A 57,671-nucleotide genomic window follows, 5' to 3' on the forward strand; every position below is an offset into this window, starting at 1 on the left:
ACCGAGGCGTAGAACTTCAGCGCGCGGCCACCGGTCGTGGTCTCCGGCGAGCCGAACATCACGCCGATCTTCTCGCGCAGCTGGTTGATGAAGATAACCGTCGTCCTGGTCTGGCTGAGCGCGCTGGTGATCTTTCGGAGGGCCTGGCTCATCAGGCGGGCCTGCAGGCCCATGTGGGAGTCGCCCATCTCGCCCTCGATTTCCGCGCGCGGCACCAGGGCCGCGACGGAGTCGATGACGATCAGGTCGATCGCGCCGGAGCGGATCAGGATGTCGGCGATCTCCAGCGCCTGTTCACCGTTGTCCGGCTGGGACAGGATGAGGTTGTCGGTGTCGACGCCGAGCTTCTTCGCGTACTCGGGATCGAGAGCGTGCTCGGCGTCGATGAACGCCACCGAGCCGCCGGCCTTCTGCGCGTTCGCCACCGCGTGCAACGTCAGCGTCGTCTTGCCGGAGGACTCCGGTCCGTACACCTCCACCACACGGCCGCGGGGCAGACCGCCCACACCGAGCGCCACGTCCAGCGCGGTCGATCCGGTAGGGATCACCTCGATGGGCTCATGGGGCCGCTCGCCGAGGCGCATGACCGCACCCTTGCCGAATTTCCGCTCGATCTGTGCGAGCGCGGTGTCCAGCGCCTTTTCGTGGTCGGTTGCTGCCATGAGCTTTCACCCGGTCCGATTGTGTGGCACGCGCACGTCGGAGGACGTGAGCGTCTACTGCCGACAACGGACGTCTCGGAGATCCCAGAAAACGAACATCCGATCGATTTGCGTGTCCAGTGAAAGGTACCAAACCGCGGGGGAGCGGGACGGGATGCGCACCGGATCGCACCGAATCGCTCCGGACCGCACCGGATCGATCCGGACGCGGACCGCGCCGCCGCCCGCTTCCTCTCGTGATCGGCCTGCTTGTCCAGGCCGGGCGAGACGTGTTCGGCTGCCGGGGCGACGTGCTTGAGCTCCGCGTACCGCCCGGATCCGCGGGTGGGCTACTGCAGTGGTGATCTGGTGTGGGTGTGGCGCGCGGCGATCCGGGGGAACGCGCGTCGTGGAAGCGCGGGCGGCAGATCCCGCGAGGGTTCGCCGACGGGATGAGGTCGGGTAGCCAAGCAAGTACCGTTCAGCGTAAGTGAATTGGGCTGAGCGGGTCGGTTCTGGGCTCGGTCAAGGTGACGTCTCGGGTTCGGGCGTCGTGGCGATGAGGATCTGAGCGGCCTGGGTGATGTTGTCCGCGCGGACGGCGCGGGCCATCGCTTCGCGGGCGGCGTTGGCCGCGGTGTCCGGGGGAACCACCAGCAGGGCGAAGTGGTCGTTGTCGCCGCGGGTGATGAGGACGGTGTCGTCGCCGACCGGGTCGGAGTCGAGGTGCACGACCTGGTCGTCGATGACCAGGCGGGTCGGGAGGCTGTTCCAGGCGGACGCGTCCACGCCCACCCGTGTGATCGGCCCGAGGTGCCCGGTCAACACGCTGATCAGCGCCGGCAGCTCGGTCTCGATGTCGCGCGTGCGCGGCCACCACGCGCCGTCGAGGAGCCCCTCCCGGGATCGCGTGGTCTCCAGGCGCAGCAGGGCCGTACCGGGTTTGACCGCCTGGTGGATCGCATTCGGCAGGAGCAGTGGAGGCGTGGGGGAGATGTCGGAGTCAGCCATGTCGGTTCGCCCGTCTACGGGGTGCGGCCCTGCGGTGCCGCCAGTCGGCGCCCATGCTCACGCCGGTGCCGGTCGGCGACGTGCACGAGCCCACCTCGTTTCACGATACTCCCGCCGCCCGCTCCGCTGCCCGCCGGAAAAATGCCTGGTCAACCCGGTCAGAGTGCACCGATCAGGCGTACGCTGAAAGCACCGGGAGTATTTCGCACACCGGCTTTCACGCGGGTGTCACTTCCGGCGATCGCCTAAAAGCCGGGCTGCCGACGGGCAGTCCGGGGGCAGGTCCGCATCATGACCACGACCCTCGATCGGACCGCGCCCCGCGACCTCGCCGCAGAGTTCCCGGCACGCTTGTCCCTCACTCCGAGGACCACCCTGCGCGGCCAGCTGGACGGGGCCTGGTGGCCCTACTCCCGAGACCTCGAAGCCGAGCTGCCGCCACTCGCCGCCGCCCTGGAGGAATCCTGGGGCCGCATCACCCGCGTCACCGTCAACCCCACACGCTGGCCCGTCGTCCCTCACACGGTGCCCGTGGGCGGGCGCAGGCTGCACGTGGGCTGGTTCACCGAACAGGACCCCGACAAGCTCATCCTGCTCTCCTACACGGTGGGGCGCTGGGACCTCCTCGTCATCCCGCCCGAGACCGCACCCACGGCCGGGGCGCGCCTGATGGCCGCCGCCGCGGTCCCGGGTAGCGTCCTCACCGCGGGCGTCCTGATGGCCAACGAAGCCGTCATCGGGCGCGGCATCCGCGATGCCGTGCGCAGGGAGGCCACCTGGGAGGACGAAGGCGGGGCCTGCATGTCGCCCTTCGGGGACTCGATGGGCCCAAGCGCCCTCCCGCCGCCCGAAAACAGCTGGAGTTGAGCCCAATGGAGACCCTCGTCGTCATTGCGGTGATCGTCCTCGCGATCGGCATCGGGATGCGCCTGATCCACCTGCTCAACGCCCAGCACGACGCACGGATCGCTGCCCACCACTTCAGCGACCCCCTGCCGAGACCTCCCGGCCTGCCGGACGACACCGGTCGTCGAGCCCGCCGCAGGGATGCCGATCAGTGAGGAACAGACCCTTCTCCGACCGGGGGCAGCGGGTGGAGGCGCCGCCGCACGGGCGCCTCCACCCGTCGGCTTCTCGCCCACCCCGAAGGGAGGACGCCCACGTGAAGTACATCGAGCCCCAGACGCTGCCCGCGCTCCCACCGGCCGTCGTCCCACCGGCCGTCGCTGAACTGGCCCGTCCGTGACGCTCCGGCCAGCGCGTCCGACGCGCACTCGATCCGTGCCTGCGACGCCTTGAGCGCCCGCCCGGCCCGCCTGTGGTTGCCGTGCGAGGCGGCGGCCCATCGGGGGGTGTCAACGAGGCTTCAGAACTCCAGGCCAGAATCAGGCACTTGACTGTGGGCAAGAGGTCGCAGGTTCAAATTCGGGAGCAAAGCTGGGAGCGACGTCGACAGGGGGTGGATCTAGGGCCCCGATCCGGTTGCTCCCATGGAACATCTCCGCTGCCGGGTCTGATGTACGGGGCAAGGGGCCGCACTGGGCGCCCCCTTGTCCGCATAGCCGTCATGGGACCGTGCTCCCCCTCGACCGCAGCGGTCGCTCAGAGGTGGCTATCCAGGAACTTCCGTGCCTCGGCGGTGGTCATGGGCCCCGTGCCGTGTGCCACCGCCTCTCCCTCCTTCAGGAGGACGTAGGACGGGGCTTCGGTGATCCCGTATCGCTCGGTCGCGGCCGGGCAACGCGTGATGTCGGCGCGGACGGCCGTCAGGCGGCCCGCGTATGCGTCGGCGATGCCACCCACGACGAGGTCCATCACCCGGTAGGGCTCGATTGCCTTGGGCCATGTCCCGGTGAAGTAGGCGAGGACCGGAACTCCGCTCATCCCGAGGATGAAAGTGAACTCCGCGTCCTCACGGGGCCGGTGAACCCGCTGCGTCATGGAAGCTCCTGACCTCACGTTCGTCATTCCATCCCTATCATCTCCCGCGCGGCGTGCCGGGCCGGTCCGGTCGGTCGTCCGGGCACCCGGAACGAAGCACGATTCCTGGACCGCTCGCCGGCGTCGACGTGGGCGCGGGCGTCGACATACGTGTCAGCTGGCCCGGAGACCGACCGCCAGCGTCAGTTCGAGGACCCGGTGTGGCGATGCGAGGTCCGGGAAAAGTTCCCGCAGTTGCGACATCCGGTAGCGGACCGTCTGGGGGTGGACGAACAACGCCGCCGCCACCTCCTCCCGCCTGCCCTGGTGCAGCAGCCACGCCCGCAGCGTCTCCTCCAGTCGCCGTGCGGTCGCGGCGGGCAAGCTCCGCAGCGGTGCGAGGGCTCGGGCACGCAGGTCCGCGAACGCTTCCGCGTCGGCGCTCAGTACCAGCTCGGGCAGGTGGTCCTCGGTGTCGCGGATATCCGCGGAGAGGGAGCGTGCGCGTGCGGCTCGTGCGTAGGACGCGGAGGCACGGGTCCACGGCCTGGCCGGGCCGGCCACGGCGGTGCGGTCGGTCAGCTGCCGCAGGAGGTGTGATCGGTCGGCGTCGGGGACTAGCAGCACACCAGTGGCGTCCGGCAGATCGTCGAGGACGAGGGTGCTCGGGTCGAGCGCGCGGTAGGCGGGCCGGGCCTGGGCGGCGGGGAGCAGGACCGCGGTCAGCGTGACTGGAGGCTGCCACCCGGTACGTTGTGCGGAGGCCAGCAGTACGTCCGGGCTCGCGCCGGCGAGGAGGTCGCGGGCCAGGTGTTCCAGGTGGCGCTCGTGGGCCCTGCCCCGGGCGGCCAGTTCGTCGGCGTGGCCCGCGGCGCTCGCGGCGGAGAGCTCGTCGATGTAGGCGAAGGTCAGCTCGGCGAACTTGGCGACCTCGGCGGCGGGCAGACCTGCGGGTACGGCACCCGCTGCCAGGCACCGCCAGGCCACGCGGGCGCCGACGCGGTAGGCGCTGAGCAGGGCATCCATCGAACGGCCGTCGCGCACCTCACCGCGGCCCAGCTCGTAGGCCGCGTCACCGGCGTCGCCGCCGGTGGCGTGCCCGCTCGCGAGGTCCAAGTAGTGCCCCAGGGTGGTACGGACGGCCCGGCGGATGGTGGCGCCCATGCGGCCCGACAGGGCGTTGGCGTAGGGAGGGACCTCGTCGATGATCGCCTGGACGACCTCGTCGGCGGTGGTCTTCACCGCGGCCCGAAGTGCGGTGACCGTCGTCTCGTTCAGGGCCAGCTCGCTGGCCCTCTGGATTGCATGGCTCACGTTTTTGTTCCCTGCGAACAATTTGGCCGACCAGATTTACGTCCTGCGGTCAGGACTTTACGCCTTGAGGCGCAGCAAGCTGAAGTCATGACGAGTACAGCCCTCCGCGGCAGGGCCTGGAAACTGCTGGAGATGGTCACGACGCCGCTGCTGCCGTCGGACTACCTCGACCTGGTCAGCCCGCTCCGGGCGGGCGCCGACCTGCGTGGGCGCATCGAGGCCGTGCACCCCGAGACGGGTGACGCCGCGACCATCGTGATCAGGCCGGGACGGGGCTGGCGCGGCCACACGGCCGGTCAGTACGTGCGGATCGGGGTCGACGTCGACGGCGTGCGCCTGTGGCGTGCCTACTCCCTCACCTCGCCGACCAACCGCCAGGACGGTCGCGTCACGATCACCGTGAAGGCGATCCCGGACGGCAAGGTCAGCAACCACCTGGTCCGCAGGGCGAAACCCGGCACGCTGATCCAGCTCGACCAGCCGACCGGTGACTTCGTGCTGCCGCAGGCCAGGCCCGCCAAGGTGCTCTACCTGACGGCAGGCAGCGGCATCACGCCCGTGATGGGCATGCTGCGCGACACCGAGTTCGACGACGTCGTCATGGTCCACTGCGCGCCACGGCCGCAGGACGTGATCTTCCGCAACGAACTGCACGACCTGGTCACGGACACGAAGCTGCGGCTCACCGAGGTACACACCGACACCGACGGAACGCTCGACATCGCCCGTCTCGACGAACTCGTGCCCGACTGGGCCGAGCGCGAGACCTGGGCCTGCGGGCCCGCGGGCCTGCTCGACGCCGCCGAAGAGCACTGGAGCGAGCACGGCGTACAAGAGCGCCTGCACACCGAACGCTTCCGCCCCAGCATCGTCGTCGCCGGCGACGGCGGCGAGGTCACGTTCAGCGCCACTGGCAAGACCGTCGACGCGGACGGCGCCACGCCGCTGCTGGACGTCGGCGAGGAGGCCGGCGTGCTCATGCCCTCCGGGTGCCGCATGGGCATCTGCTTCGGCTGCGTCACGCCGCTCAAGGCGGGCGCCGTCCGCGACCTGCGCACCGGCGAGATCACCGAGGCCGAGCCGGGCGTCCTCATCCAGACCTGCGTGTCCGCCGCCGCGGGCCCCTGCGACATCGAACGGTAGGAGCACCTTGACCGCCATCGACCCCACCGCCCACCTGACCGCGGAGCAGATCGACGAGCTCGGCCGCGAGCTGGACGCGATCCGCGACGAGGTGATCGCCGACCGCGGCGAGAAGGACGCCGCCTACATCCGTAAGGTCATCTCGGCACAGCGCAAGCTCGAGCTGGTCAGCCGGGGCGTGCTGCTGTTCTCGATCTTCCCGCCCGCGTGGCTGCTCGGCACCGCCGGTCTGTCCGTGGCCAAGATCATGGACAACATGGAGATCGGCCACAACATCCTGCACGGCCAGTGGGACTGGATGCGCGACCCGAAGATCCATTCCACCACCTGGGAGTGGGATCACGTCTCGCCGTCCGAGCAGTGGAAGCACTCGCACAACGAGCTGCACCACACGTACACCAACGTGATCGGCAAGGACAACGACCTCGGCTACGGCATCATGCGCGTCGACGAGGACCAGAAGTGGCACCCGGTCTACCTCGGCCAGCCGCTGTGGAACTTCCTCAACGCCTGCTTCTTCGAGTACGGCATCGCCGCGTACGACCTGGAGCTCGGCAAGAACCTGGACAAGCGCCGCCGCAAGAACCCGGAGTTCCGCGCGCGGGCCAAGGCCGTGGGCCGCAAGATCCGCAAGCAGGTGCTCAAGGACTACGTGATCCACCCGCTGCTTTCGGGCCCGTCGTTCCTCCCCACGCTCGGCGCGACGTTCACCGCGAACCTGGTACGCAACATCTGGACCCACTCGGTGATCATGTGCGGGCACTTCCCCGAGGGCGTGCAGGTCTTCGAGCGCCGGTCGATCAAGAACGAGACGCGCGGCCAGTGGTACCTGCGCCAGATGATGGGCTCGGCGAACATCAGCGGCAGCAAGGCCATGCACTTCATGACCGGCAACCTGTCGCACCAGATCGAGCACCACCTGTTCCCGGACCTGCCGAGCAACCGGTACGCCGAGGTCGCGGTGAAGGTGCGCGCGCTGTTCGAGAAGTACGAGCTGGAGTACGTCACCGGGCCGCTGCCCAAGCAGGTGTTCTCCGCGTGGCACAAGGTCTTCCGGCTCTCGCTGCCGAACAAGAAGCCCAAGCTCAAGGCGCCGGCGCGCGAGCCGGAGCTCGTCGCGGCCTGATTCCCGGTAGGGGTTCAGATCTTTCCGACCGTACGTGCATGTACTGGTGAGGCCGCTCAGTGCGCGGGGTTCGTGCGGAGGTGGGCGGTGCCCGAGCGCACTGCCCAGCCGAAGACCGCGAAGGCGACGGCGCCCACCACGAGCGAGTCGTAGGGGGCCGGCAGGTGGCCGGAGCCGCCGAACGTGCCGAGCCATGACAGCAGGGCAAGTGCCGCCAGGTGGAACACGATCCAGGCACCCTGGCGCAGTTCCTCGGCCGGGGGGCTGCCCGCCGTCCTGCGTCGTTGCAGCAGGAACAGCGGGACACCGGCGAGGACGAGAGGCAGGGCGAGCCGCAGGTCGTCCCAGCCCGACCAGTAGATGAACTCGGTCGCCACGGCGAAACTGACCGGTGCGATCCAGCGCACCCCCGGCATGTGGCCGTCCGCCACCGGCAGGCCGCGCTCCCGGTCGTGTGCACGGAAGGACGCCACGGCCACCGCCGAGGCGGCGTAGATGATCAGGTACATGTCTCCCATCACGCTCACGATGTCCTGCCAGCCGCCGAACGGGAGCATGAACACGATGATGACCGCGAGGTTGAGGAGCAGGGCGCGGCGTGCGATGCCGGAGCGGGGATCGATGCGCATGAAGAAGCGGGGCAGCAGGCCGTTCTTCGAGAGGGCGTAGGTGTGGCGGGCGTCGATCGCCACGCCCACGTAGGCGGAGCCGCCCGGGGATACCACCGCGTCGGCGTAGAGCAGGGTGGCAAGCCAGTGCAGGTTCAGGACGAGGGCGAGCTGGCCGAACGGCGACTCGAAGTTGACTCCCTGCCAGCCGTGCGCGAGCAGTGAGTCCGGCACCGTGTAGAGGAAGGCGAGCTGCAGCCCGAGGTAGACGAGCACCGCGAGGCCGATGCCGGTGAGGACGGCGGCGGGTACGTTGCGGCGCGGATTGCGGGCCTCTCCGGAGAAGTCGAGCGGGGCCTGGAAGCCGTTCACGGAGTACACGATGCCGCCGCCTGCGAGGGCGGTGAGGCAGGCCGCGTAACCGTACGGGGCGAACCCGCCGTGGCCCGTGAGGCGGCCCGAGTGGGTGCCGGAAAGGAACAGGGCGACCACCGTGAGCACCGGGACGACGACCTTGAACACCGACACGAGGTTGTTCAGACGGGCGAACATCCGCACCGCGAACCAGTTCAGCGCCGTGAGCAGCACGCTCAGTGCGGTGGCGACGCCAAGACCCGACGCGGTGAGGCTGCCGTCGTCATAGAGCCCGGACACGTAGTGGGCGGCGTACTGCATGATCGCGCTGATCTCGGCCGCCGTGCCGCCCACGGACAGCATGACGGACCAGCCGACGACCGTGCCGACCAGGCGGCCGTTCGCGTACAGCGGCCAGCGGACCGTGCCGCCGCCCTCCGGCCTGGTGGCGCCGAGTTCGACCATGACCAGGGCCACCAGCGCACAGAGCAGGCCGGCCGCGACCCAGGAGAGCAGCGCGGCGGGACCCGCGGTCTGGGCGGCGTACATGGCGGCGAAGAGCCAGCCCGAGCCGAGGATGTTGGAGAAGCCGATCGCGGTCAGGCCCCAGAACCCGAGATCCTTGCGCAGCCGGTTCTCCTCGGCGCGGACGTCCGGGGCAACGGCAGTCTCCGCCGGCTGTTGCTGCGCCACGTGGCATACCTCCTCGACGATCACGGACCCACGGGGTCAGCGTGCCACGCGGTACGTCGTACGGGTGCCCATGCCGAGTGCTGTGTTACGTCGACCAGACCACCCGGCCGTTGTGCACGATGACCACCTTGGCGTCGGGGCGGAGCACCAGCTGGGCGCCCTCGTGGCCGTGGCTTTTCGAGGCCCAGATGGGGCGGTCGTCGCCGTTGTGGATGACGAGGTTGCCGTCCTGCTGGAAGATCGCCCGATGGTTTTCGCCGAAGGTCATGGACGCCCAGAGGGGCTTGCCCTTCTCGTTGTAGACGACGAGGTTGCCGTCGGTCTGCATGACCATGCGGATGCGGTTGGTGGTCCAGGCCTGCTTGACCTCCAGGACGCTGGGTGCCGAAACGGTCTCGGCGGTCCAGTTCGGCTTCGGGGCCGCCTTGGGCTTGGGCTTGGACTTGGCCTTCTTCTCGGGCGACTTGCTCGGGCTCGGCTCCGGGGTGGGCACAACGGCCTTGGGAGCGACGGCCTTCGGGGTCTCGGGCTTCTTCGACTTCTTCTTGGAGGGGGAAGAACTGGGCTTCTTGGCCTGGTAGTCGTCTAGCGCGGCGGGGCCCGAATTCGGGTTCAGGACGGTGTCGGAGCCTCCCGCCGACAGCTCCTTGCCGTTGTCCGGGGGGCCGTCGTCCCTCGCGCTGCCGACCAGGAGCAGCGGTATCGCGATCAGGGCGGCACCGACGATCGCGGCACCGGCCAGCACCGGCTTGCGGGGGCGTACGCCGTCGACACCGGTGACGGACTTGGTGCCGGACGGTGGGGTCCCGACGGCCGCAGCCGAAGCCACGGCGGCGCTCTCGTTCTCGCCTTCGCCCTCGCTCTCGCCCTCGCCCTCCTTGGGTGTCCCGGACGGGGACGCCGGAGCGGCCTTGGTCGCCCCTCCTGCCGGGGAGATGGCGGACTCTGCCTCGGGAGCCTCGGGAGCCTCGGGAGCCTCGGGAGCCTCGGGAGCCTCGGAGGTCGCGTTCTCGTCCGGGGTGCTCGGGGTGGCTGCTTCGTCCGGTGCGGTGGACTTGGCCTTCTCGTCCGGAGCGGACGGCACAGTGGACGGCCCGGCCTCCCCCGTGGGGGCGGCGGCCGTCTCCGATTTCGCGCCGGGGGTGCGGTGCTGGGGGGACATGCGGTACTCCTCGGGGGCGGAGCTGGCGGTGTGCACAGGGCCGCTTGGCGGGCGGGCAGGTCGAGTTCCGCTCGCCATGCGGGGGTTGGTCTTGTCCGCGTCGAAGTGGGTCGGCACGGCTGGGTACTTGATGCCGGTCTCCGCGTGGCCGGTCGCGGTGGCGGCCGCAGGCCGGTCCGACGCCTTCCGGGCTGCGAGGTCTTCCCGTACGCCCCTGGCCTGGACGTCCGGTCGGAACGCACTGTGTGTCGGCGTGTCGGCGGGGCCGACCACGAGCCCAACTTAGCCCGTTGCGGGGCCCGGAGCCGCTCCTCCCACCACAACTCCCCTTTCGCTTTGTCCTCTCACGCCTCACTGCTCCCGGAACGTTCCCCACTCGGACACCAAACGGGCATCTCTGAACCCGATACGGGTCCTCCTCGGTCCCCAACGGAAGGGACGCGTGTGGCATTCTGTTGGCTCCCGACGTGATCAGTGTCGTTGCGCGCGCCTGGTGTCCGGCGCCCAACGATTGGTACGGATCGAAGAGTTCAGGTGAGGATGCGGTCCGGAGAACGGCAAGAGGACAGGCATGACGCCGCGCCGGTGACGCCCGATGGATCCGGCCCTGCCGCCGCCCCCGCGCCGTCGGCCGACGAAGTCCCCGAGGCAGCCGTCACCCCCGAGATACCCGAGGCCGTGCGAGCCGCCGCACGCCGGGCGCCGGGGCACTGGATCGGCGTGGTCGACCCGGAGTGGAGCGACGAGCGGACGCCGCCGGAGTGGGCGGTCCTTGGGGAGTGGCAGTCCGACGAGAGCGGGGCGGTGGGGGGCTACCGCGCCAATCCGGCGTACCGGCCTTCGGCCCGGGTGCTCGGCTGGCCGGAGCCCACCGATCCGGTGGACGCGGCGGCGCAGCGGGCCGCCACCGGATACGGATCCGTGGACGAGGCGCTCGCGGCCCTCGCCGGGGCCGACATCACCGTCGTACGCGGGCCGGACGGTGGTCCGCTCACGGCGGCAGGGCGCGACGGAGCGCCCGTAGTGCTGTCGTTCACCTCACCGGCACATGAGTTCACGTCCGAGGCACTTCTGCATGACACCGTCCCGGCACGGGAGCTGGCCCGTTCACTGAGCGGTACGGGCACCCAGCTGATGGTCAACGCCGGGGCCGCGGCACCCTTGCTCGTCCCGGCGGACAGCCTTCTCGACCGGGGCGACGACTCTCCTGGACTCCGGGACGACGACTCTCCTGAACTACGGCCCCACACCACAGGGAGGACCTCGTGACGCGTTCGGCCCAGCAGCCCCCCACCTCCCAGCAGCCCCCCACCTCGCAGGCGGCCGAGACCGGTTCCGACGACGCTGAGGAGACGGCCGCCGCGGCGGTCACAGCGACCACGTCGGCCACCGCCCCCGGCACGAAGACCGAGCCCGAGCCCGACGCCTCTGAGCCCGACGCCGCCAGCACCGCGGAGACCGCCAGTACCGCCGAGCAGAGCAAGCCGGAGACCGCCGCCCCCGACAGCGAAACCGCCCCCGTCGCGGAGCCCGAGCCCGAGCCCGAGGCCGACCCCGGTGCCGCCACAGCGGCCAAGAGCCGGTTGCCCGCCCTCGTACGGACCGTGACCGCGACCGCCATCGACCGGCCGCAGCAGAAGACCGGGCCGGTCGGGCGGCCGGGCAGGGCCGTGCTCGCCGGAGCCGCGGTCGCGGGAGCGCTGCTCGTGGCGGTGCCGTTGCTGACGCTCGGCGGGGACGACGACAAGGACCGCAAGTCGTCGGCGGCGGCCGGTACGGTCCTCGGCCCTGATGGCCAGGAGGCCCCGGGTGACTTCGCGGTGACCCCGCCCGACACCGGCTCCAAGGACGACGAGAAGGCCTCCGACAAGCCGAAGAAGCCGAAGAAGGAAGCCGCTGCCCCCACCCCGGCGCGGGACGGCGGCAAGAAGGACGAAGCGAAGGGCGATGGCAAGGGCGACGGCAAGAAGGAGCAGCCCGCGAAGAAGCAGAGCGGCGAGAAGCAGGACGACGGGAAGAAGGGCAAGACCGCGAAGGCCGGTCCCGGACCGACCCTCGGGTTCCCCGTCTCCCTGCACAGCCACCTCTCCGGCCGCTGCATCGACGTACCGGCCAGCAACTTCAGTGACGGCAGGCAGCTCCAGATGTGGGACTGCAACAACGCCGACGCGCAGAAGTTCAGGTTCGCCTCCGACGGCACCGTCCGCGTCGGGGGCAAGTGCCTGGACGTGGCCAACGCGAACTACAACGACGGTTCCGCCATCCAGATCGCCTGGTGCAGCGGCAACAACGCCCAGAAGTTCGCGCTGAACCCCAGCCACGACCTGGTCAACACCGTGGTCGGCAAGTGCGTCGACATCAAGGGCAGCAACCGGAACAACGGGGCCGTGCTCGAGCTGTGGAGCTGCACCGGCGCCGACAACCAGAAGTGGAGCGTCTGACCGGACGCCCGGGGCGGACACACTCCGCTCCGGGCGTCCGCTCGTCCTTGGGGGCGAGGCATGATGGCACCGTCGGCTCGCCGACACGCGCCCCCGCCCGGGGGGCGCCCCGCTGTAGAGGCCGCCATGGCAAGGAGGTTGGTGCGTGTCGCGCCAGGTACTGACGGTCGGCCCGGGGAGCCAGGACCGCTACCGGACGATCGGTGAGGCACTCGTGGCCGCTCGGACCGGCGCGCTCATCAGCGTCCGGCCCGGGACGTACACGGAGAACCTCGTGATCCACACCCGGGTCACCCTCACCGCCGCCGAGGGACGGGGCACCGTGGAGATCCGGCCGCGCTCGGGCAGCGTGCTCGCGCTGCGCGCCGACGCGGTCATGCTCTCCGAACTGACCCTGCGGGGCGGCGACGCCGAGCTGCCGACCGTGGACGTGCGGCGCGGCCAGGCCGCGCTCGACGGCTGCGAGATCGTCGGCGCCGCCTGGACCGCGATGCTGGCCGGGGGCACCGGCTCCCTCGCGCTGCGGGACTGCCGGGTGAGCAATCCGCAGGGCGCGGGCATCGTGATCACCTCGACCACGCCCACCACCGTGGAGTCCTGCAACTTCGAGCACCTGGGCACCAGCGGACTGGTGCTTGCGGAGGAGGGCGACGCGCACGTGCGCGGCTGCACGGTGCGCGGCGCCCGCGGCAACGGCCTGCTCGCCAACGGCGAGTCCCGCGGCACCGTCGAGGACTGCGACTTCTCCTCCACCGACAAGCCCTCCATCGCCCTGGAGCAGAACTGCTCCCTCACCGTGGTCCGGACCGTGGTGCACGACACCAGCACCGGGGTGCATCTGAGCAGCGCGGGCCGTACGACCCTCGAGGACGTCCGCGTCACCGGCGCGTCCGGCAACGGGATCGCGCTGGCCGGGGGCAGCGATCCGGTGCTGCGCCGGTGCCGGGTCTCGCGCACCCGCGGCCACGGCGTCCTGGTCACCGACCGGGCGCGCGGCACCTTCGAGGACTGCTGGGTGGACGGCGCGCAGAGCGCGGCCCTGCGGGTGGCGGGCGGCGCGTCCCCGGCCCTGACCGGCCTCACGGTCCGCGACTGCGAAGCGACCGCGCTGCTCCTTGAGGAGGACTCGGCGCCCGAGCTCGACCGCCTGGAAGTGATCGGCGGCTCGCCCGCCGTCGCGGTGCGCGGCGGCGCCAACCCCCTGCTGCGCCGGGCCCGCCTGGTGGAGCCCGCCGGTGACGGTATCGCGGCCACCAAGGACGCCCGTGGCCGTGCCGAGGACTGCGAGATCGTCCGGCCGAAGGGCGCGGGCGTACGGGTGGCTTCCGGCAGCACGCTCTATCTGGCCGGCGGCGGGGTCTTCGACACGGCGACCGGTGGCCTGGTCGTGGAGGACGGCGGCAACGTCACCGTCCGCGACTTCCGCGTGGAGATATCCGGCGAGGAAGGCGTGGCCGTCGCCGCGGGCGGTGAACTGACCGCCAACCGCACCACGGTGCACGCCCCGAAGGGCCACGGGTTCCTGCTCCGCGAGGGTGCGCTCGCCTCGCTCAGCGGCTGCGAGGTGTCCGGCGGCGAACAGGACGGCTTCCGGGTGGAGTCCACCGCGCCGGTCTCCGTGGTCAACTGCCTCACCCGGGAGAACGCCGGCGGTGGCCTGGTGCAGACCGCGCCCGGCGAACGGCTCGCCGTGGAGGGCCTGACCAGCGTGGGCAACGGCAAGCGGGACGCCTGGGGCACCGGCAGCGCGGAGAACACCGATCCGGCGGGCTCCGGCGCCGGGGACGCGCCCCCGCCGGACCGTGCGGACGGTCCGCTCGGCGCCCTGAACGCGCTGATCGGCCTGGAGAACGTCAAGCAGCAGGTCGGCACCCTGGTCAACCTCACCCAGCTCGCCCAGCGCCGCGAACAACTCGGCATGTCCGCCCCGCCGATGAGCCGGCACCTGATCTTCGCCGGGCCGCCCGGTACCGGCAAGACCACCGTCGCTCGCCTCTACGGTGCGATCCTGGCCGAGCTGGGCTCGCTGCGCAGCGGGCACCTGGTGGAGGTGTCCCGCGCCGATCTGGTCGCGCAGGTCGTCGGCGGCACCGCGATCAAGACCACCGAGACCTTCCAACGGGCTCTGGGCGGCGTGCTGTTCGTCGACGAGGCGTACACGCTCACCGCGGACAGCGGGAACGGCGGCGCCGACTTCGGCCGCGAGGCGGTGGACACCCTGCTGAAACTGATGGAGGACCACCGCGACGACGTGGTCGTGGTCGCGGCCGGATACTCCCGTGAGATGGACTCCTTCCTCGGCTCCAACCCCGGTCTGGCGTCGCGTTTCTCACGGACCGTCGAGTTCGAGAACTACTCGGTGCCCGAACTGGTCGCGATCATGGACAACATGTGCGCCCAGCACCAGTACGAGCTGGGCGAGGGCACCGCCGACGCGCTGGCCGCGCACTTCGAGGCGATGCCACGGGACGCGGGCTTCGGCAACGGCCGTGCCGCGCGCGGGGTGTTCGAGGAGATGGTGGACAGGCAGGCGGTCAGGCTCGCCACGCAGGCCCAGGTCAGCGAGAGCGATCTGCGGCTGCTGCTGCCCGAGGACGTCTCGGTCGCCGCCGTCGCGAAGGCCGCCGAGGCCGCGGCCCCGCAGGACGACCCGCTGACCCGACTCGGCGACATGGTCGGGCTCGCCGAGGTGAAGCGCGAAGTGGCGGACCTGGTCAACCTCATCACCACCGCTCGCCACCGCGCCGCCGCCGGGCTGCCCGTTCCCTCGCTCAGCAACCACCTGGTCTTCACCGGACCGCCCGGCACCGGCAAGACCACCGTCGCCCGCCTCTACGGGGAGATCCTCACCCAGCTCGGCATCCTCGGCCGCGGCCAGCTGATCGAGGCGGCCCGCGCCGACCTGGTCGGCCGCTACATCGGCCACACCGCTCAGCTCACCCGGGAAGTCTTCGAACGGGCCCGCGGCGGCGTGCTGTTCATCGACGAGGCGTACACCCTCACCCCGAAGGGCGGCGGCGCGGACTTCGGCCAGGAGGCGGTGGACACCCTGCTGAAGCTGATGGAGGACCACCGCGACGAGGTGGTCGTCATCGTCGCCGGCTACACCGACGAGATGGAACGCTTCCTGGCCTCCAACCCGGGCCTCTCCTCGCGTTTCCCGCGCCGGATCGGCTTCGCCGACTACTCCTCCGAGGAACTGGTCACCATCGTGCGGTCCCAGGCCGCGGCCATGGGCTACGAATGCGGTCCCGGCACCGGCCCGCTGCTCAGGGAGTACTTCGACTCGCTGCCCCGGGACCGCTCCTTCGGCAACGCCCGCCTGGCCCGCCAGGTGGTCGAGTCGATGGTCACCCGGCAGGCCGGGCGGCTCAGTTCGCTGGCCGCGCCCACCCTGGACGACCTGCGCATCCTCGTCCCCGACGACGTCGTGGCCGTGACCCCGAAGGCCGAGATCCCGAACGCCGTGACCCCGAAGGCGGCCCCCCGGTGAAGACGCCCGCCCGCCTGCTGTCCGGCGCAGGCCTCACCGCCGCGCTGCTCCTGACCGTGGCCGCCCCGGCCCAGCCGGCCCCTTTCACGGGCCCGACGCCGACGGCCGACGGGAAGAAGGGCGGCCAGGAGCTGCCCGGCATGCCCTCCGCGCTCGACGCGGACGCCGGGGACGCCGGGGACGCGCCCTGCACCCCCGCCTCCCGTGAGAAGGCGAAGAAACAGGACTGGTCGCGCCAGCGCCTCGACCTGGACCGGCTGCATCGGTACAGCACTGGTGAGGGAGTGACCGTCGCCCTGATCGGGACCGGAGTCGCCCCCGGTGCCACCGGGCTCAAGGGCCGGGTCACCGCCGGGGGAGCGGCCGGTGACGACTGCGTCGGCCACGGCACCTTCCTGGCCGGGCTGATCGCCGGGGACGGCGGGGACAGCCCCCGGCTGGCCGGAGTCGCCCCGGACGCGAGGATCCTGGCCCTGCGGGGCACCGGGACCCGCGGGCAGGCCGACGCCGACCTGGTCGTACGGGCGCTGCGCGAGGCGACCGAGGCCCGCGCCGGAGTCATCGCGATCGCGGTGGCCCTGCCGCGCCGTGACGAGGCGCTGACCCGCGCGGTCGCCGACGCGCGCCGTGCGGGCGCCGTCGTCATCGCGGCGGCGACCCCGGACCCGGACCGGCGCGCTACCGAGGAGGTCCCGTCCCGCACCTACTGGCCCGCCGGCGAACCCGGCGTGCTCTCGGTGGCCGACATGCTCCCCGGCGGTGCCCGCCCGGACAGCGCCCTGCCCACCGGCGGCATCGATCTGGCCGCACCCGGCGCCGGAGTGGTCTCGGGTGGCCCGCGCGGTGAGGGTCACTTTCTCGGTGCGGGCGCCGCCGTGGCCGCGGCCCAGGCCGCCGGTGCCGCCGCCGTGGTCCGCGCGACCCACCCCGACGAGTCACCCGGGGCCGTCGCGCGCCGCCTGACCGCCACCGCCTACCCCGCGGACATCCCCCAACTGGACGCCTACGCCGCCGTCACCACGGTCCTCGGCGACTCCGGTGCCGCCGCCGGCACCGGGCGCGCCACGGATCCCGTGGCGGTCCGGGATACGTCCGCCACCGACCGCGCCACCGACCGCGCCACGCTCTTCGTGCTGCTCGGCTCCGCCGCCGTCCTCGCCGTGCTCTGGGGCGCTTTCGCGCTGCCCCGGGCCCGTGGCAGGGGATGGCGTCCGGCGGAAGCGGGCGGCCCGGCGAAGGACTGAACCGCCGCTCAGCCGCTCTGCCCCTGGCCCTCCTCAACCAGCGCCGTCTGCATCAGGCGCTCCTTGCGGCGCGCGATGTGGATCGCCCGGCCCGGCGGGAGGTTGCGGGGCTTCGCGTTGCCGAAGAGGCGGCCTTCGGTGGGCGGACACGACAGCAGGACGGCGGGGTTGTTGGCCTCGTCGAGACGGCGCAGGAGAGCGTCGCTGAGACCGCGTCCGGCGCCCATGGCACTGCGGGCGACCACGAGGTGGAGGCCCGTCTCGAAGCCCAGGGTCAGATGCTCGAAGAGGGCCTCGAAGGGACTCTGGAAGGAGTTCCCCGAGACCATGTCGTAATCGTCGACCAGGATGAAGAGGCGCGGGCCCGTCCACCAGTCGCACTGGCGCATGCGGGCGGGGGCGATGTCGGCTCCGGGGACGCGGGTCTTCATCGCGCGGGCCGCGCCGTCGAGGGTCTCCTTGAGGTTGTCCAGGGAGATCACGTGGCCAATGCGGTACTCCTCGGGGATGGTGTCCACCAGGGTGCGGCGGTAGTCCACCGCGATGATCTTCGCCTCGTTGGGCGCGTAGTGAGCGGTGATGCCCGCGGTGACGCGGCGCAGCAGGTTGGTCTTGCCGCTCTCCGCGTCGCCGACCACGATCAGGTGCGGGGTGCGGCTGAAGTCGTGCCAGACCGGTTCCAGGGCGTCCTGGTCGATGCCGAGCGGGAGGCGCATGCCGCCGCCCTCGGTAGCCTCGGGCGCGGGGAGTTCGGCGAGCGGCAGCCGGTGCGGCAGCATCCGCACCTGCGGGGCGGACGCGCCCGTCCAGTGCCGGGAGACCTCGGCGACCAGATGGCCGACGCCGTCGCCGAGATCCTCCAGGGAGCCGCTCCCGTCGATGCGGGGCAGGCCCGCGAGGAAGTGCATCTTGCTGTCGGCGGTGATGCCGCGACCGCCGCTGCGCGGCACCGAGCGCGCCTTGCGGGTGTCGATCTCGGAGTCCATCGGATCGCCCATCCGCAGTTCGAGGCGGGTGGCGGCCTGGTCACGGACCTGGGCCGACAGCTCCACCCAGCGGGTGGTGGTGATGAGCAGGTGGATGCCGTAGTTGAGGCCACGGGCAGCGAGTTCGTTGAACTTCGGGATGAGGTCGTCGTAGTCCTGACGGACCGTGGACCAGCCGTCGATCACCATGAACACGTCGCCGAAGGGCTCGTCGGGGAACTCCCCGGCGGCCCGCCGCCGACGGTAGGACTGCATGGAGTCCAGGGTGTGGTCGACGAAGAACTGCTCACGGCGGGCGAGCAGCGTCATCACCTCGGCGACGGCCCGGTACACCCGCTCCGGATTGAGCCGTGCCGCGACACCGCCGACGTGCGGGAGCCCGGCGAGCTGCGAGAGCCCGCCGCCGCCGAAGTCGAGGCAGTAGAACTGGATCTCGGCGGGGGTGTGGGTGAGGGCGAGGGCGCCGATCAGGGTGCGGGCGAGGGTGGACTTGCCGCTCTGCGAACCGCCCGCGATGGCGACATGGCCACCGGCTCCGGAGAGGTCCACGACCAGCGGGTCGCGGCGCTGCTCGAAGGGCTTGTCCACCAGACCGACCGGGACCCGCAGCTTGCCGGTGCCCGACCAGCCGGTGGCGGTGAGGCCGCGCCCGGGGTCGGGGGCGATGCCGGGCAGCAGGAAGCTCAGCGGCGACGGCTCGTCGAGCGGCGGCAGCCACACCTGGTGGGCGGCGGGACCGGCGTCGCGCAGCCTGTCGAGGGCAACTTCGAGCAGCGTCTCCTCGGCGCCGCTCTCCTCGGCCGCCGGCTCCGGTGCGGGCGCGGGATCCAGGGTGCGCGGCACCACCCAGCCGCTGGTCCAGGGCACCACCTGGCTGGCCACCCGGGCCTGGACGACCGCGCCGGTGCGGCGCGCGTAACCGCCGGACGAGTAGGCGGCGCGGAACCGGGTCAGGGACTCCACGCCGGACTTCAGGAAGCCGCTGCCGGGCTGGGCAGGCAGCTGATAGGCGTCCGGCACGCCGAGGACACCCCGGCTCTCCATGGCGGAGAAGGTGCGCAGACCGACACGGTACGAGAGGTGGCTCTCCAGTTGGTGCATGCGGCCCTCGTCCAGGCGCTGCGAGGCGAGCAGCAGGTGCACGCCCAGCGAGCGGCCCAGACGGCCGATCATCACGAACAGGTCCATGAACTCGCGGTGCGCGGAGAGGAGTTCGCTGAACTCGTCGACCACCACGAACAGGCTGGGCAGCGGGGTGAGGTCGGCTCCGGCGGCGCGGGCCCGCTCGTACTCGAGGGCGGAGGTGTAGTTGCCGGCGGAGCGCAGCAGTTCCTGACGGCGCATGAGCTCGCCGTGCAGGGCGTCCTGCATGCGTTCCACCAGAGCGACCTCGTCGGCGAGGTTGGTGATGACGGCGGAGGTGTGGGGGAGTTCCTCCAGGCCGAGGAAGGTGGCGCCGCCCTTGAAGTCGACCAGGACGAAGTTGAGGGTCTCGGAGGAGTTGGTCAGGGCCAGGCCCAGGACGAGCGTCCGCAGGAGTTCGCTCTTGCCGGAGCCGGTCGCGCCGATGAGCATGCCGTGCGGGCCCATGCCTCCCTGGGCGGACTCCTTGATGTCGAGCTCCACCGGACGGCCGTCCACGCCCACCGCGATCGGCACGCGCAGCCGGGCGGAGCCGGTGTGGCGGTCGAAGAGGGTCTGCGGGTCGTGCCGGTGCAGGTCGGGTATGCCCAGCAGGGTGGTCAGCTCCACGTCGCTGTCCAGCGGCTGCGCGATGTCGCTGCCCAGGCTGATCCGGCGGCCGGTGAGCAGCCGGGCCAGCGACTCTGCGCCGTGCCTGCCGAGCCGGTCGGGGCGGCCGAGCGGCACGGAACGCTCCTTGCGGCTGCGGTCGGTGCGCACCAGGCTCACCTGGTCGGGGCCCGCGGTCAGCCGCAGCGTGTTGCGGCCGGGGCGCCAGCGCAGAGCCCCCGACACGTCGAGGACCAGGGCGTTGCGGTAGCCGTGCCCCTCCCAGCGGTGCCCTTCGGGGACGGTGACGCCGTCCAGGACGACGACTGTGAAGGGCTCGTCACGGCCGGGGCGGGCGTCCGGGTCGAAGCCGGGGCGCTCGGCGAACTCGGCGCCGAGCAGATCGTCCAGCTCGGTGAGGTCGGCGGTGATCCGGCGGACCTGTCCGGCGCCGTCCTCCTCGTACGGATGCAGCGCGTGCGGCAGCCACTTGGCCCACTCCCAGTCGGGCCGCCGCTCGTCACTGACGCAGAAGGCGATCCACAGCTCCTCGGGCGCGTGGAACACCGCGAGCTGGCCGAGCATGGCGCGGACCAGGGCGCGTACGGCCTCGGTGCCTTCCTCGCCGCCGGGGGTCTCTTCCGCACGGAGCAACAGCCGGGCGGAGGAGCGCAGATAGAGGCCCAGCGGCTGCCCGGGGATCGTGGAGTAGGCGCGGATGAACCGGCGCAGGGCGTGCGCGCAGAGAGGTTCGAGGTCCTCCACCGGGCGGGTGGAGACCGGGTTCAGCGCGAGGGCGAGCTGCTGTTCACCGACCGCGAGCCGGATCTCGCCGAAGTCCTCGTCGGCCGGGCGGCGTTCCCACAGCCGTGAGGTGCGCGACAGTGCGCGCAGCGACGCGGGCTCCGGGTGGCGCCAGGCGAGTGCGCGCTGCTGCTCCGCGATGGTGGCCCGGACCCGTTTGCGGGTCTGGGCCAGATAGCGGAGGTAGTCGCGGCGTTCGCCCTTCAGGCGCTGCTTGCGCTCGCTGGAGCGGCGCATGAGCTGTCCGAGCAGCATGGCACCGGCGGAGAGCGCCATGACGCCCATCGCCAGGTACATGAAGACGCCGTTCCCACCGCCGGGGCGCAGGAACATCAGCATCATCGACACCGACATGAGCGCCATCGGCAGATAAGTCCATATGGCCGAGGTGTCCGGAACTGTCTCGGCGAGGACCGGCGGCTCCTGAAGGGTCAATTGTCCCTCGGGCATCTCCGGTCCGCGTCTGCGGGCCGGACGGCGAAACAGCTCCACACTCAAGGAACAGAACCTCCGCTTTTACTGGCATTCAGGCCCGCAGCGAATACCGGGGCGCTCGGTGACGGGAAAGACCGCACCCCACCGATTCTCCGGGTCCCGCATGATGCGGTGAACACCGGATGAATGGTTCAGGGGCATAGCGGGGAACGGGCAACTCCCCTGACGTACAACTCTCTTTCGGTCTCCCCGGGACAATGGATCCGGTCCGCGGCGCTACCCGGTGGGCGTAGGCAGTAGTCTGCATTCACGGAACGTGCCCTGTCCACGCGGGGAGGTGTTCACGGTCGAAGCGGACGCAATTCCCTTGCCCGGCACCCTCGTTCCCGGCCGCCCGGGGCTTCCGTACTATTCGCACGTCCTCACCCCCGGGTAAGTCCTCCCGCCAAAGCCTCCACGGAAGACGAGAGTTCAGCCTATGACCGACAGTGCGGTGGCCGAACTGTGCCGCCTGACCGTACGTGCGCCGAGCGTGTCCGTCGACCTGGCCGTGCCCGCCGATGTGCCGGTCGCCGACCTCCTGCCCACCCTGCTGCGCTACGTGGGCGAAGAGGCGGAGGAAGCCGGCCTCGACCACGCCGGCTGGGTGCTCCAACGGCTCGGTGACGCCCCGCTCGACGAGGAGGCCACCCTGGCCAGGGCCGGGCTCTCCGACGGGGCCGTGCTCTATCTGCGCCCCCACACCGAGGCGCTGCCCGAGGCGCGGCTCGACGACCTGGTGGACGGGATGGCCGACACCGCGAGCCGTCGGCTGCACACCTGGAACTCCGGAGCGGCCCGCGGTCTCCTGGTGGGCACCGCGGTGGCGACAGTGCTGGCCGCCCTGCTGCTGGTGGTCTGGCCGGGCGTGACCGGATCCGGCTCCCGCAGGGCCGTCTGCGCGGCCGTGGCCGGGCTGTTGCTCCTGGCGGGCGCGGGCTCGGCGAGCCGGGCGGTCGGCGACCGCGTCTCGGCGATCGCGCTCGGCCTGCTGGTGGCGCCCTGCCTGGCGCTGGCGGGCTGGCTGCTGCCCGGCGGTGAGCTGAGCGGCCCCGACACGGTGCGGATCGCGGGGGCACGGCTGCTCGCTGCGGGCGCGGCCGGCGCGGGCGGAGCGGTCCTCGCGCTCGCCGCCACCGCGGTCGGCGCCCCGGCCCTGCTTGCCACCGCGCTGGTCTCGGTGGCGGCCGCGATCGCCGGGGCCCTGATGGGCTACTCCGGCCTGGGCGCACCGGCCGCGGTGGCCCTGGTCGCGGCGGTGGTCACGCTCGCCGCGGGGGCGGTGGCACCCTTCGCGTTCAAGCTGGCGGGCCTGCGGCTGCCCGCGCTGCCGTCCTCCGCGAGCCAGCTCCAGCAGGGCATCGAGCCCTACGCGGGTGACGAGGTCGCCCAGCGCACCGAGCTGGCCGGACGCTGGGTCACCGCGCTCTTCGCCGCCACCGGCACCATGGTCGCGGCCGCCCTGGTCGTCCTCACCGAAGACCCGGGCCTTGCCGAGGTGTTGACCGCCCTCGTCCTGAGCCTGCTCCTGCTGCTGCACTGCCGCGGCCTCGTCCACATCCCGCAGCGGCTGACCCTGGCCGTGCCCGGTGTCTGGGGGCTGCTGCTGCTCGCCCGCGCCTGGGCGGTGGACAGCGACGGCAACGGCCGCCTGGTGGTCTTCGCGGCGCTGTTCGCCGCGGCCGCCGCACTCGTCGTCGCCGCCTGGACGGTGCCCGGCCGCCGGGTGCTGCCGTACTGGGGCCGGGCGGCGGAACTCGCCCACACGCTCTTCGCCGTGGCGCTGCTGCCGCTCAGCTGCTGGGTGGCGGGGCTCTTCGGCTGGCTGCGCGGCCTGTTCGGCTGAGCACGCCCGCACACCGGGGCGCGAAGCCCGCCCGCCGGGACACGGAGTAGGAGTCGTAGGAGAGGCCGTGCAGTCCAAACGAGACCAGGTACACGCCCACAGTTTCATGATGGGCAGGCTCAGTTCGGGCCTGCTGACGGCCGACCCGGACGCCCCGGAGAGCCCGCTCGGGCGCACCACCCGAGGTGTCGTCTTCGGCGTGCTCGTGACCGTGCTGATCGGTGCGGTCACCGTCGTCTACGGCCTGCTGCGCCCCGGCGGGAACGACGCCTGGCGCGATGGCAAACACCTGGTGGTCAACAGCGACACCGGTGCCCGCTACCTGTGGACCGACACGGACGGCGTCCTGCATCCGGTGCGCAACTACGCGTCGGCGCGGCTGATCGGCGGCTCCGACCTGCCCGCCGTCGACGTGCGCACCGCCTCCCTGAAGGACGTCCCGGTGGGTGCGTCGGTCGGCATTCCCGGCCTGCCGGACACGGTGCCCGGACCCGGTGAACTCGACTCCGGCGCCTGGCACATGTGCGTCACCGGGCCCGGCGGTGCGCTGCCCGACACCTCCGGCGCCGTGGGGGACGCGGGGGTGGACAAGCCCGGGGCCACCAGCGTGGTGGCCGGGGCGCCGCTGGACTCCCGTGACGTCGGCGGCGACCGCGGGGTGCTGGTGCGTGGCCCCGACGGCACCGAGTACCTGGTGTGGCGGGGCAGCAGGCTGGCCCTCGACCGCGCGTCCGACGCCCGCAACGCGCTCGGTTACGGCTCCAAGGAGCCGATGCCGGTCTCGGCGGCCTTCCTCGACGCGCTGGCGCCGGGGCCCGCCCTGAGCCCGCCGAAGGTGCCGGGCCGCGGCGACAAGGGCCCCGAACTCGGCGGCGAGGCAAGCCGCATCGGCCAGCTGTTCAAGGTCAGCGTGCCCGGCGGCGACAGCACCTACCACCTGCTGCGCAAGGACGGCACGGTGCCTCTGACCCGGCTCGGCGCGGCCCTGGTCCTCGGCGATCCGGCCACCCAGAAGGACGCCTACCAGGGGGAGTCGCCCGAGGTGCGCACGGTCGGCGCCGGCGCGCTGCGCGAGCACCGGGCGAAGAACCCCGGCCCCGCCGTGTCGGGGGAGCTGCCGGACGCGCCACCGACCCCGCGGTCCGCGCCGCGCGGCACCGCCCTGTGCGCGCAGGTGGACGGCGGCGACGGCGGCGCCCGGATCAGGTCGGTGCTGGTCCCGCTGTCCCGGCTCGCCCCGGTCGCGGTGTCGGAGGGCACCGCACAGCCGCTGAGCCCGGCCTGCGTCCCGACCGACGCCACCGTCGTACGACCCGGCCACGGCGCCCTGGTCCGAGCCCTGCACGCGAGCGGCGCCGCACACGGCGGAACCACCTACCTGGTCGCGGAGAACGGCGTGAAGTACCGCGTCTCGGCCAAGATCTCGCTGGAAGCACTCGGGTACGAGGCCGCGGACATCAGCTCGGTCCCCGCACCGCTGCTCGCGGCCTTCCCGACCGGCGCGGACCTCGACCCGGCCGCCGCGTCCGGCGCCGCGAAACCCAAGGTCACGGCTCCGGACTGCGGAAAGGCGGACGAGCCGGGGCGGAGCGGCGGCGACGAGGAGAGCAAGGTCGCGGCCGAGGCAGGGACGGCGCCCCGGGGCTGACACCGCACGCCGATTCCGGCAAGGTGCGCATAGCGGCTCGAACAAAGGGAAAGGGGCGATAGCGGGAAAAAGGCCGAGCCGAATGTGGCGCGGTCCTGTGAATTCTGCTCGACCGAGGCCTCGTTGCGATTCGGGATGCGTGCGCGAAGTCTCAGGGGAAGCTCAAATATTTCGGGCGCCGATGACCGCGTAATCCCTCGCGTGCTGCCCAGAACGGCCTTCCCGGTGACCGTTCGGCCGCTTCGGGCGCCCGCTTTCCGCCCGTTTCACGAGCCGCCGCTCCGGCGGCGGCATCGCGATTCCCCGAACGCCCCTGGGCAGGTGTTCATCCCGTTGCAATCCTTGGACAACTCCGTTGCCACACGGCTGAATTCAACTGGCCGGCCAATGCTCAGATCTTCCCCACTCGCGTTGCGCGGAACACTGGGTTCTCTCTAGCCTCAGCGGGAACGGTGCGAACAACGCGCCCGACCGAAAGGAGTGCGCCATGCCGGACAGCGCCGCAAGGAAAGCGGACTATGCCAAGGGCCTGGGAGGCGTCTCCTCTCTGGAGTCGGCCCGGGACCAGGTCGAGAAGGTGCAGAACAACGTCGCCGAGATCGCCGCGCGTTCGGGCGTCGGCGGCGACGAGGGCCAGGCCCTGATGAAGCTCTTCCGCAGCTGGAACACGGAGGCGCAGAAGGTCGTCGTCCAGATCAGCACGATGATCGACGCGCTCCAGGAGAACGTGACCTCCGCCAACCGTCTGGCGAAGGAGAACCAGGACCTGACCGAGGTGCTCAACAGCAAGACCAGCCAAGGCGTCTTCGAAGCGCTGAGCTGACCCCCACCGCGGCACCGGCCCCCCGCGTACGGCCGGACTTCGTGAGCTTCCCGGGCCCGGCGCCCGGCCTTCCAGAGGAGACGTCATGTCCGAAGGCATCATCGACCTGCAATACCCCAAGGTCCAGCAGGCCATCGAGGAGTTGACCGAGCAGACCCAGCTGATCATCACGACCCTCAACAACCTCGAGGACGAGCTGAAGCCGCTGGTGGCCTCCTGGGAGGGCGCGGACCAGGAGAAGTACCGCGAGGTCCAGGCGGAGTGGGACCAGGCCACCAAGAACATGGCCCGACTCCTCGGTGACAACCACGAGTTGATCCGGTCGATCCACGACAACCACTCCCGGGACGAGCGCAAGAGCGCCGACAACTGGGGCAGTGTGCGCGCCCGTTAAGCATTGACCACCCGCTCAGCCCCCTCAGCCCACTCAGTACGAGGTCCCGCGCCCGGTCCGGTGGCCGCCCGTCCGCGGAGCGGCCGCCGGGCCACCTCGGGTCCCCGTCCGGCACCGAGCAGCAGGAGAACGTCCCATGGCTGGTGAGAAGGCCGACGTCAAGCATTTCGATCTCAAGCAGATGGAGAACTTCCGGGACAACGAGGTGCAGCCGGTGTACACCGCCGCCAAGAAGCACCGCGAGGAGGGCGACGGCTCCACCATCCGTCCGCTCGGCCAGCTCGTCGACGGACACACCACCGCCGACAACCTCGACCAGGACAAACAGCTCCTGCGCATCGGCAAGATGGTCACCGAGCCGCTGGTCTCGGGACCGAAGCTGGTCGAAGGCGTGCGCGCGGCGGCCGAGTCGATCGACAAGCTGCTCGGTGACCAGATGGAGCTCTTCAAGGAGCTGAAGGAGGCCCTCTCGGACACCATCGAGGAGGCCGGCAAGACCAAGGACAAGAACCTGAGCGCGATCGAGGCGCAGACACTCCTGCAGACCTTCGAAGAGGTCGACACCCTGACCGCCGGTACCTCCGGCGAACCGGAAGACGACTGACCCCACCCGCCCGCGCCGGCCGGGGCCGCCGGCACGCACGACAACCGACCAGAAAGGGCGCCCGGTGGCCGATCGTTACGATCCCAAGTCCGGTGAGAACCTCGACAAGTTCGACGACGCCAAAGACCCGTCGAGCGACACCTGGGCCACCCTGGTCGCGCACATCACCGGCTATCCGGTGCCGGACCGCAACACCGTCTTCGACACGCTCCGTTCCGATCACGGCGGCAAGCTCTTCCGGATGGACATCAAGGAGCGCAGCCTCAGCATGGTCGTCAAGGACTCCGGGTTCCTGACGAACAAGGGCGAGGACTACGACGTCTACTTCTTCGACAGCGGCAAGAAGCGGTCGATCATGCAGGCCCGGATCGTCTTCGAGGGCCGCGTGAAGGCCGGCGAGGAGATCATCTTCGACGGCCCCGGGTCCGACAACGTCCACGACGCCCAGGTCCGTGAGGGCAACGAGTTCACGGACTACAACAAGGACAAGATGAGCACGATCCCGCTCGCCCGGTACATGAACGGGCCGCGGGCCGCGCTCCTCGCCCTGCTGGGCGGCGGCACGCAGGACGCACGGTTCAGCAACCTGAGCGTGGGCGGGGACGGCGCGGTCGACCTGAACTCCTTCAACACCACCGGGGACTCCTTCGACTTCGCCGCCAAGTTCTTCAGGGACCACGCGACGGTCCTCAAGGACTGGGAGGACCGGTTCGGCCGGGACGACGCGAGCTGGAAGGGCGAGGCGGCGGAGGTCTTCCGCGGTCTGCTGAAGAAGATCCGCGAGAACTACGACAGCTACGTCGAAACCTTCGACTCCTCGGCCGGTACCGGCGACGAGACGGGGACCGGCAACACGGTGTACTCACGCGCCCTCTCGCTGGGCCGCACGTACCTGGAGAACTCCGCCACGAAGCTGCTCGACGCGTGGCTGACCTGGGCCAAGTCCTCGTACTACGACCCGCATCAGGTACTGCGTTACGTCCTGGACGACCTCGCCCAGTGGGTGGACACGCACAACGTCGCCCAGACGGAGATCACGTCGACCACCACCCGCTACAGCACGACCGTTCGCCACAATCCGAAGGGCGACTTCACGCAGGTGCATCCGGAGTACGGCGACCTGACCGACATCGCCAACTGGGCGAAGGTCGGCGACAAGGCCGTAAAGATCTGGAGCCAGGGCGTCGACGAGTACCTGGGCAAGCCCGCCGCCCAGGTGCAGTCCGACCTGAACAACCACTTCATCGACCTCGGCAAGGACTTCTCGGAGAACGTGCCCAAGCCGAAGTCGACGGACACGGCCGCGGACGAGTACAAGGAGAAGAAGCTCAAGGAGGACCAGGACGAGGTCAACCGGCAGAACGAGGAGAACAAGAAGTACCAGGACGAGCTGCGTGAGGAGCAGAACCGGCAGCGGGAGGAGGACAAGAAATACCAGGAGGAGCTGCGTGAGGAGCAGAACCGGCAGCGGGAGGAGGACAAGAAGTACCAGGACGAACTCCGCGAGGAGCAGCGGAAGGAGCAGGAGGAGGCCAAGCGCCTCCAGGAAGACCTGCGCAACGAGCAGAACCAGCAGCGCGACGAGGACAAGAAGTACCAGGACGAGCTGCGCGAGGAGCAGCGCAAGGAACAGGACGAGGCCAAACGCGAGGCCGAGGAACAGGCCAAGTCCATGAAGGAGAGCCTCGGCGGCCTCAACGATCCGAACGCGGTCAACGAGCAGAACCTCGACGGCCTCGACGAGCTCCTGAACCAGAACAAGCCGGTCACCGAAAGCCTGGGTGATCTGGGCGGTCTGAACGGTGAAGGCCCGGGGGCCGTAGGGGCATCGAATGTTCCGCCGTCCGTCAGCGAGAGCCTCGGCACCCTCGGCGACCAACTGAACGGCCAGGGCGGTGACGGCACGTCGGACTCCACGAACGTCCCGCCGCCCGTCAGCCAGAACCTGGGCAACCTCGGCGGCCTCAACAACGGTCTCGGCGGCTCCCTCAGGACCCCGACCGGCGGCAGCACCCAACTCGGCGGCGGCAAGCTCAAGACCGACTTCGCGGACGGCAGCAGCACCGCGTTCGACCCGGACAGCGGGACGCTCACCACCACGACCCCGGACGGCTCGACCACCACGCAGAACCTGGGCGACGGCACCAAGGTGACGAATCCGGACGGTTCGGTGACCTCGCTCGGTGACGACGGCAAGCTGACCACCACCTTCCCCGACGGCACGGTCCAGAGCGTCGACCCCTCCACCGGCCAGAGCACCACCACCAACCCCGACGGATCGACCACCACGACCGATCTGGGCAGCCTCGACGGCCTCAACAACGGCCTCAACAACGGCCTCAACAATGACCTCAGCAACGCTCTCGGGGGCGGGGACGGCGTGCTCGACTCGCCGACCGGTGCCGACACCCGGCTGACCGCCGCGGGTGACGTGGCCACCGACTTCCCGGACGGCAGCAGCACCGCGTTCGACCCCGACAGCGGGACGCTCACCACCACCGGCCCCGACGGCTCGACCACCACCGCCGACCTCGGCACCGGCGCCGATGTCACCAACCCCGACGGTTCCGTGACCTCGCTCGACGACGGCAAGTTGACCACCACCTTCCCCGACGGCACCGTCCAGAGCGTCGACCCCTCGACGGGCCAGGCGGTCACCACCGACCCGAACGGCAACACCACCACCCAGAACCTCGGCGACCTGGGCAACCTCAATGGCGGCAACGGCGCGGGGAACCTGGGCGACCTCGGTGACATCAACTCCGGCCTGGACACCGAGTCGATCGGCGACCTGGGCGATCTCGGGAACCTCAACGGCGGCGACCAGGCCGGCCTGCGGACCCCGACCGGCGGCCACACCGCGCTCGACCACGGCGACTTCACCACCACGTTCGCCGACGGCAGCAAGGCCACCTTCGACCCGGACAACGGGATGCTCACCACCACGAACCCGGACGGCACCAGCACGGTGACCGACCTGACCCACGGGGCGCAGGTGACCAACCCGGACGGCTCGGTCACCAAGCTCGACAACGGCATGCCGACCACCACCTTCCCGGACGGCAGCAAGCAGGTCATCGACCCGGACACCGGCATCGCCACGATCACCGACCCGCAGGGCAACTCCAGGACGGTCGACCTGCACGACCTCAACTCTCCCAAGGGCTTGGGGGACTTGGGGAACGCGAAAGACAAGGACAGCCTCGACCTGCCCGACGGTCGGAGCGGACCCGGCGGCGACGGCATCACCACGCGGAACGTCTCGCTCCCCGACCTCGGCGGCGGCAGCGGCGGCAGCGGGGGCTCCGCAGGCGGCGGAGGCCTCCCCGGGGAAGGCCTCTCCTCGCCGGGCGGCCTCGGCGGGAACGGCGTCGCCCCCCTCTCCGACTCCGCCAGCACGGGCGGCCCGCTCGCCGCCGCCACCGGGCCCGGCACCCCGGGCGCCCCCGGCACACCCGGCTCGCCCGGCATGCCGATGGGCGGCGGCATGGGCGGCATGGGCGCGGGCGGCGACAAGGGCAACGGCGAGCGGGTACGCGCCGTGCTGGTCGACGCCGCCGAGGAGAGCGAGCGGCGCAACCGCCGCCGGCGCAGCCCGTGGAACCGGCAGGAGGACAGCGACTCGTTCCTGGCACCGTCCTCCCGGGTGGCGACCACCGGCGGCGAAAGCTCCGAGGAGGAGGCACAGCCGGGCCGCGGGGCCACCACATCCGCCGATTATCTGGAGGAGGACGCCGATGTGTGGGGGACCGAGGAGGGCGGCACTCCGGCCGTCATCGGCCGGTGACCGCAGCGCGCATCAGGCGCGGCCACGGGCCGCCGAGGGACCGGTCCCAGGGGCCCCGCTTTCCCCGCGGGCTCTCACCGGGCAAGATCAGCAACGCAGTTGACGTGACATGACGTGAAGGTGCCGGAGCAGCCGGACGGATACCCGGACCCGGGGTCCGGACGTTCGGGACGATCGAGGCGAAGGGAGGCGCGGGTCTGATGGAACCGTTGGAGAAGCGTTTGGAAAAGGCGATGGCCGAACTCCGGACGGCCCAGGAGTCGGTCGCGCGCACCGAGCGCGAACTGCGGGAGGCGTCGTTCGCCGTGCTCTCGTCCGACCGCGCCGTACGCGCCACCGTGGGCCCGCAGGGCGAACTGAGCGGGATCGAGTTCCTGGAGAACAAGTACCGAGACATGTCCCCCCAGGAGCTGGCCGCCAGCGTCCTCGAGGCCACGAGCGCCGCGCGCCTGAAGATGAACCGCCATGTGATGAAGGCGATGGCGCCCTTCACCGAGCCCAGCAGCGACGTGCCGGAGCTGAAGGGCTTCGAACTGGACTGGGAGCGGATCTTCGGTCCCGAAGTGCTCCTCGACGACGGCGAGGAAGCGGCACGCGGCGGCCAGCCCGCTTCTGCCTGGCGGGACGCGCTCGGCGAGGACGGGGAGAGCTGACCATGGGAGAGCGGTACTACGTCGACCCGCAGCGCATCGAGGCCCTGGCGGGGCAGCTGGAGGAGATCGGTTCCCTGGCCAGGAGCATGACCGAGGAGTTCCTCGACGAGCTGGCCCCCACGGTCGGCTGGCCCGGCACGAGCGGTGAGTTCGCCGAAAAGGCCAAGCCGCAGGAGCAGAAGGAACGGCAGACCACCAAGGACACCATGATGTCCATCCGCGACGCGCTGACGGGCATCACCGATGCCACGGTCAGCCAGGTCCGCATGATGAAGGACACCCGCGACGGCAACATCGAGAACATCGAGCAGAGCAAGAACCGCCTCGACGCCTACGGGCTGGACGGCGACGGCGGCCCGGGCGGGCATGGGCGCCGCTGACCACCGCGCCGCAGGCCGCTCCCGCACCACGGGGGGAGCGGCCTCTCCGCCGTGCCTGCCGGGCCTCCTGGGCGGTTCGCCGTGCCCGCGAGGCACCTTGGGCGGTTCGTCGTGCCCGCGAGACCTCCTGGGCGGTTCGCGATGAGCATCCAGGTCTCGCCCGAGGTCAACGCGATGATCTTCATCCTCACCGGGGAGAAGCTCATCGACGCCGACGAGGACCTCGCCTATGAGAGCCGCAGGCCGTACTCCGGCCTGGGCCGGAAGCTCGACCGGGTCTCCTCGCTGATCGAGAAGTCGGTCCACGACATCGCCGAGTCCATGCCGGACGACCTCTCCAAGTCGTACGCCAAGGCGATGGGCACGCTCACCGACGACGGCGGCAAGAACTACCTGCGCGAATTCGCCGAGCAGTTGGACAAGATCGCCGAAGGCCGGCGCAAGACCTCCATGGACATCATGGAGTCCAAGTGGCAGGTCATCGCCGAGGTCATCCGGCTGCTCATCGAGATCGCCATCTATCTGGCGATGTCCTTCTTCACCGGTGGCGCGTCGGCCAGCCAGATCATGATGGCCAAGCTGCGCAGCCGGTTCATGATCCTCACCACGCTCAGCCATCTGCTCCAGCGGCTGCACATCGCGCCCTCGCTGACCGAGGCGTTCGCGGAGGCATTCACCACCTTCGCGGTGCGTCTGGCGATGATGAACTTCGCCCCGGACGGCCGCCGCCCCGACGGCTTCGACTGGAACGACATCCTGAAGTCGGCGGCGTTCGGCGCCGCTGCCGGTGCCTTCACCAGTATCTTCAACGACTTCGCGAAGAACATCGTCAAGAGCTACGACAACAACTTCCTCAAGAACGGCCCGGACCGCGACTTCAAGCACAACCCGGGCGGTCCGAACACCCCGAACCTGGATCTCAAGAACAACGGCCCGAACCCGAAGCCGAACCCCAACCCCGGCCCGAACCCCAAGCCGAGTCCCGATCCCACCCCTGGCCCCACGCCCGGCCCCCACCGCGACAACCCCCCGAACAACCCGTTCTCCTTCCGCAACAACCCCAACCTGTGGCGGAACAACCAGCTGCTGCGCAACAACGCCGACCGGCCGGGCGCGCTGGCCGGGCACTACGGGATCAAGGGGACGGCCGACTTCATCGCCGCGGGCGCAGGCGAGTCCCTGGCGGAAATCCTGATCAAGGGAGCCTTCGACGGCGACTGGTCCACCAGCTGGTCCACTTTCGTCGGCGCGGGCATCAGCAGCCAGGTCGAGTCCACCCTCACCGGCGGTGCGCTGAACAGCGGCGCCGAACTGCGCAACGCCATCGACAAGTTGCGCCACCAGCCGCCCACCGTCTCGGGCGGCGACACCGACTCGGGCCGTGACACCGACTCGGGCACGCGCGAATCCGACGGGTCCACGCGCTCGCGTGACGGTGACGGCTCCGACCGGGCCGAGGGGCCGCCGCGTACGGACTTCGCGGGCGGTGGCAGCGGATCGACGCTCAACTCCCCTTCACCGTCCACGCAACAGGGCCCCGGTCTCGGCGACTTCACCGGCAGCCAGTCACCCCCGCCGTACTCCGCCCTGAACCCGCCGCCGTACAGCACTCTCGATCCGCCGCCTTACTCCCCGGGCCCGTTGCCCGTGACCGCCGCGGAGAACGAGCTGTGGCAGCAGGTCCACCAGGGCCCCGCCGAGGTCCGCGAGGACGCCCTGCGCGAGCTCGCCGCCCTGCGTGGCTCCCAGCCGCCCGGCAGCAACGAGATCGGCGTACGCGACAGTGTGCACGGCAATCTCTCGCAGCTGCCCGAGGTCCGGGTGCTGCCCGCGGGGAACACCGCCGGAGCCCAGATCGACGCCGACCAGGTCCGCCGTGCCCTCGACGGCTTCGGCACCCCGGTCACGGTGGAGCCGCCGCTCAGCATTGCGGCGGATGCGACCGGTACGGACACCACTGCCACGGGACCCGCCGCTACGGGTGCCGGTACGGGTACGGGTACGGGTACGGGCGCGCGGCCGAGTGGCATATCCACCGGCGGAAACACAAACACCCAGACTCCCTCGTCCGCACAGCCCATGGGCACCCAGGAGCCCGATGGCGCGGCCTCGCTGGACGGCTCGCAGACCACGACTGACGGGGCCCCGCAGGCCTCCCGGTCACCGGGGGCCGGCATCTCTTCGGAGACCGGCCCTTCTCCGGAAGCCGCCGCCTCTCCGGACGTCACGTCCGCTTCTGAGACGAGCAACCCGGCTGATGTCGACGGCACTTCGGGTTCCCCCGAAAGCACCCCCACCCCGGCCGAAGACCTCGGCGCCGCCTCGCCGAAGGTGAGCACCACCGGCTCGTACGCCGACACCGGCGACGTACGCGACATCGGCGGACCGGGCGACGTGAAGACCGCTCCTGTTCCTGCCACCGGAAGTCAGTCACCCCCGCATTCACCGGCGTTGACGATCGTGGTCTCGCAGCTGCCGCCGCCGGGGGAGGGGGTGCCGGAGGCGGCGGAGCTGCTGGACGGGGCCGGGGTCGACCGGGCCGTTGTGCTGGGGCCCGCGGTTGCCCAGGACGGGGCGGGGCGCCCGGTGCGCGCCGCCGTCGAGCTGACCCGCGAGGGGCCGGGGGCTCCGGTCCGCTCCCGCCCGCTCACCGGTCCGCCGACCACCGTGACGCCGGACGGCGACCCCGGCGCCGTGGACACCGACACCGCGTTCCCGGGCGCCGACGTGCTGCTGCCGCTCGCCGATGCCCTCGGCCCGGCCCCCGTCACGGCAACCGGTCCCGTCGCGCCGAGCACCGGCACGTCCCACGGCGACGAGAACTTCACCGACCCGCCCACACGCCCGAAGACGGTCTCGGACACGCTCTCGGACACGGTGTTGGAGACCCCAACAACCCCGGACAGCAACAGAGGTAACTCTGAAACCGTCGGCTCGAACGACTCAACCACCTCCGCCGTACCTGTCACCGCCAAGCTCGCCACCCTGTCCCGCCCCTGGAACGAGGCGGCCACCGACCTGCACCTGGAGTCGGGGCAGACGCAGAGCAACGGCGACGCGACCACCACGCCGGACGTTGCCCCGGCGACACCTCCCGCAGGGCTCGCGCCCAAGGGGCGGATCGTCGTGCGGCCCGCGGCCGGCGGCGAGACCTCCGACGGCGGAAACAGCCCTGCGCGGCCGACAGTTGAGCCGGTGGTCACCACCCTGGACGGCCACACCGTGCCCGTCGCACAGCTGCGGCGCTGGGGGCCGGACACGAATGCCATGCCCCGGCCAGGGCGTGCCGTACAGACGTTGACCATCTCGCAGAGCGCGACCGAGGACGGTACGGCGCACGGGGAGGGGCGTCGTGCCCTGCTGGGGCAGGACACCTTCCGCGGCGTGCGCACCACGTCCGCCCACCCGGCCCCCGCCCCGGGAACGGAGCCGGGTCCGCCCGTCCGCCGTACCGTGTTCACCGGCCCGCCGACCCGGCTCCCCGGCTCGGGCACCGAGCGGGGCGCCGACTACTTCGCGGGGCACGGCACTCCCCGTACCGTCACGCTCGGCACCGAGGACGCGCGGCATCCGACCGTGAAGGTCAGCGGTGTGCAGCTCGGCGAGGTGCTCAAGTCCTGGGCGGGGGACGGCGATCAGGACCGGCCGCTGGTGCTGTTCTCCTGCGAGACCGGAAGGCAGCCCGAGGTCGCGGGGCTGCCGGTGGCCCAGCACGTGGCGAACCGCACCGGGCGGCCGGTGTACGCGCCCACCACCGAGGTGGGCACGGCCAGGGACGGGGACGGCGACGTCCGCGCGGTGCTCACCGAGGGGCCGGACGGGCCGGGGCGCTGGCGGCTCTTCACGCCGGAACCCGCCGGTGACGACCTGGACGGGCTGGCGCGCGACGCCGACCTGCACGCGGGCCCGGAACCGGCCGACGCCTACGCCCGGGCCCGTACCCTCCAGCAGATCCGCACCCTGCGTGACGCACTCGGCCCGTCGGCCGAACAACAGCCGGAGAAGCGGGAGTTGCTCGCAGGCCTTGCCTTCGTGGACGGGCTGCGCTGGCTCAGCCCGGACACCGCCGCCCGCTACGGCGACGGCCGGATGACCCCGGACCTGCTGCGCCGGATGGTCGTCGACCGGGTCGGCGCGACGGGCGGCGCGAGCATCGACGCTGCCACCGGCCCCACTGCCGAGCAGTACACCGAATTCCTGCGGGCCGCGGTCGCACTGCGTTTCGCCGCCGGTCCCCACACCACGCTCGACGCCCTGGTGCCACCGCCGCCGCCCGCACTCCCGCCGACCACCCTGGTCTCGCCGGAAGACGTACGCGGACTGACCTACGCGCCCTCCGCGCAGGTCACCTGGTCGCTCTCGGACACCCCGCTGCCGCTGTCGGAGCTCGGCCTGAGCTCCGAGGACACCGCCGAACTCGCCCGCCGCAGGCCCGATCCGGCTTCCGCGCCGAGCCGGCCCGAGAGCCTCGCCCAGGACCTGACCCTGCTCAGCAAGGCCACGCCCGGCACCGTGGACACCGTGCGCGCGGACGGCCTGGCCTTCCGGCGGCTCGACACCCCGGGCGGCGGGAACTGCCTGTTCCGGTCGCTGCTCGACAGCGCGCGCAGCCAGGACGTACCGCCCGCGTGGGCCGCGCGGAACGTCGCCGGTCTCCGCCGGCTCCTGAGCGACCGGATCGCCGGGTCCGAACTGGGCGACGCCGTGGCCGTGGCGATACCGGACCCGGTCCTGGCCGTCGTCGACGACCTGCGCATGCGTGCCATCGCCGGGGTGCGGGACCCGGCCGAGCAGAGGCGGATCACCGGGGAGTGGAACCGCGTCGCGCAGGCGGTCGTCGCCGGTGGCGACGCCGGTCAGTGGCAGCGGATCCTGCGCGAGAGCGACTACCCGCACCTCGCCGACGTGGTGCCCACTCCCGCCGACGCGTGGCGGCTCGGGGCCAAGGGGCTCGTCGCCTCGGCGGCAGAGCTGTCCGCGCTGTGGGCCTCTCCCTTCGCCGACCTGCTTCCGGAGGCGCTCGCGCACACCCTCGACCTCGACCTGCGGCTCGTCCAGCCCGACGGGCTGTCACCGGGCAGCACCTTCGTCAACACGCTCAACCCGGGCGGCCACGGTGGCACCGTGCACCTGGCGTACAACGGCTCCGACCATTTCGACGCGCTGGTCCCGGCATCGGCCCCGCTCACCCCCGTACCGGACCCGGCCACCAGCACGGACCCGGCCACGACCACGGACCCGGCCGCCACCGAGGATCCGGCCGCCCCGCCGGACCCGGACGGCTCCGACCCCTTCGGGGAGTGGCTGCGCGGCATGGGCGGGATCACCGATCTCGACAACCCCGATGCCGACAGCCCCGACCGGGGCGATCCGGTACCCCTGGAGACCCAGCTCGAACGGCACCGCCCGGCCCGGTTGCTTACCGGCCAGGACGCCCCGCCGCCGGGCCCGGCGCCGGAGACCGTCACCTTCGAGGACGGCAGCCGACTGCCCGCGATCCTGCTGAGCCCGGACGCCGACCCGGGCGACGGCACACCGGTACCGGGCAGCCCTGCGACAGGGGCCGCGCGGAGTCGTCCGGCCGGTCTCTTCGCCGGTCCCGGCAAGGTCACTCTGCGGTCGCCCGAGCAGGTGGCCGAGGAGATACTCGGCAAGCTTCCGGTCAAGCTGCGTGCGCAGTTCGACGAGGCGGAACTGCTGCGCCTGCTGACCGAGCAGCCCGCCGCCTTCACCGCCCCGCGCGGCGCGCGCTTCGTGGGCCGGGAGAAGTCCGGCGTCGGCCACGAGATGACGGTCGAGGCCATCCCGTACCACCGCTGGGAACGCTTCTCCAACGTGGGCGGCGCCACCGTCCGGCTGGACACCATGCGGCGCGGGCAGGCCGGCACGGGCGGCGGGCGGAGCGTCGGGTTCGGGAGGCGGATCGCCGGCGGTCTCAGCATGGGTCCGCCGCTCAACTGGCTCCTGAAGATCGGCGTCTCGCTCGGCTGGACCCGGAGGACCGACTACGCGCAGGGCACCCAGGCGTACCACCAGTCCGAGTGGCGCAACTGGGAGGGCTCGCACCTGCACCTGGACGACGTCCACTACCGGGTGCGGGTGGACCGCGTCACCGAGAAGCCACCGGCGATCACCGGACCGGACAGCCGCACCACCACCCCGCCCCGCCCGAACCCGGCGCAGCAGAAGCCCAGTTGGCAGCGCACCTCCGTGCACACCGCGCAGTTCGCGATGCGTGACGGCCTGAGCTGGCGGTTGCCGGACGACCTCACCCTGCCCTACACGGGCCCCAGGAGGGCGCCGAGGACGCTCACCTTCCCCGACGGGGTCGAGCCGCGCATCACCGACACCACCGGGCTGCACCTGACCGACCCGCCGGAGGACGTGGCGCTCGCCATGTTCGGTGCGCGGCCCGGGAGTTCGGCGCACCGCACCCTGGTCTCGTACGTCCGGCCGGGGCGGCTGCTCGCCCTGTTCGGCAGGTTCGCCGGGCCGGTGACGGGGCCCGAGCTGACCCGGGGGAGCGGACAGCACCCGCTGGGGCATCTGATCGTGGAGCGTTCGGTGCCGCACCGGGCGACCCTGGTCACCGAGTCGGTCAAGGCCGAGCTGCGCGACCTCACCCAGACCACCTACCAGAACGAGCGCGGCCACGTCCGCGACACCCGCCTGGGAGTTCAGGTCACCTCCGGGCCGAACTACACCCTTGCCGGACCGGACACCGACGTACGCCTCCAGGGCGGGCCGCTGGTCCGCGCGGACCTCACCACCGGGCGCGGCCACTACCTCGGCACCGACGCGGCGCGGAAGACGACCGGCCGCGTCCGTAACCACCCGGTGGCGCTCTACCGGGTGGAGCGCACCCTCATGGTGCGCAAACCCGGCGAGCTCCCCTCGGCGGCCCGTCCGGTCCGGGTGGTCAGCCTGGACTGGATCTCCACCCAGGACGCGCGCCGCCTCGCGGGCTGGGACAGCCGTACGCCCGGCCGGGCGGGGCCCAACCCAGACGCCCGGCCGCCGCTTCCGTGGTACCTCTCACGAGAGGACCCGGTTCACCTGAGCGGCCAGGTCCGCGCCGAGGGCTTCCGCCCCGTCCGCCCGCAGACCCAGATCCCGCAGACGCAGACCCCGATACAGACCCAGACTCAGCCCCCGCAGCCGCAGTCCGGGCAGCCCGCCGTACCCCAAGACCCCATGCGTGCCTTCGCGGACACCGTCCTCGACACCCTGCACCGCTCCCATCCGACGTTGTTCGTCCCGCCGCTGATGCTCCGGCACCCGCGGCTCGCCAGGGTCTGGTACGGCGACGGGCGGATGCGGACCGCGCTGCACAACGACCGCCAGGTGCGCGAGGCGCTGAACCGGCCGAGCCTGGCGCAGAGCCTGGACGACCTGACCACCACCGGAGTGCCCGTCACCCTCACCGAGGACGGCAAGGTCCGGCGCGGCCACCACACGCTCATCCTGCGAGCCCGGCTCACCGACCGGCAGTTCGAGGCCACGATGAGCGAACGCTCGCTGCGCAACGGCGTGATCGGCACCGAGGTCTCGGGCCAGGGGGAGCAGGCGTCCACCACGCTCTCCGGCGGTGTCGAACTGGGCATCTCGCCGCGCGACCACGACAAGGTGGCCGACGTCGGGCTGCCGCGCCAGGCCGGCAGCGCCTCGGTCGGCGTCCGGCACGCCAGGACCGGCCAGAAGGCGACGAGGAGCACCGTCGCGGTCACCCATGACCATCTGATGTTCCAGACCGGCGCCGACCTCTACAGCTACCAGGTGGAGCTGGGCGCCTCCTTCGAGGGCCACCGCCGTCCGCGCGGCTGGGCCCGGCTCGCCACGGTCGGGCTGCTCGGCGCGGGTGTCTTCGTCAGCAAGGTCGAGGAGCGGCCCCTGTTCAGCCGGGGCAACGAGACCATCGGCCGGGTGGAGCTCGCCGTGCCGGTCGCGCACGGCTCCGACCGGCACGCCCCCGTGGATACGTCGTCCGCCGGCACGGCACCGGCGGCCACGGCGGTTCCACCGCAGCAGCTCTCCTCCGTCGAGGCGGACCAACTCCTCGACGGCAGCCGCCCGTTGACGAGGACCGAGCAGGCCGACCGGGACCTCACCGGGAAGCTGCTGAGCGTCCCGCACGTGGTGCTCAGCACCGAGGGCGGCCCGCGGCGCCAACAGCTCATGCAGGACACCGCCGACCGAGCCACGGGCACCTCCTGGCACGTCAGCGCGCCCGGCGCCCCGGTGCGCACCGCGCTGCGCCGGGCGATGGCGAACCTCAGCGTGGCCGGTCAACTCGGCCAGTATCTGGGCCCGTTCGGCTCCCGCATCGCCGGACTCAACGGCGCCGGGCCGTTCCGGACCCACTACCTCAAGGCCGCGGTCCGCGGCGAGCTGCACAACTTCCGGGTCATGAGCGCCCCGAAGCCCGCCAGCCTCGAAGCGACCATCGGCAACGAGCACCGCGTCCTCGGCAGCGCGAGCACCGTCTCGCACACCACCCTCGGCCTCCAGGGCACCGAGACGCCGTTGCAGCAGGCCCCGGGCCAACAGGCGGTGGCCGGCTCCTACTCGACCGCCCTGCAGTATGCCTGGGGCAAGGGCCGCGGCGTCTCGCAGACGCTCACCCGCGGCCGCAACACCACCCTCTCCTTCGCCGGGCGGATGTATCTGGTGGTCGCCGACGCCGCCGAGACCGTGGCGGTGCGCGACCGCTGGACGGCCGCGATGGGCACGGTGGGCACCCGCGCCGGCACGCGGATCAGCTCCGCGGCCGGGCGGCTCTCCGAGCGCCTCGGCGACAGTCTCGCCCCGCGCCGGGCCGCCGCCGCGCTCCAGCGCATCCGCGACGCGGTGATGTTCCACCTGCCGATGCAGGACGTCATCGAGGCCGGGCTCGCCCCGGACGGCCTGGGCACCACCACGCCGCACAACCTCGGCGGCGGCTACCGCGTGCCCCCCTTCCTGCGCGGCCGCCGCTTCCCCACCCACCCCAGCGGTCAGCTCGACGCGGGCCGTGCGGCGCAGCGGCTCATCGGCCAGCTGGAGAAGATCGGGGTGCCCTCGCACGACCGGGAGCAGGTCCTCCAGCGGCTCTCCCCGGACTTCCTCCGCGCCCACCTGCACGAGCTGACGACCGACGGGATGACCCTGCCGGTCCGCTACCGTTCCTGGTCGCATCCGTTCCACCTGCCGGTCGGCGGCAGCCCCGGCCGGCTCCGGTTCCAGCTGACCCCGGTCACCACCACCGTGGACAGGCTGCGCACCGGGTTCGAGCTGGAGGACTATCGCACCACCGCCCGCGACGGGGCCGACGTCACTTCGCAGGACCGCGGCGCGGACGTGACGCTCAGCGGGGGCGAGCGGGCCGCGGACAGCGGCATCCTCATCGCCAATCCGTCGCTCCAGGGCACCGCCGCCAAGCAGCGTTCGAGCTCCCGGACCCAGACCGCGGGCACCACCGCGATGCCGAACATCGCCACCACCCAGGCGCACGCCGAGATCGTCACCAGCTACACCCTGACCGTCACCATGACGGACGCGACCGGTGATCCGCTCGCCCCCGGCGTCGACGCCACGCCCGTCGGCAGCCTCAACGAGTTCCTTCCCGCGAGCCTGCTCACCCCGGATGGCGACGGCGCCGACGGAGCCCTCACCGAGCAGGACGTCTCCGAGCCCGAGCGCGCGGTGCGGATGCTGACCGCCGAGCAGGCCCGCCCGGAGGCCATCGCCACCTGGCGCACGTCCTCCACCCCGGGCGTCAGCCCCACCTCCGGCGCCTCCTCCACCTCCGGCGCCGACTCCGGCGTACTGCCTTTCGACGACGTGATCGGCTCCGGCATCCTCGCCGTGGACATCCGCGGCGCCGCCAACGTGCAGGATGCCCTGACCCTCGCCACCGCCCGCGCCGACGGCCTGGGCGACGGCGACCTCGGCAAGCGGCACACGGGCAAGGTCCTCGACGGTCGTGTGCGTACCGCCCGCCTCACCCCGCTGACCGCCGTCGGTACCGCGCCCGCCCAGGCCCAGCACGAGGCCACCACCCAAGTCGGCCTGACCGCCGGCTTCCGCGAGGCGCTCGGCGCGGACGGCGCTCCGCTGCCCGCCCAGGCCTCCACGCACCTCTTCGGCCAGTCCCACACCGCCGACTCCCGCCTCTACGCGAAGATGCACCGCGGCGGTGCGCGTCTCCTCGCCGTGGAGAACAAGCCGCGCATGGAGGCCATGCAACGGGCGAAGACCTCCGACGCGCTGGAGTCCGGCATCACCGACAACGTCGAGGGCGCCGTGGGAACGGCACCGCTCGCGGGCACCAGCAACGCCGGTGTGACCAACCCGGGCGGCACCGTCCCGATCGGCGGCTCGAACGACGGCACCACGCACAAGGGCGCCGCGGACACCACCCTCGGCACCCACAACAAGGTCGTCACCGACCGCAGCATGCTCTTCGCGGTGCCCGTGAGCTGGCTGGCGGTGGCCGAGGTGGACCACCGGGTCACCGACAGCCGCCCGCTGCACGCGCTCGGCAAGGCCAGGCGCGGCCCGCGCGCCGCCGAGGCCGAGACGACGGCGCTGGTGTGGCTGCGCGAGGACATCGCCCGCGACCAGGGTCTCCTGGACGACGCCACGTTGACGGACGAGGTCCTCGCGGCCTGGGACGACCAGGCCAAGGCGGCGGGTGACCTCGCCGCGGCCGAGAAGAACTACTACGACGCCCGCGCGCGGGCCCGCGAGACGTGGCTCGACCTGAGCGCCCAGGAGCGGACCGCACTCGGCGACGACAACTCAGGACCGCCGGCCGACCTGCCGCCGGACGTGCTCTGGTCCCCGGCCGTCGTCGCCTGGCAGGCCGCCCGCCAGGAGGTCCACCGCTGGGAACAGCACACCGACGCCGCCGCCGTGGACCACCACCGGCTGCACCTCGCCGCCTCGCGCCTCACCGCCCACCACCAGGGTGCGGCCTCGGTCCCGGTGCCGGACCGGCCGCAGGAGTACGCCGAACCGGCCTGGCGCTCCGAGGCCCCCGCCCCGTACACCGTCACCGAGGCCACCGACTCCGCCCCGCGCACCCTCACTTCGCCGGACGGCGCCACGGTGCGCGAGGTGCACGACATGCCGCACGACGGAGCCTCGTTCTTCCACGCGCTGCTCGCCGCCGCCGCGACCACGGGACGTCTGCCGGAGCTGCTCGGCACCGACATCGCCGACCGGTTCGCGAACGCGCCCGGCGACCCGGCGGTCACCGCGGAAGCCATCGGCGCCGCCCGCGACCGCCTCGCCTGGGCGCTGGGCGACGACGGCAACGACGACCTGCTCGACGCCCTCGCGCTGGATGCCGCGGACATCTTCACACAGGACGAACTCGACACCGCAGGCGTAAAGTTCACCGCTGCCCAGCAGGCCGAGTTCGACGCCTTCGGGCGGCTCCCGCAGACCTTCTGGCCCACGCCCGCTCAACGGGTCGCACTTGCCGTCAGCGCCCTGTCCCGCCCCTTCGCGAGCGAGCCCACCGCGAGCGGCGGCCCCACCACGAGCGAGTCGACGCGGAACGGCGTACCGGCTCAGGACGGCGAGCCCGACCCGCCCGAGCGGCGCGCGGGCGACCACGGCGGCGCCGACTTGCTGCCCGCCCTCGCCGCCCGCGTCCTGGGGACCCCGCTCACCGTGGTGACCGGCGAGGGCCGCGAGCAGCTCTTCCTGCCGCACGGCACCGACCCGGCCGCCGTCGATCCGGCCACCGCCCCGGCCCTCTTCGCCGCCGACGGCTTCTTCGCTGCCGCGCTCCCGCCCGGCAGCCCGCCGCCGACAGCCACCCCGCTTCCGGCAACCGCCGCCGGATCCGGCACGCACACAGGGGCCTCGGGCACCGGCACCACGCTTCCCGTGCCGGAGGGGCAGCCCGCGCAGCCGCCCGCGCACCGCAGCCACGCCACGCCGCCCTGGATGCCGCCCGCCGACAGCGACGGCCCGCGCTACCGCCTCGGTCGCGACGGTGTCCTCACCGCACCCGACGGCGCCACCTACACCCAGGGCGCCGTCACAGGCCGGGGCAACGGCTTCTTCGGCGCGCTCTCCCTCGCCCTGCTCCAGGCCTCCGAGCGGCCCGGCGCCGACCGCCACGATGCGGCACGGCTGCGGGGCCGCGCCGGGGCGCCGCCCGCCCAGCTGATGCGCCTCAACGGCCTCCCGGGCGACCCGGTGGAACGAGAGACGCTCTTCACGCCGCCGCCCCTGCCGCACCGTCCGGGCGTCCCCACCCCGAGCCAGGACGCCCGCGACGGCCACCTGCGCCGCCATCTCGCCCAAGCTCCGTGGGGTCCGGGGGCGGACCGTGCGGTGGCGGAGTGGGCCGCCGCGGCGACCGGCACCACGGTCGTCCTGGTCGAGGAGAACGGAACCGCCCACACCTACGCCGGCCCGTCCGGCGACAGCGGCCCGCACATCCGGCTCCGCCGCCGCGGCGGTGACTTCGTCCCCCTGAGCCTCCACACCCCGGCACCCGCGCCGAAGACTCCCGCGCCGGAGGAGGAGGCGTACGAGCTGAGCACGCTGTCAGGCAACGACACGGGCTCGAACACCCCCGTGCCACCGGAGCCGCAGCCGGGTCCCGTGCCGACCCTGGCCGAACCGGCCCCGCAGTCCTTCAAGTTGGGGAACTTCGAGTTCACCAACTTGAACCAGACGGAGGCGTACGTGGACAAGGCGATCCGGGTGGTCGAGCTGCTGGACGAGCACAGCACCATCAAGGAGTACATCGCGGGCCGTCACGTGCGGGTGACCCTGCACGTGCGGACGACCGAGACGCCGGCGGACGTGCGGGATCTGGGCGCCGAGGGCGTGCAGATCAATCTCGCCAGCTACTACTTCGAGAAGTACGACATCGGCTACCTGATGGGCATGCTCGCGCACGAGATCGGGCTGCACCCGCTGGCGTCGGCCAACGCGAAGATCCCCGAGGAGGAGGATCTGTACCGGGGGATGCCGCTCCTTGTGCCCGGCCTTGAGACGCTGAAGACGCCGCGTTTCATGAACACGGAAGGGGCGGGCCAGGAGGACCACATCATGGCGGCCTTCCCGCACACGATCCGGCACGGGATCTACCGTGACATCGTCCTGGAGATGGCCCAGGTGCTCGCGCACCGGGCGCGGGTGGGCGTGGCGGGGGCCAAGTCCCGTGACGCCACCGATCTCTTCGACACCTACCTCATGGACCTGGCCTCCATCGCGGTCACCAACGACCACCGGGCCAGAGCGATCACGGACCCCGGCTACACGGCCAGGGTCTACAACGCGTACAAGGCCCAACTGGCCGAGCTCCTGGCCCCGGACAGCCCCGTCCGCGCCCTGCTGCCCGCCGACAAGGGACGGTTCGGTGTCCTGGGAGACTTCGCCGCTCTCGCCACCAGCGTCGGGACCAACAACCGCGGCGACAGCATCCAGCGCCCCCTCCCTCCGCAACGGACCGGCGGCAGCACCGGCTAGGCGTGCGAGACATTCGGCCCGGTACGCGATGCGGCGCTTCGCCCTCCCTTCAGGCGGGCGCAGCCGCCCGAGCCGCGTAGGCGCGGACGTCCGCGTCCGGGTCCAGTACTGCCGTGGTGAGTGCCACGCGGGCTTCCTCGTGCGCCGAGTGTTCCAGGAGGGACAGGACCGCTGCCTTGCGAACGTCGGCGTTGGGGTCGGCGAGGGTTCTGGCGAGGGCGGGGACGGCCCGTTGAGGGGTGGCCGCGGACAGTGCCGTGGCCGCGCCCGTGCGGACCTGCCAGGACGGGGCGGTCAAGGCGTCCACCGCCATGTCGTCGTACGGGGCGGGGCAGCCGGCGGAGGCCAGGGCCGCGAGTGCCGCAGCGCGGACCAGTATGTCGGCGTCGTGGAGCAAGGGGGTCAGCGCTTCCGGCGTGTGCAGGCCGCGCGCCACCGTGACGCGGACCTCGCGGGCCGGGTCCGTGGTGGCGCGGGCGACGGAGTCAAGGGCGTCGACCGAGACCAGGGCGCGTACCGCCGCGATACGGACCTCGATGTCCGGGTCGGCGAGCGCGGAGGCGTACGAGGTGGCCTCGCCGAGCCGCAGGGCGCGCAGGACGTCCAGTGCGGTTGCCCGGACCAGGGCGTCCTGCTGAGCAAGGGCGTCGTGGAGACCCCGGGCCAACTCCCGCTCCGCAGGCAGGACTTCGACCAGTTCGAGGAGTGATGCGGCAGCCGCGGCGCGCACGCCGGGATCAGGGTCCGCCAGGGTCTCGGCGAGCGCCGGGCCCGTACCCGTGGGCACGGTCTCGGTGAGCGCGGCCACGGCGGCCCGGCGTACGGCGGGGTCCGGGTCGGTCAAGAAGGGGCGCAGCCGGGGGAGTTCGGACTCGCTCTCCTCCGTGAGGGCCAGCAGTTCCAGGATGCGGGGGGAGGGGGAGGCGGCCGTGGCGTCCCGTGACGTCGGTGCGGTGATGCGGGGGCCGGAACCCACGGGGGCGATGTCGCGCTGACCGGCGGTGGCCACGTGCTCCGGGTGCACCTCGCCCAGGTGGCGTGACGCGCCGCCGCTCGGCGTGAACTCGTCGACGGGGACCAGGTACGGGTCCACCGGGCGTGCCGTGAACTCCATCGCCCCGGAAGGGGACTTTCGCAGGTCCAGATGGTGCAGCCAGCCGTCGTCGTCACGCTTCGGGTGATCCAGCCGCTCGTGGTAGAGCCCCCAGCGGGACTCGGTGCGCGCCAGCGAGGAACGGGCCGCCATCTCGGCGCAGTCCCGGATGAAATGCACCTCCGCGCAGCGCATCAGCTCATGCGCGGTCTGCGCCCCCATCCCGTCGATCTCGCCGCGCATCCGCTCGAAGTGGTCCACGGCAAGCGAGAGTCGGGCGCCCGACTTGGGCGGGGCGACGTAGTCGTTGACGAAACGGCGCAGCTTGTACTCGACCTGCGGTTGCGGAGGGCCGTCCGGGTTGCGCAGCGGACGGTAGATCAGCTCGTGCGCGTCCCGCACCTGGGCGGCAGGCAACTCGCCCTCGTACGCGCTGAATCGGGAGGCATCCTCGCCCGCCAGATCACCGAAGACGAACGCGCCGATCATGTAGTTGTGCGGGACGCAGGCCAGGTCCCCGGCGGCGTACAGACCGGGCACGGTGGTGCGTGCGTGGTCGTCCACGCGAACGCCCGATGCCGAGTGGCCGCCGCACAGACCGATCTCGGAGATGTGCATCTCGATGTCGTGGGTGCGGTAGTCGTGGCCGCGGTTCGCGTGGAAGGTGCCCCGCGTCGGGCGCTCGGTGGAGTGCAGGATGGTTTCGAGCGCGCTGATGGACTCTTCCGGGAGATGGCTGAGCTTGAGGTACACCGGCCCCCGTTCGGAGGCGAGTTCGGCGGCGAACTCCGACATCATCTGCCCCGACCAGTAGTCGGAGTCGACGAAGCGCTCGCCGTGCCGGTTGACCTGGTAGCCGCCGAAGGGGTTGGCGACGTAGGCGCAGGCGGGACCGTTGTAGTCCTTCATCAGCGGGTTGATCTGGAAGCACTCGATGCCGGTGAGCTCCGCGCCCGCGTGGTACGCCATGGCGTAGCCGTCCCCCGCGTTGGTGGGGTTCTCGTACGTGCCGTAGAGATAGCCGCTCGCGGGCAGGCCAAGACGCCCGCACGCGCCGGTCGCGAGGATCACGGCACCGGCACGCACGGTCACGAACTCGCCCGTCCGCGTGTTGAATCCGACCGCGCCGACCGCCCTGCCGTCCGCCGTGAGCACCCGGACCGGCATCACGCGGTTCTCGATGCGGATGCGCTCCCGCATCTCGCGGCGGCGCAGCTGCCGGTAGAGGACCTTCTTGACGTCCTTGCCCTCGGGCATGGGCAGGACGTACGACCCGGAGCGGTGCACCTGGCGCACCGCGTACTCGCCGTGTTCGTCCTTCTCGAACTTCACGCCGTAGGCCTCCAGGCGCTGCACCATCGAGAAGCCGCGGGTCGCGGTCTGGCGGACGGTGGACTGGTCGACGATGCCGTCATTGGCACGGGTGATCTCGGCGACGTAGTCGTCGGGTTCGGCGCGGCCGGGGATCACGGCGTTGTTGACGCCGTCCATGCCCATGGCGAGGGCGCCGGAGTGGCGGACGTGCGCCTTCTCCAGGAGGAGCACGTCCCGGCCCCGCTCGGCAGCGGTGAGCGCCGCCATCGTGCCGGCCGTTCCGCCGCCGATGACGAGGACGTCACAGGAGAGCTCCTGCGCGTCGGTGACTGCGGGGATCTGCATGGAAGGGCCTCTCAGGTGCCGAGGATCAGGTGCCGAGGAGTGACGTGCCGAGGGAGTCAGGTGCCGAGGGAAGTGAGAACCGTGCGGCGCAGCTCCACCGTGGCGGGGTCGCCGTGGGCTGTACGGTCGCGGGGGCGCGGCACGTCCAGTACGCGGGGGACGCGTCCCGTGCCCGTGCCGAGGAGGGCGACGCGGTCCCCGAGGAAGAGCGCCTCGTCCACGTCGTGGGTGACGAAGACGACGGTCGCGCCCGTGCCGCGCAGCACGTCGGCCAGCAACTGCTGCATCCCCGCCCGGGTCTGCGCGTCCAGCGCGCCGAACGGCTCGTCCATGAGGACGGCCCGGGGCTCGCCCGCGAGGGCGCGAGCGAGCTGGACACGCTGCGGCTGTCCGCCCGACACACGGTGCGGCAGTGTCGCGCCGTGCCCGCCCAGGCCGACCCGCTCCAGCCAGCTCTCCGCCTTGGATCGACGCTCCGTCCGCCTCAACCCCTTGATGGCCAGCGGCAGTTCGACATTGGCCCGGAGCGTGCGCCACGGCAGCAACGCGTCGTCCTGGAAGATCAGTGCCCGCTCCGCGTCGGGAGCGGTGATGGGGCTGCCGTCCTGGGTGACCTCCCCGCCGAGCGGCGGGAGCAGCCCGGCGAGGGTGCGGAGGAGGGTGGATTTCCCGCACCCGGAGGGGCCGACGACGGTGAGGATCTCGCCGGGCGCGATGTCCAGTTCGAGGCCGTCGAGGACCGCCGTGCCCTCCCGGCCGACCGACGCGTCACGCAAGGTGAGCCGGGTGCCGAGGGCCGGAGCGTGGGCGGGTGCGAGGGCGGTCGACGGGGGTGTGGTCATGTCGGGGGGAGTGGTCATGGGTCACGCCTCCTTGGCGACTTCTGAGGTGGCGGGAGCCGCCGGGTGCGGGACCGGGGCCCTGCGCACGGACCGGCGCCGCGGAACCGGCGCCCCGGTGCGGGACTCCGTCCGGGGGAGCCACCTCGTCACCCGGCGGCCCAGCACCTCCACCGCGGTCGACGTCATCCACCCGAGCGCGCCGATCGTGACCATGCCGACGAAGACGCCGGGGTAGTCGACCACCGTGTAGTCCTGCCAGGTGCGGTAGCCCACCCCGTACTCGCCGGAGATCATCTCTGCCGAGATCACACAGATCCACGAGACACCGATGCCCACGGAGAGCCCGCCGAGGATGCCGGGCAGCGCCCCCGGCAGGACCACCGAGCCGAGCACACGCCACCGGCCGCCCCCCATGGTCAGGACCGCCTCCTCCCAGACCGGGGTCAGGGCCCCGACGGCGTGCCGGGTGGAGACCATGACGGGGAAGAACGCCGCGGTGAAGGTGATGAAGACGATGCCCTGCTCATTGCTGGGGAAGAGCAGGATCGCCACCGGCACCAGGGCGATCGCCGGTATGGGCCGCAGCACTTCGAGGACAGGGCCGAGCAGGTCGGCGGCCAGCCGCGAGCGCGCGATCGCCGTGCCGACGGCCACCCCCGCGACCGCCGCGAGCGCGAAGCCGGTGACGATGCGGCTGAGGCTGTCGGTGAGGTCCTGCCAGTACGCTTCGCCGCCGACGCGCCGCCCGAACTCCCGCGTGACATCGACGACCGTCGGGAACTGCTCGAAGCGCAGCCACAGGTCGACGTCGAGCGCGGTCAGCAACTGCCACAGGCCGAGCGCTCCGGCCAGCGACAGGAGGCGCACGAGGTGACGGAACGTCATGATGCCCGCCTCATGGCCTTGTTGTACGAGATGGCGTGGGCGCCCGGGTGCGCCGTGCGGTAGGCGCTGGCCGCGGAGGGGGTGACGAACGGCAGCAGCTTCTTGCCGTCCGCGACCCACCGGGCCTTGTCGGCGAACCAGAGCGTCCCGGTGGTGGTGTCGGGGACGTAGGCGGCCCGCACCCCGCCCTGTCGCGTGGCCGCCTGACGCAGCATCTGGGCCGGGGTGCCGAAGGACCGGGTCCTGTCCTCGCCCTTCAGCCAGAGCTCGCTGCGGGGCGGCCCGGGGTTGGCGGCGAGCGCCTTGGAGTAGCCCTTGCCGTACGCCTTCTTCACGTACCGCCCGTCGACGAAGCCGTCCACGTCGACGTCGCCCACCAGCTTCGCCGACTTCAGCACGGGCACGTCCTTCTTCAACGCGGCCACCAGCGCCGGCTTCAGCGTGGGGTCGAAGGTGGCGATGCCGTGCGCGCCGTTGTAGAGGTAGACGACCTCGGCCGGGAGACCCGTGGACTTCGCCACCGACTCGGCGGCCGCGACCGGCCGTTCGTCGAGATAGCCCGTCGCCTTGATCTGGGCTCGCAGGAAGTCTTCCAGGACGCCGGGCCGCTTCTTGGCGAAGTCCTCCCGCGCGGTGACACCGTGGAAGGTGGGCAGGTCCAGCTCCGCGCCGTCGTACAGCGCTCGGGCCCGGCCCTGGTACGCGAGCAGCCCCGGCCACGCCACGAACTGCGACAGCGCGTCCGCGCCGCCCGCCTGGAGTGCTGAAGCACCCACCGCGGGCTGCTGGTTGAGCTTGCGGACGTCCTCCTCGGGATCGATGCCCGTCTGCCGCAGCGCCCGTACCAGAGTGCCGTCGGCGGCCGAACCGACGCTCGTCGAGACCTTCTTGCCGCGCAGGTCCGACAGCGAGGACAGCTTCGAACCGGGCGCCGTGACAATCGTGTTGAGGCCTCCGCGGAGGTTGTACCCGGTGACGGAGACGAGCTTCGTCGGCCGGTTCAGCTGGGCGCCGCGGGCCGCGTTGATCAGCAGGGGGAAGTCGCCCATCGAGCCGATGTCGATCTTCCCGGCGGTCATCTGCGCGGTGATGGGCGCGCCGGTGGCGTAGTCCTGCCACTTCACCTTGTAGGTGACGCCCTCACGTCTGCCGCGCGCGGCGAGTTCCTGCTCGAAGTAGCCGAGCGAGCGCAGCAGCGTCCCGGCGGTGACCGTGTTGATGGTCTTGGACTGGTAGCCGATGGTGATGGTGATGGTACCGGAGTCGTCCGCGCTCGCCCCGCCGCAGCCCGCCAGGGAGAAGGCCGTCAGGGCGGCCAGGGAAGCGCTGAGGGCCGTGCGTTTCATGTTCATGGGAGTGAGCCTCTCGACCGTGCCGACGCCGGTTTCCTGCTGCGGCTTCACCGGAGCAGGTAGGGCATGTTGACCGTGACCGCGCCGGTGGGGCAGCGGGCCGCGCAGGGCCCGCAGTACCAGCACTCGTCGACGTGCATGTAGGCCTTGCCGCTGTCCGGGTTGATCGCGAGGGAGTCGAGCGGGCACATGTCGACACAGAGCGTGCAGCCGTCGATGCACTTCGACTCGTCGATGGTCACGGGCACGTCGGCGCGCTGGGGGGCCAGAGGCATGGCTGTCTCCAGGAAAGAGGTGGCAGGCGAAAAGAAGCGGGGACGGTGGATCAGTGGGCGCGGTGGAGCAGCCCGCTCATGGCGATGCGGTCACCGCGGAAGCGGATGAACTCCAGGTCCACGGGGCGTCCGTCGGACAGCGACGTGAGCCGTTCCAGCATGAGTACGGCGGCGCCGCGGGGCGCTTCGAGCACGGCGGCGGAGTGCACGTCGGCGTTGACGGCCTCCAGGGTGATCTCGGCCGTGCCGAGCGCCTGCCCGGTCAGGGTCTCCAGGAGACGGAACACATCCGTGTTCTCCAGGTCGCAGCCGAGGAGGCCCGCGCCGATGTCCATCGGGATGTAGGTGAGGTCGAGCGAGAGGGGCAGACCGCCCAGCCGGCGCAGCCGCTCGATGTAGAGCACGTCGGTGTGCTCCACGAGACCCAGCCGCCGGGCCACGGGTGCGGGCGCGGGGACGGGACCGACCGTACGGACTTCGTTGGTGACGTCGCCGTGTTCGCGCAGGGTCTCGGCGAGGCCCTGCAATCGGTCGAGGCCGTGCGGATACTTCTCGGACACCACCACGGTGCCGACACCGGGCTGCCGTTCGAGCAGCCCCTCCGTACGGAGCAGATCAAGCGCCTGCCGGACGGTGTTCCGGGAGACGCGGTACTCGCTGCCGATGGTGCCCTCCAGCGGCAGTACACCGCTGGGAAAGCCCCCGGTGCGCACCTGGTGGCGCAACAGGTCGGCGAGCTGCCGCGCCTGGTCCGCACGCAGTCGGCGCCGTCGGGCGGCGGCTGCGTGCGGACCGGGCACGGTGTGCTCGCGGATACGTTCGGCTGGCATGCGAGGGACCATACCGACGCTGCCGCCGCCGTGGTGTTGCCGGAGTATTGCGCCACCCGGCGCACTCCCCGCGCGGCCTCTGACCTGCGGGTTCGTGAGGATCACGGAGAGATCTGCCAGGCGGGGCCAGGTTCTGGGCGGTCCGGCGGGCAGATTGCCGGCGAGGGGCCGGGTGGGCGGGCGGGGGAATCAGCGGTCAGGGGCGAGCAGAGTGTCCGCCGCAGCCCCGTTCAGGACTTGGTGGGCCACATCGGCGAGCTTGAGCTGGCGGTTCCTGGCATACGTGCGCATGCGCAGCAATGCCTGGTCCGCGCTGCACCCGCGGGAGTTGGAGAGGTACCCCTTGGCCTGCTCGATGGTGATCCGGGCTGCGAGGGAGCCCTGCAACCGCGCGATCTGTGTCCGCTGCCCCCGCAGCACCTGCTGCTGGATCACGCAGATGGTGGCGGTGTCCGCCAGCGCCTTGGCCAGGTGCAGCCGGCCGTCGTCCAGCGGTCGGGGCCGGTCATGGAGGAGGCTCAGCGCGCCGACCACCGTGTCCTGGAAGCGCAGGGGGACCGTCGCGACCGAGGTGAAGCCAAGGAGCAGGGCGCGCGGCGTGAAGCGGGGCCACCGTGCGGAGGCGGCATCGACGTCCAGCCGGACCTCGGACACGTGGGACCGGGAGCGACTGCAGTCCCGGCACGGGCCCTCGTCCCATTCGAGGCCGAACAGTTCAAGGCCGCGGGTGTGCTCGTCGGAGGCCGCCACCTCCACGACGCGGTCGTGCGGAATGTCGAGCAGGACCCCGGACGCGGACACGTCAAGGAGTTCCACGCAGTGCGCGGTCAGGGTCCGCAGGACGTCGTTCACGCTCACGTCCCGCACCAGGGGGGACGCGAGATCCACGAACGCGGACGCAAGCCGTTCCTCGCGCTGCCTCTTGGACATGGCGGTCATGCCGCCTCTCCCTTCCGTGGGCACACCATCCACAGCGATCGGCGGCCGTGCGCCGGCAGTCCGCCGCGCGGAGGGCGGTGTGAGGGGGAACGGCCGCAGGGGGGAATCATCTCCAAGCTACCGCGCCCGGTCGTCACGTATAGAGGCACGATGCTGTGACTCCGCCCGCGGGGCGCAATTGACACCCTGCTTTCGCTCAGTCGAAAGCGGGCTTACGTTCCGTCCGACAGCGTTTCTCCCGGCGTCCTTTACGTGGAGCGCGGTGGCCTCGGGAAGAAGCCGCTGGTGCGCCGCTGGTAGGCGGCGTAACCGGGCCGGTCCGCCATATGCCGTTCGAGCAGCGCTTTCCCGCTGCCCCGCGTCAGCAGATACGTCATCACCGCGGGGCCGATGATCGTCGCGGCGGCCGCCACCGGCGCCTCGCACGTGATGAGGAAAAGCCCCCACCAGACGCAGAAGTCACCGAAATAGTTCGGATGGCGCGTCCAGGACCAGAGGCCGCGGTCCATGAGACGTCCTTTGTTGGCCGGATCCGCCTTGAACCGGGCGAGCTGGAAGTCCCCGACCGTCTCGAAGGCCAGACCGACCAGCCACAGGACCGCTCCCGCGGCGGCGAGCACGCCCAGCGGTCCGCCGATGTAGGCGGCGGCCTGCACCGGCAGGGACACCAGCCAGACCAGACCGCCCTGCAGCAGATAGACCATGCGCAGGGCGTAGGCGTTCTTGTTGCCCGGCGCCTTGGACAGCAGCCGTTCGTAGCGCGGGTCCTCGCCGTGGCCCCGCGCGCGCCAGGCGATGTGCCCCGCGAGCCGCAGGCCCCACACCACCGTCAGAGCCGTCACCAACAGCCGTCGCCCCTCGTCGCCGTGGCCCGCCGAGAGGACGTACGTCATGAGGGCGACGGCCGCGAAGGCGATCCCCCAGGCGCAGTCCACGACGCGGTGCAGCCCGCGGCGCAGCGCGACCGCGAAGGTGGCCAGGAGCACGGCCAGGGCGGTGAGCGCGGCGAAGGCGAGATTGACGCCGAACGCGCCCCAGGCGAAGCCGTTCACGACGCACCGCCCGCGCGGTGCCAGCCGGCCGTCGTGGCGGGCATCCCCGACCAGCCCAGGTCACTGGTGCGTATGGCGAGAATCTGGTCGACGCCCATGCGCCTCTCCTCGAACGCGAGCGAGCCGCCCACGAGATACAGCCGCCAGGTCCTGGCCGCCTCCACCCCGACCAGCGCCACGAACTCCTCCCAGCGCTCCTCCAGCGTGGCCCGCCAGGCGTTGACGGTGCGCACGTAGTGCTCGCGCAGCGACTCGGCCGACCGCACCTCGAAGCCCGCCCCCTCCCACAGGCCGATCGTCTCGCCCAGGGGGCGCATGTGCATGTCCGGCGCGATGTACGACTCGATGAACGCGCCGCCGCCGGGGGCGGTGGACCCGCGGGACATCTGCTGGACGAGGATCCGGCCCTGCGGCCGCAGCAGACCGTGCAGTTGAGCCGCGAACCCCGGGTACTCCGTGTCTCCGACGTGCTCGCCCATCTCGATCACGCTGATGGCCTCGTACTGTCCGTTCTCGATCGCGCGGTAGTGCCGGAGCTGTACGTCCACCTGGTCGCCCAGGCCGCGCTCGCGCACCCGCGCCCGTACGACATCCCGCTGCTCACGGGACAGCGTCACGGCCGTGACCTGCGCCTTGTGCCGTTCTGCCGCATAGAGGGCGAGCGATCCCCAGCCACAGCCGACGTCGAGCAGCCGGGAGCCGGGGGCGAGCCCCAGCTTCCGGCAGACCAGTTCGAGCTTGGCTTCCTGGGCGTCCGCCAGGCCGTACCGCGGATCCTCGCTCGCCCAGTAGGCGCAGGAGTACGCCAGGGAGGCGTCGAGGAGCAGTTCGTAGAAGCGGTGCGAGACGTCGTAATGGTGGCTGATGGCGGCCCGGTCCCGGGCGGTGCTGTGCCGCAAGCCCCGCAGCCGGGCACGGCCCGCGGGCGCCTTCGGGGGCGGGCCGACGGCGCCGAGCCGGGCCGCGGCCGCCACGGCGGAGGCCAGCTGTCCCACCCCGGGCCTGACCGGGGCGAGCCGCTGCTCCCGGGCCCCGGCCCACATGGTCCGCAGCCCGTCCGCGAGGTCACCCTCGATGTCGAGGTCACCGGTGATGTACGCCTCGGCCAGGCCGAGTTCGCCCGGCTGCCACAGCAGACGGCGCAGCGCACGGCGGGAGCGGACGATGACGACCGGAGTGCCCGGCGGCCCGCACTCACTGCCGTCCCAGGCGCGCAGCCGCAGCGGCACGGGCCCGCCCAGTACGTCGGCGAGAAGTCCGTTGAGGCGCTCAGCGGTGGAGGTCACTGTCCTGCTCCGTCCTCGGTCGGCTCTCCGGTCAACTGGATCTGGTGCACGTCGAGATAGCCGGAGCGGAACCCGGCCTCGGAATAGGCGAGGTAGAAGTCCCACATGCGCCGGAACGTGGCGTCGAAGCCCAAGTCGGCCACCCCGTCGTCCTGTTGGGCGAAGCGCTCGCGCCACAGGTGAAGCGTCTGCGCGTAGTGCGCGCCGAACCCGTCGCACGCGGTGACCCGGAGGCCGGTGTGGGTGCGCGCGGTCTCCTCGATGGCCTGGACGGAGGGCAGCAGGCCGCCGGGGAAGATGTACTTCTGGACCCAGGTGAAAGTGTTCCGGCTGGCCAGCATGCGGTCGTGCGGCATGGTGATCGCCTGGAGCGCCACCGAACCGCCCGGCGCCAGCAAGGAGTCCAGGGTGCGGAAGAACGTGGGCCAGTACTCCGCCCCGACCGCCTCGATCATCTCCACGCTCGCGATCGCGTCGTATCTGCCGCGCACCTCGCGGTAGTCGCACAGCTCGATGCGGACGCGGTCCTCGTACCCCGCGGCCCGTACCCGTTCTTGGGCGAGGTCGCGCTGCTCGGCGGAGAGGGTGACCGAATGGACGCTCGCGCCCCGCGCGGCCGCACGGACGGCCAGGGCGCCCCAGCCCGTGCCGATCTCCAGCAGCCGCGTGCCGGGCCCCACACCGCACAGGTCGAGCATCCTGTCGATCTTGCGGTGCTGGCCCGTCTCCAGGTCGGACCAGGTCGCGGGCAACTGGTCGAACAGCGCGGATGAGTAACTCAAGGACTCGTCGAGGAACAGCGCGAACAGGTCGTTCGACAAGTCGTAGTGGTGCTGGATGTTGGCCTGCGCGCCGCTGGGCGTGTTGCGCTGTTCGGCCGGCTTGCGGGGTGCCCAGAGCGCGCGCAGTCGCTGCAGCGAGGGCGGTACGAGCGTGGCCGCGTGGTCGGCCAGTACGGCGAGCACCGCGACCAGGTCCTGCGCGTCCCACTCGTGCGCCATGTACGACTCGCCGAATCCGACGAGGCCGCGCGTCGCGACACGCCGCAGGAAGCTGTCGGGATCGCGTACCTCCAGCAACGGGCCGCCCGAGCCCCACCGTTCACCGCCGCCCATCGCCACGTGGAGCGGCAGGCCGTCCAGGGCGTGGCGCACGACGATCCTGGCCGCCGCGCGCCGGGCGGCGGAGCAGGACGGAACGGCCGCGACATCGGGCCACCGTCCGGCGTCGACCGGGCCCCGCGGACGCGAGACGCCGGGTGTTCCGGATGCGTCGGGTGTACCGGACACGCCGGGTGCTCCGGATACGGACGTACTCACTTCAAGCCCTCCTGGGGACGATGCCGGGGTCGGTTCTGCACGGGCAGGCCACGCAGCCACAACGCGATGCCGTGCCGCCGGATGGACGCCGATACGGCCACCGTCGACCAGGGGTGACGGACGGCCGCCCGCAGCAGCGCGCCTGGGGTGGCGGGCCGGCGCTCACCGCGCACGGTTGCCGTGAACTTCCGGTGGCCGCCCAGGTCGAGGTGCAGGGTGATGCCGAGGCGCTCTCCTGGCAGGGGGAGCCGCATCCGGTACTCGCCCTCGACCGGGAAGAACGGCGAGACGTAGAACTCCTTGGGCACGTCCGCTCGCTGCGCGGCCTCGGGGCCCATGAGGTAGCAGTGCCGCTCGCCGTAGGTGTTGTGCACCTCGGCCACCACGCAGCGCAGTTCGCCGCCGGGGCCGTGACACCAGTACAAGGAGAGCGGGTTGAAGACGTATCCGAGGACGCGGGCGTGGGCGAGCATCAGCATGCGACCGCCGTCCAGCGTGATCCCGCGGGTGGCGAGGAATGCTTCGAGGCCCGCCTTGATGTCCGTGTCCGCGCCGCCGAAGTGGTCGCGGCCTTTGAAACGGGCCAACGGACGTAGCGCGGAAGGCAGTTGTGGTGGCTTGTCCAGGTCGATCAGCCACAGGTAGGTGCGGTGCGTGAGCTTGTACCCAGGCGGGCCGGCACGGACATGGGTGATGACGCTCGGATACAGCGCCGGCGCCGGGCCGGGGGAGGTGTTCACCAGCGCACCCCCATCGCCAGGGCCGCCTCGACCCCCGAGCGGCAGCCGTCCTCGTGGAAACCCCAGCCGTGATAGGCGCCCGCGAACGCGGTGACGGGCCCGCTCAGCGAGGAGAGCCGTCGCTGCGCGGCGACCGACTCCGGTGTGTAGACGGGGTGCTCGTACGCCATCCTGGCCAGCACCCGGCCCGGGTCCACCACGCTCTCCCCGCCCAGGGTCACCACGTACGTCTCGGGAGCGTCGAGTTGCTGCAGGCGGCTCATGTCGTAGCTGACCCGCACGTGGTCGGTCGTGGCGCCGCACGAGGGGAGCAGGTAGTTCCACGAGGCGCGCGCGGAACGGCTGCGCGGCAGCACGCTGGTGTCGGTGTGCAGCTGGGCGGGGTTACGGGAGTAGCGGAAGGCGCCGAGGATCTCGCGCTCCTCCGCGGACGCGTCGGCCAGCAGCCGCAGCGCCTGGTCCGGATGGACCGCGACGACCACCGAGTCGTACGAGTCGGTCGTGCCGTCCGCGGTGGTGAGCGTCACGCGGCCGTCGTCACGCCGCACGGACCGCACCGGCGTCGATGTGTGAACGGTCTGGAGCTGCTTGCCGATCCGCTCCACGTACTCCCGCGAACCACCGGCCACGGTGCGCCAGGCGG

The 57,671-nt window shown here is 71.7% G+C and carries 36 protein-coding genes (1 of these 36 running past the window's edge); 17 read left to right on the top strand and 19 right to left on the bottom strand.

Annotation, left to right across the window (positions count from 1 at the left end; translation table 11 throughout):
* Window positions 1-662 (bottom strand): recombinase RecA (gene recA, locus AB0E78_RS40375; protein WP_361844241.1); only part of this gene is annotated, 662 nt, incomplete at its 3' end.
* A 504-nt stretch (window positions 663-1,166) separates the two neighbouring features.
* The gene (locus AB0E78_RS40380) at window positions 1,167-1,652 is read right to left on the bottom strand and encodes a DUF5994 family protein (RefSeq protein ID WP_361844244.1); all 486 of its coding nucleotides are present in this window, start codon (window positions 1,650-1,652) and stop codon (window positions 1,167-1,169) included.
* Window positions 1,653-1,943: 291 nt separating this feature from the next.
* Here AB0E78_RS40380 and AB0E78_RS40385 point away from each other — a divergent pair, with 291 nt between their 5' ends.
* Both AB0E78_RS40385 and AB0E78_RS40390 read left to right on the top strand, forming a co-directional pair.
* Window positions 1,944-2,519, top strand: a complete 576-nt coding sequence (locus tag AB0E78_RS40385) for a DUF5994 family protein (protein WP_361844246.1) — start codon at window positions 1,944-1,946, stop codon at window positions 2,517-2,519.
* A 5-nt stretch (window positions 2,520-2,524) separates the two neighbouring features.
* Entirely contained in the window at window positions 2,525-2,713 is a 189-nt protein-coding gene (locus tag AB0E78_RS40390; RefSeq protein ID WP_361844248.1) for a hypothetical protein, read from the top strand.
* Window positions 2,714-3,254: 541 nt separating this feature from the next.
* Here the strand turns inward: AB0E78_RS40390 and AB0E78_RS40395 are convergent.
* On the bottom strand, window positions 3,255-3,593 hold the full coding sequence (locus AB0E78_RS40395) for a thioredoxin domain-containing protein (RefSeq protein ID WP_361844250.1): 339 nt from the start codon (window positions 3,591-3,593) through the stop codon (window positions 3,255-3,257).
* 153 nt (window positions 3,594-3,746) lie between these two features.
* Complete coding sequence (locus AB0E78_RS40400; protein ID WP_361844252.1) at window positions 3,747-4,886, bottom strand: helix-turn-helix domain-containing protein; 1,140 nt, start codon at window positions 4,884-4,886, stop codon at window positions 3,747-3,749.
* Window positions 4,887-4,973: 87 nt separating this feature from the next.
* Between AB0E78_RS40400 and AB0E78_RS40405 the strand changes: the two genes are divergently transcribed.
* Together AB0E78_RS40405 and AB0E78_RS40410 are read left to right on the top strand one after the other, a co-directional pair.
* Complete coding sequence (locus tag AB0E78_RS40405) at window positions 4,974-6,029, top strand: ferredoxin reductase (RefSeq protein WP_361844255.1); 1,056 nt, start codon at window positions 4,974-4,976, stop codon at window positions 6,027-6,029.
* A gap of 7 nt (window positions 6,030-6,036) precedes the next feature.
* Window positions 6,037-7,155: an acyl-CoA desaturase gene (locus tag AB0E78_RS40410; protein ID WP_361844257.1), complete on the top strand. Its 1,119-nt coding sequence runs from the start codon at window positions 6,037-6,039 to the stop codon at window positions 7,153-7,155.
* A gap of 56 nt (window positions 7,156-7,211) precedes the next feature.
* Here AB0E78_RS40410 and AB0E78_RS40415 read toward each other — a convergent pair whose 3' ends face one another.
* Window positions 7,212-8,810 (bottom strand): APC family permease, encoded by a 1,599-nt coding sequence (locus AB0E78_RS40415; protein ID WP_361844260.1) that lies wholly within the window; start codon window positions 8,808-8,810, stop codon window positions 7,212-7,214.
* 85 nt (window positions 8,811-8,895) lie between these two features.
* Window positions 8,896-10,245, bottom strand: coding sequence for a mannose-binding protein (locus AB0E78_RS40420; RefSeq protein WP_361844263.1), 1,350 nt, complete (start codon window positions 10,243-10,245; stop codon window positions 8,896-8,898).
* Window positions 10,246-10,512: 267 nt separating this feature from the next.
* Between AB0E78_RS40420 and AB0E78_RS40425 the strand changes: the two genes are divergently transcribed.
* From AB0E78_RS40425 to AB0E78_RS40440, 4 genes are all read left to right on the top strand, one after another.
* A complete protein-coding gene (locus tag AB0E78_RS40425; protein WP_361844265.1) occupies window positions 10,513-11,241 on the top strand; it encodes a type VII secretion system-associated protein in 729 nt (242 codons plus the stop codon).
* Window positions 11,238-12,413, top strand: a complete 1,176-nt coding sequence (locus AB0E78_RS40430; RefSeq protein WP_361844268.1) for an RICIN domain-containing protein — start codon at window positions 11,238-11,240, stop codon at window positions 12,411-12,413. Before AB0E78_RS40425 ends, AB0E78_RS40430 begins: the two co-directional genes overlap by 4 nt.
* 145 nt (window positions 12,414-12,558) lie before the next feature.
* Window positions 12,559-15,906 carry a right-handed parallel beta-helix repeat-containing protein gene (locus AB0E78_RS40435; RefSeq protein WP_361844270.1) on the top strand — a complete coding sequence of 1,116 codons (3,348 nt, stop codon included), beginning with the start codon at window positions 12,559-12,561 and terminating at the stop codon, window positions 15,904-15,906.
* Window positions 15,903-17,150, top strand: a complete 1,248-nt coding sequence (locus AB0E78_RS40440) for a S8 family serine peptidase (protein ID WP_361844272.1) — start codon at window positions 15,903-15,905, stop codon at window positions 17,148-17,150. Before AB0E78_RS40435 ends, AB0E78_RS40440 begins: the two co-directional genes overlap by 4 nt.
* Window positions 17,151-17,158: 8 nt before the next feature.
* Here the strand turns inward: AB0E78_RS40440 and eccCa are convergent, their stop codons facing one another.
* The gene (gene eccCa, locus AB0E78_RS40445; protein ID WP_361844275.1) at window positions 17,159-21,121 is read right to left on the bottom strand and encodes a type VII secretion protein EccCa; all 3,963 of its coding nucleotides are present in this window, start codon (window positions 21,119-21,121) and stop codon (window positions 17,159-17,161) included.
* A 463-nt stretch (window positions 21,122-21,584) separates the two neighbouring features.
* Here eccCa and eccD point away from each other — a divergent pair, with 463 nt between their 5' ends.
* From eccD to AB0E78_RS40490, 9 genes are all read left to right on the top strand, one after another.
* Window positions 21,585-22,991: a type VII secretion integral membrane protein EccD gene (gene eccD, locus AB0E78_RS40450; RefSeq protein WP_361844278.1), complete on the top strand. Its 1,407-nt coding sequence runs from the start codon at window positions 21,585-21,587 to the stop codon at window positions 22,989-22,991.
* Between the two features lie 67 nt (window positions 22,992-23,058).
* Window positions 23,059-24,639, top strand: coding sequence for a type VII secretion protein EccB (gene eccB / locus AB0E78_RS40455; protein ID WP_361844280.1), 1,581 nt, complete (start codon window positions 23,059-23,061; stop codon window positions 24,637-24,639).
* 487 nt (window positions 24,640-25,126) lie between these two features.
* Window positions 25,127-25,462 carry a hypothetical protein gene (locus AB0E78_RS40460; protein WP_361844283.1) on the top strand — a complete coding sequence of 112 codons (336 nt, stop codon included), beginning with the start codon at window positions 25,127-25,129 and terminating at the stop codon, window positions 25,460-25,462.
* A gap of 85 nt (window positions 25,463-25,547) precedes the next feature.
* Entirely contained in the window at window positions 25,548-25,856 is a 309-nt protein-coding gene (locus tag AB0E78_RS40465) for a WXG100 family type VII secretion target (RefSeq protein WP_361844286.1), read from the top strand.
* 136 nt (window positions 25,857-25,992) lie between these two features.
* Complete coding sequence (locus tag AB0E78_RS40470) at window positions 25,993-26,460, top strand: type VII secretion system-associated protein (protein WP_361844288.1); 468 nt, start codon at window positions 25,993-25,995, stop codon at window positions 26,458-26,460.
* A gap of 64 nt (window positions 26,461-26,524) precedes the next feature.
* On the top strand, window positions 26,525-30,247 hold the full coding sequence (locus AB0E78_RS40475) for an AAWKG family protein (protein ID WP_361844290.1): 3,723 nt from the start codon (window positions 26,525-26,527) through the stop codon (window positions 30,245-30,247).
* Between the two features lie 197 nt (window positions 30,248-30,444).
* Complete coding sequence (locus AB0E78_RS40480; protein ID WP_361844353.1) at window positions 30,445-30,900, top strand: YbaB/EbfC family nucleoid-associated protein; 456 nt, start codon at window positions 30,445-30,447, stop codon at window positions 30,898-30,900.
* A 2-nt stretch (window positions 30,901-30,902) separates the two neighbouring features.
* Window positions 30,903-31,280, top strand: a complete 378-nt coding sequence (locus tag AB0E78_RS40485) for a hypothetical protein (RefSeq protein ID WP_361844292.1) — start codon at window positions 30,903-30,905, stop codon at window positions 31,278-31,280.
* A gap of 141 nt (window positions 31,281-31,421) precedes the next feature.
* A complete protein-coding gene (locus tag AB0E78_RS40490; RefSeq protein WP_361844294.1) occupies window positions 31,422-44,756 on the top strand; it encodes a hypothetical protein in 13,335 nt (4,444 codons plus the stop codon).
* 49 nt (window positions 44,757-44,805) lie between these two features.
* Here the strand turns inward: AB0E78_RS40490 and AB0E78_RS40495 are convergent, their stop codons facing one another.
* From AB0E78_RS40495 to AB0E78_RS40550, 12 genes are all read right to left on the bottom strand, one after another.
* A complete protein-coding gene (locus tag AB0E78_RS40495; protein ID WP_361844297.1) occupies window positions 44,806-47,508 on the bottom strand; it encodes a fumarate reductase/succinate dehydrogenase flavoprotein subunit in 2,703 nt (900 codons plus the stop codon).
* Between the two features lie 56 nt (window positions 47,509-47,564).
* Entirely contained in the window at window positions 47,565-48,368 is an 804-nt protein-coding gene (locus AB0E78_RS40500) for an ABC transporter ATP-binding protein (RefSeq protein WP_361844300.1), read from the bottom strand.
* Window positions 48,369-48,371: 3 nt separating this feature from the next.
* Entirely contained in the window at window positions 48,372-49,235 is an 864-nt protein-coding gene (locus AB0E78_RS40505; RefSeq protein WP_361844302.1) for an ABC transporter permease, read from the bottom strand.
* Entirely contained in the window at window positions 49,232-50,581 is a 1,350-nt protein-coding gene (locus AB0E78_RS40510) for an ABC transporter substrate-binding protein (protein ID WP_361844355.1), read from the bottom strand. Before AB0E78_RS40510 ends, AB0E78_RS40505 begins: the two co-directional genes overlap by 4 nt.
* Before the next feature lie 53 nt (window positions 50,582-50,634).
* Window positions 50,635-50,862, bottom strand: coding sequence for a ferredoxin family protein (locus tag AB0E78_RS40515; protein ID WP_361844304.1), 228 nt, complete (start codon window positions 50,860-50,862; stop codon window positions 50,635-50,637).
* A 50-nt stretch (window positions 50,863-50,912) separates the two neighbouring features.
* On the bottom strand, window positions 50,913-51,692 hold the full coding sequence (locus AB0E78_RS40520; protein ID WP_361844307.1) for a GntR family transcriptional regulator: 780 nt from the start codon (window positions 51,690-51,692) through the stop codon (window positions 50,913-50,915).
* A gap of 189 nt (window positions 51,693-51,881) precedes the next feature.
* Window positions 51,882-52,631 carry a GAF and ANTAR domain-containing protein gene (locus tag AB0E78_RS40525; protein ID WP_361844309.1) on the bottom strand — a complete coding sequence of 250 codons (750 nt, stop codon included), beginning with the start codon at window positions 52,629-52,631 and terminating at the stop codon, window positions 51,882-51,884.
* A gap of 248 nt (window positions 52,632-52,879) precedes the next feature.
* Window positions 52,880-53,683 carry a DUF1295 domain-containing protein gene (locus AB0E78_RS40530; RefSeq protein WP_361844311.1) on the bottom strand — a complete coding sequence of 268 codons (804 nt, stop codon included), beginning with the start codon at window positions 53,681-53,683 and terminating at the stop codon, window positions 52,880-52,882.
* Window positions 53,680-54,969 (bottom strand): cyclopropane-fatty-acyl-phospholipid synthase family protein, encoded by a 1,290-nt coding sequence (locus tag AB0E78_RS40535; RefSeq protein ID WP_361844314.1) that lies wholly within the window; start codon window positions 54,967-54,969, stop codon window positions 53,680-53,682. The genes AB0E78_RS40530 and AB0E78_RS40535 overlap by 4 nt, the downstream gene beginning before the upstream one ends.
* Window positions 54,966-56,258 carry a cyclopropane-fatty-acyl-phospholipid synthase family protein gene (locus AB0E78_RS40540; protein ID WP_361844358.1) on the bottom strand — a complete coding sequence of 431 codons (1,293 nt, stop codon included), beginning with the start codon at window positions 56,256-56,258 and terminating at the stop codon, window positions 54,966-54,968. The genes AB0E78_RS40535 and AB0E78_RS40540 overlap by 4 nt, the downstream gene beginning before the upstream one ends.
* Before the next feature lie 26 nt (window positions 56,259-56,284).
* Entirely contained in the window at window positions 56,285-57,031 is a 747-nt protein-coding gene (locus tag AB0E78_RS40545) for a DUF1365 domain-containing protein (RefSeq protein WP_361844361.1), read from the bottom strand.
* Window positions 57,025-57,671, bottom strand: the 3' portion of a protein-coding gene (locus AB0E78_RS40550; RefSeq protein ID WP_361844316.1) for an FAD-dependent oxidoreductase. Its footprint extends 631 nt past the window's final position; 647 of the gene's 1,278 nt are visible here — the last part of the coding sequence; its start codon lies off the right edge, out of view; the stop codon is at window positions 57,025-57,027. The genes AB0E78_RS40545 and AB0E78_RS40550 overlap by 7 nt, the downstream gene beginning before the upstream one ends.

The organism is Streptomyces sp. NPDC032198 (assembly GCF_040636975.1).
Classification (GTDB): Bacteria; Actinomycetota; Actinomycetes; order Streptomycetales; family Streptomycetaceae; genus Streptomyces.

What these genes read in the sequence shown, in the direction of transcription:
- AB0E78_RS40495 (WP_361844297.1), bottom strand. Translation starts at nt 47,508, where the DNA reads ATGCAGATCCCCGCAGTCACCGACGCGCAGGAGCTCTCCTGTGACGTC.
- AB0E78_RS40470 (WP_361844288.1), top strand. Translation starts at nt 25,993, where the DNA reads ATGGCTGGTGAGAAGGCCGACGTCAAGCATTTCGATCTCAAGCAGATG.
- AB0E78_RS40465 (WP_361844286.1), top strand. Translation starts at nt 25,548, where the DNA reads ATGTCCGAAGGCATCATCGACCTGCAATACCCCAAGGTCCAGCAGGCC.
- AB0E78_RS40380 (WP_361844244.1), bottom strand. Translation starts at nt 1,652, where the DNA reads ATGGCTGACTCCGACATCTCCCCCACGCCTCCACTGCTCCTGCCGAAT.
- AB0E78_RS40385 (WP_361844246.1), top strand. Translation starts at nt 1,944, where the DNA reads ATGACCACGACCCTCGATCGGACCGCGCCCCGCGACCTCGCCGCAGAG.
- AB0E78_RS40405 (WP_361844255.1), top strand. Translation starts at nt 4,974, where the DNA reads ATGACGAGTACAGCCCTCCGCGGCAGGGCCTGGAAACTGCTGGAGATG.
- AB0E78_RS40505 (WP_361844302.1), bottom strand. Translation starts at nt 49,235, where the DNA reads ATGACGTTCCGTCACCTCGTGCGCCTCCTGTCGCTGGCCGGAGCGCTC.
- AB0E78_RS40390 (WP_361844248.1), top strand. Translation starts at nt 2,525, where the DNA reads ATGGAGACCCTCGTCGTCATTGCGGTGATCGTCCTCGCGATCGGCATC.
- AB0E78_RS40395 (WP_361844250.1), bottom strand. Translation starts at nt 3,593, where the DNA reads ATGACGCAGCGGGTTCACCGGCCCCGTGAGGACGCGGAGTTCACTTTC.
- AB0E78_RS40510 (WP_361844355.1), bottom strand. Translation starts at nt 50,581, where the DNA reads ATGAAACGCACGGCCCTCAGCGCTTCCCTGGCCGCCCTGACGGCCTTC.
- AB0E78_RS40460 (WP_361844283.1), top strand. Translation starts at nt 25,127, where the DNA reads ATGCCGGACAGCGCCGCAAGGAAAGCGGACTATGCCAAGGGCCTGGGA.
- AB0E78_RS40515 (WP_361844304.1), bottom strand. Translation starts at nt 50,862, where the DNA reads ATGCCTCTGGCCCCCCAGCGCGCCGACGTGCCCGTGACCATCGACGAG.
- AB0E78_RS40485 (WP_361844292.1), top strand. Translation starts at nt 30,903, where the DNA reads ATGGGAGAGCGGTACTACGTCGACCCGCAGCGCATCGAGGCCCTGGCG.
- AB0E78_RS40500 (WP_361844300.1), bottom strand. Translation starts at nt 48,368, where the DNA reads ATGACCACTCCCCCCGACATGACCACACCCCCGTCGACCGCCCTCGCA.
- AB0E78_RS40525 (WP_361844309.1), bottom strand. Translation starts at nt 52,631, where the DNA reads ATGACCGCCATGTCCAAGAGGCAGCGCGAGGAACGGCTTGCGTCCGCG.
- eccD (WP_361844278.1), top strand. Translation starts at nt 21,585, where the DNA reads ATGACCGACAGTGCGGTGGCCGAACTGTGCCGCCTGACCGTACGTGCG.
- AB0E78_RS40425 (WP_361844265.1), top strand. Translation starts at nt 10,513, where the DNA reads ATGCGGTCCGGAGAACGGCAAGAGGACAGGCATGACGCCGCGCCGGTG.
- eccCa (WP_361844275.1), bottom strand. Translation starts at nt 21,121, where the DNA reads ATGCCCGAGGGACAATTGACCCTTCAGGAGCCGCCGGTCCTCGCCGAG.
- AB0E78_RS40520 (WP_361844307.1), bottom strand. Translation starts at nt 51,692, where the DNA reads ATGCCAGCCGAACGTATCCGCGAGCACACCGTGCCCGGTCCGCACGCA.
- AB0E78_RS40490 (WP_361844294.1), top strand. Translation starts at nt 31,422, where the DNA reads ATGAGCATCCAGGTCTCGCCCGAGGTCAACGCGATGATCTTCATCCTC.